Below are 53123 nucleotides of genomic sequence, written 5' to 3'. Positions count from 1 at the left end.
CAGTAATGTCATAGCCGAGTGATACTAATTACCCGTAAGCTTAGATATTCTAACACCTATTTTTTTACTAGTTTATATTTTCAATATGTCAAATCATACAGTTGATTTTCAACTGCAACCATTAAGGTGGTTATAGCGATGGGGCTCACCTCTTACCTTTCCGAACAGAGAAGTTAAGCCCATTTGCGCAGATGGTACTGCTATTTGTGGGAGAGTATGTCGCCGCCTTCTTTTAAACCCTTGTCAATTAGACAAGGGTTTTTTTTGTTTATACATGTCCGTTCTAGAATGAATAATGTTATAAGTTTGTTCATCTAGAATAATTATAAGCTCGTATCGAGAGTTGTTGAGTAAGTTTTATTGTTTGTTTTTTGCTGGGTTCATATATGAAAGTTTAGGTTTGATTTTTTGGGTATACATATTTATTAAAAATCAGTAGTCATAGAGATTAGTTCAGGCCAATTATATGTTGTCAAATTATTACATTATAGTATGTTAATTTAATCCTTTAGCTAATTAAAATTGTTCTACACGATATTCATGAAAAACACAAAGCCATCATTAGGCTAAACAAATTAACAATTTTAAGACTCCGAAACTACTAATTGGCGTGAACAGACAAAGGTGGATAATATTTAGAGTCAAATAATCTGATGTATAACACGCTATACTGCCACAAATAATGTCTCGAACAAAAGGTTAAATTGAATGACGCATTCCAAATGGTTCTTGTGAGATTTATGAATTATTATAAGCTTTATGTTTTCACACCTACAACCATTACCAAAACAACAGTATACTAATGGAATCCCTCACTCGCACTATACTTTTATTGTTGTTATTTATTATTCAGAGACAGAAAACTACAGTTTTAAATGGTGTTAAGTTATACTAGATAAAAATGTTTTTAAACCAATAAAGATAGAGAAGTATTGCCTCGAGAAGAAAAACTATTACTAATTGAGGTATTGGAATACTAATAGCAGTGTTTTCATTAATAGAAAAATACAAAGTGTTAAGTCAAAGATTATACTTGTTGAATAATATATTCTGTTTAAAAAACATCTTTTACTCTTATCTCTAGCCCTCAATAATTGGATTATTAAGATAAGTTACTTGTAAATAATAAATAAAAAAAATCTCAATGAATCTAAATTCATTGAGATTTTAATAATCTATATAGGACCAAATCAATATTTTAAAATTGAAATTATCTTACTAATAATTTTACGACTTTAGAATTATCACCTTCACTTAGTTTTGCTAGGTACATACCAGTTGTTAAGTTATGGTTTATTCTAATTGTATTTGTTATGTTTTCAGTTCTTATAACTCTACCAAACGAGTCGTAAATAGTAATATTAATTGGCTCATTAACATTCGATATTGTAAAGTGGTTATTTGAAGGATTAGGTGTTATAACTATTTTCGTTAGTACTTCGGACTGTCCTGAGAGTGTGAAGGTTTGACCTATATTATTACCATAAATTAATTCTACTAATTCAGGATTATCAATGAATGGGTTTCTATTATTTTGCCAGGTGTAAATGACATTATTACGATTCATTTCAAAATCATCTGGTGGATCATTTCTGTGCCATTGTATTAATGTCGCTAGGTCACCTATTTGTCCAGTAGTTGTATTTGCAGGGTTACCATTTACCATAGCAAGATTGTTGTATCTTAAATCCATATAGAATAATGCACGAGCAACGTCACCATGCCAACTACCTTGAGAACCTACAGGACCGTTATATTCTGGGAAATCATTGTTACCTCTAGAACTGTTTTCTGGACCGTCTGCAGCTCTTAAATGGTGTGCATCACTATTTCCATGTCTTAAACTATCAGCATTAGTTTCTGTCCATATCGACATACCGTCTGTAACCTCGTCATATTCAATTGATGAAAATGGACCTCTAGATCTAGACCAGATATGCTCTCTATTCCATTTGCCTGTATTTGTGCTACCGGTTTGAAAGTCGATTACTCTACGTTCTTGTTCCGTATACATTAACCATACGTTATTAGAGTTTAATGGCGAAACATCTGATTTTTTTAATATCTCTGTCACATCATTGTATGTATGGATACGCACTACGTTTTCCTCAGAAATGAGTGCGGTAATAGCCGTTTCTAGTTGTGGCGATGCTAGATTATTTAAACTATTATAATAATCACTCGGTGCAGTGCTAGCTACAATACCATATGTAGGTGCTAGTGGAGTACCGTATGTTGCTACTTGAAAATCATTATCAATCACTGCTAGTTCTTCAAGATCTTTTAATCTCTTAAAACCTGTTGGTAAATTATCATCCAAGTTTATACGTAAAGACTCATCACCCTCATCTATTGCATCGTCGGTAATGGTAAAACTTAGTGTTGTACTGGTCTGACCAGCTGGAATAGTAAATGAAGAAGCTCCTGTAAAGTCATTTGCATCAAAGCCTTGGTTATCAAAATTAAAACCTAGGGTAAAATCCGTGCTAGGTGCCTCGGTTAGTGTGAAGGTAATGTCAAATGTATCAGGTTCGGTAAGCTCTGTTTTACTAGTTGTGAAACTAACACCATTATAGGTAGGTATTGTAGAATTGTTTAATGAGTGCGGTGTAGGGCTTTTAGTTTCATATGTCCCATCTGTTTTACGTTGTACCGATTCTGTTGTTTTATTACCGTTTTCATTTTCATTGTATTGAACTGTAATACCTAAAAATGTCATCAATGCTACGTTATCAGCATCATCAGTGTCATAAATTAATGCATCAACTAGATTTACTTGGGATGGGAATGTTCTATCTGGCCAGTCTGTATCGTCACCTCTGTAAATTGCTACAGCATCTGCACCTAGTTGTATGTTACTTTCTGCTATATAACGATCTGGAACTGGTGAAACTAGAGAGCTACCTAAGACAACTAAACCATTGTCATCTGTCACAAGACCATCGAGATCTACTGTGTAATAACTACGCCCCATTCCTGTGCTAGAGCTTGTAGAACCATTAAAAAACACCAATACGAAACCATCTAACTGATAAAATGGTACATCAGATTTTAATTCAACAAATTGCCTATCGTTTGTGCTAGGGGTATCTGCATCTAATTCGTTTATGACTACTTGTGATTCCGCTTTCGCGAAAGCGAGAACAACAATTAGTAAAAAGTATAATTTTTTCATTTTAATAGGGGTTTCTGCAAAAGTACTATTAATGCTCTAGATTCAATGATATTAAATGGTTAAGAGATTTTAATACTACCTTGTGATATAAGAATACATAAATTCATGTAATTTTGAGTATGGCCGCTACAGATACATTATTTTATTCTAACTTACATTTACATTATGGTTCTATTCATGAACTGATAAATGATGAAGAAGCTTTTACTGATGTTCCAAACTCGTGGAATATAATTGTAACCGATGTAGAAAAATCTACACAAGCTGTGCAAGCTGGAAAGCAACAGCTTGTTAATCTAGCAGCTACTGGTAGTATAGTTGCCTGTCTTAATATTTCTCGAGCAAAGGGTGTTGAGATTCCTTTTTTCTTTGGAGGTGATGGAGCAACACTTATAGTCCCTAATGAGATCTTAAATGAATGTTTGTTTGCTTTAAATCTACACCAAGAGAGGTGTTCTATTTCTTTTGATTTCTTTTTAAGAGTAGGGTACCGTAAAGTTGGAGAAATGGTTGATAAAGGAGCGTCTCTTAAAATATTAAAGTACAAGCGAAACGATCTCCATTTAATGCCTGTTATATTAGGTAATGCATTACAAATGGCAGAAAATGAAATCAAAGCCTCACCTCCCGTAACAGCTATAGAGCAATTTAATTTTAATCTCGACCTTAACGGAATGGAGTGCAAGTGGGATAAAATAAGCCCGCCGGATAATAAAAATGAGATTATTTCCTTAATAATTAAGGCCAGAAAAGTAGAGGATCAATCTAGGTTATATAGTCAGATTTTAGAGAAAATCGAATTAATATATGGAGATGATACCATACGCCATCCTATTGTCGCAAAACGATTAAAGATGGTCAATAGTCTAAGTAGGATTAAGGCTGAAGTAAAAATGAAATTTAAAAATGTTACACCTAGCAAGTTGGTTTCTAGCTGGTGGCGTGGTGTAATGGGTGGCTGGTTTACTAAAAACACTAAAAAAGGTAAAAACTATATCAATGACTTGATTCAACTAACAGAGACGTTATTATTAGATGGTTCTATTAATACTGTGATTACTGGAAATGTGGGGCAAAGAGAGCAACTACTAGAATATCTAGATGGGTTAGAAAATGATCATTTAATAAATTATGGATATTACAGTAGTAGCAGTAGTGTTTTATCTTGTTTTGTTACAGCCATAGATGACTATCATATTCATTTTCTTGATGGAGAAAATGGCGGTTATACACAAGCCTCTAAGGTTTTAAAAGCAAAGATGAAACTGGTTTAATAATGTGGTATTATTAATCTTCTGCTCTTATTATATCTATTAGGGTATTTGCGTTTTGCATGCTATCTAATTCACTATTTAGAATATAATAAATATCATCACCATAATTTTCTTCTACATTAAGTTCTGATAACATGTTATACCTATCTGCCTCCATATCATTATGGATGTAAAAGATAGAATCATAATTAATTGATACAACTTTCATTGTAGAATACTGGCTGTAACCTGTTTTATAATGATATACATCACCTATAGCTGGTGTTGCGATGTATGCTGCATCTCTATTTTCAACATATCGTGACCTTCCTATACCTAGGATTATAGCAATAATTATAATAGCAACGCCCGTAAATTGCCAAAATGGTGTTTTGCTATCATTTTTTAATAGGTCTATATGGCTGTAATAATTTTGAGGGAATTCATTTTGATTTGCCTCATAAGTACAGTCGTGACAATAAGCAGAAATTTTTATACCTAAGGGAAACATAGGTATATAATATAGATGAGTGTGAGAACTGCGAGATATTAAAGTTACAGTTCCTTGAGATTCACAGAAATTGCATTTAATGGATTTAGGCGTGATCTCGTTAAGTAATACTGGTTTGGTGCCAAAAATAAATATCATTTGTATTATGGTTGATCTGTAATTATAACAGAAGATTAAAATTAGTTTTTATTTCTAATCCAACGGTTTAAAGGGGTTTCAAAATAACGATGGCTTGCAGCAGCAGCTATAACGGTTATTGTAAACAATAATATTATGATTAGATAGTGATTAGTGATTAATTCAAATTTACCATTACCTAGTATAAAGTATCTCATTACTAGATGGTGTATCATGTAGAAGCCAAAACTTATCTCTCCTAACCATATGGCATATTTATGACTTAGAATTTTAGAAATTGCTCCTTGTTGAAAAGCAAATATTAGAATGATGGTCATTATAGGGATCCAATAAAAAATACTGTATAAAGATGTATCTGTAACACTATCTCGTAAACTGAAAAACAATACAAAAATCGCAATAGAAAGAAACTCTAGTATAGTAAAATCTACTAACGTTTTTTGATTTTTTAGATTTATATACAAATCATATATTACAATGCCTAAGATGAAATCAACTATTCTAAATAGTGGATTGATGTAAAATAAACCATGCTGCAAGTTCGGACTTATATAGTTAGTTAGAATGATGATAATAGATGCTAAAATTGCGGTTAGGTAGTATTTAAATTTACCTAGTTTATTGAAAAGAATTAGTAAATAAGGGAAACATAAATAAAAGAAAGCCTCGCAAGAAATACTCCATGATGGTCCGTTAAAAGAAAAGTAAAGTTCTTTTATAGGTATGAAACTTTGGGTTAAAGTAACGTTAGACAACCCCAATAATAAACCTCTTATAGTAATTTCTTGACCCTAGAACATTAAAGGTATTGCGATTAAAAAAGTAGCAAGATGTAAAGGATAAACTCGTGCTAGTCTTGCTATAAAAAAACTCCTTCTTGCTGTCGCATTGCTATCTAGTTTAAAACGATAAACATGGGTAAGTATAAAACCGCTTAAGATAAAAAAGAAACTGACACCTATATAACCTTGTGATAGAATGGTGTTATAAGTATCGCGCAACCATATATGATTAGAATTTTTTAAAAAATTTAAATGTGATACAAATACCATTAATGCAAATAAAAACCTAAGTGAAGTAAGTGGTTTAAGATGCATATTGATATTTATTGAGCAAAGTAATAAAACTGTCCTTGATAAAAATCATGCATTCTACGTGTGCTATTGCGCAATAAAATAAAAGGTAATACAATGGCTATACTGGCAAACAAGATTATAAAAGGCAGTATTATTAGAGCAATGGCACTATCTGTTATTACACTAAATATCATACTTAACAACACGATAATACAGTACAAACTTGCCATAATCATGTAAATAAAAATTGCGATTTTAAAAGAGTTTACCTTAACGGTTATTTTAATGCCTTCTTCCGTTTCTATAACATAACCAGTACCTATGGCAGTATGTTTTCCAAAATCTAAGAAAGCCGCTTTATGTTTAATTCTAAAATGACTATTAACTACTAGACCTTTATATCTTCTATAGTCAGACGAGAAGAGATCTTCTAGATCTGTAAACCAGCCTATCTCACTATATAAAGTCATTTCACCTAATTTGCGCGCAAAATCATATGCGCTTATAGGTAATTCTATAGTAAAGAACGATATGATACCTATTTTATGGAGAAATTTGTCAAAGCTATTCAAGCGCTGCAGGGTTTATTAATTTAATATATGGCTATGGTAAAAATACAAGTTTTAATAGCTGCGTAAGTTACAAAAATTGAACGCATGGTGAATACGTTAAATGCAGCTTAATAAAAGAATAAGGCATAGTTAATAAGTGCTTAAAATGAGGTTAAAAACTATTAGACAAGCTGTTAGAGCAGCTGTATTTAGTATCTTGAACACATGGAAAAAGTATTAGTAGCAGGTGCAACAGGTACCACAGGAAAACAAATAGTAAATCTTTTAAATGAGTCTCAATATTTTGAGCCGGTAGCCATGATACGTAAAGAAGAGCAAAAGGCACAATTTGAAGCTCAAAATGTTAAATGGGTAATGGGCGACCTTTCTCAAGATATTTCTCATACGTTTAAAAATATTGATAAAGTAATTTTTGCTGCAGGTTCTGGTGGTAAAAAAGTAGTCGAGATAGATCAAGAAGGAGCAAAGAAGGTAGTCGATGGAGCTATAACAAATGACATTAAAAAATTTGTGATGCTTAGTTCTATGGGAGCAGATAATCCAGAAGAGGCAGACCAATTAGTAGAGTATTTAAAAGCAAAACATAATGCTGATGTTTATTTGAAAAACAGCGGTCTCAACTATACGATAGTTAGACCAGGTTCTTTGATTAATGATAATGCCTCTAACCATATTGAACTCTCACATAAATTAAATAAACATGGTGAAATCTCAAGAGCAGATGTGGCACAAACATTAACTCGAGCATTACACGATGATACGGCAAATAAAGAAACCTTTGAAATTATAAAAGGAGATACTTTAATAAGTAAAGCCCTAGATACTATGAGTACAGCAACGGTATAAAATTTTAGTGATATAAAATCTAGCATTTAATAAAAATCCATCTCAATTTGAGATGGATTTTTTTATGCTATTTTTACTCTTTTAAGCTAGTGGATAGTTACTATTTACTTTACTTATTCTATCATGATATTCTATAACTCGCGTAGAAGAAATAAAGCCTATTTCTTTAACAAGGTTACATGTAGAATATCGCTGACTTTTATATCTATATTCATCCAGCCATTTATCGAGAACATTTTGCTGTTCATATGTACGATCAGGAAAAATAATTCTAGGTAATTTTTGTTCGACACGATTAGGTTTTGGGGTTAATCTTGCCCGATAGCAATTTTGTTTTTCACACATGTAATTGTAGAGTCGGTCACCGTTAAAATCTTTTAAAATGGATTTAGTCTCTATGCTTCTCACTGGATAATGAAATCCACTTACTAAAATGCGATAACCTTTATAAGTTTCATAAATTCTAAAACCCAACTGACTATAAACACTCTTTGCAGCAGCTTTTTCTATTCCTGCTAGCATAAAATCTTTATTCGTTTTACCACGTCTGAAAAAGATTTTCATGAAGCTTAACTTGTAACTATCTACATCTATAAACATGGTATCTGTAGAATTGAGAACCTGTGCACCATACCTATTACGTGTTATAATATTATTACTGTCTATTTTTTCTATGATTTCCTCCCTAATATCGACCTCATAACTAGGGTCGTTATTAAATACTCTATTTATTTTCTCCTGAATCTTAGCAGCTGCTTTATCGAGTCTTTGTTCTGCATCTTCTCTAGCATGCTCTATAGAAATATCTGACCCACCATAAACAGTTGATTCCTGTGTAAAATCATCTATTTGTAAAACTCTAGAGGCAGTTGCCCAATATTTGAATATTCTCATGTAGTAACCATTAACTTTAAATACGGTGACTATAAAATTGTATAGACCATAATCAAATTTAATGAAAATGAGACTTGGTTGGAGAGATTTTGAAATGTATTCGCTTTCGCGAAAGCGGAACACTTATCAAAAAAGTAATTTAACTAAAAAGCCATCTCTTATTGAGATGGCTTTTTCACGCTTTAGCAAATTTGAAAGCAATTTATAAAAAATTAGTAATAAGTAAAACGTCTTACTTTTGCGATATATTTAGCCAGTCTAATCACCTGGTGGCTATATCCATATTCATTATCATACCATACATAAACTATTGCATTTTTTCCATCTGGACCTACTATAGTTGCGTTAGAGTCATAAATAGACGGTGCGTTAGAACCTATAATGTCACTAGAAACTAGCTCGTTATCAATAGAATACTTGATTTGTTCCACTAGATCACCTTCTAGAGCATATTTCTTAATGGTAGCATTAAGAGCGTCCTTAGAGGTGGCAGTTTCTAATTCTAGATTAAGAATGGCAAGAGAACCATTAGGTACAGGAACACGTATAGCGTTAGAGGTAAGTTTACCTTCAAAAGAAGGTAATGCCTTGCTTACCGCTTTTCCAGCACCAGTTTCTGTAATAACCATATTAAGTGCCGCAGCGCGTCCACGACGGTACTTACTATGCATGTTATCTACTAGATTTTGATCATTAGTATATGCATGTATCGTTTCTAAATGTCCTTTTACAACACCAAAACTGTCTTCTATCGCCTTTAAAACAGGTGTTATAGCATTAGTCGTACAACTTGCTGCAGAAAATATATCTACTTGATCAGGGTTGTTCTCTAATTGGTTAACACCGTGTACTATATTAGGAATACCTTTTCCTGGTGCAGTAAGTAGTACTTTATGTGCACCTTTTGCCTCTAGATGGCGGGCTAGTGCCACGTCGTCTCTAAAAGCACCAGTATTATCTATAATAAGAGCATCGTTAATACCGTATGCTGTATAATCTATGTCTTCTGGCGCGTTTGCACTTATTACTTTTACAGTTGTCCCGTTAACAATAAGAGACTCTTGTTCTAGGTCATAGCTTACCGTACCAGAAAAATCTCCATGTACACTATCTTGTGCAAGAAGAGAAGCACGTTTTTCAAGAACAGATTCTGTAATCGCGCCACGAGTTACTATGGCACGTAGTCTTAACTGGCTGCCTTTTCCAGCCTTGCTCATTAATTCTCTAGCAAGTAAACGGCCTATTCTACCAAAACCATAAAGCACCACGTCCTTAGGAGTGATTTCTTCAGTTTTTTGTGCGTCACCCAGTTTACTCATGACAAAAGCCATGGCATCCTGCATCTCGTTTTCTTCTAGATGGTATTCATAAGTAAGTTTACCTATGTCTAGTTTTGAAGGTGGTAAGTCTAGAGATAGAATAGCTTGTGCGATCTCCACACTATCAAAAACCGAAATAGGTTTTTGTACAAATTCACCAGCATACTCATGTAGGTTGATGATCTCGCTTACGTTTCTATCAATAAGCTGATTTCTAAATAGTACCAGTTCTATAGAACGGTCATACCATAGGTCGCTTACGACTTTAATAAATGCAACAGCTGCACGTCGCCTGTCAGTTTGAAAAGCGAGCTCTTTTTCATAAGTATCTACTTGGTTACTCATAAATGTGGGTTTAGTGTGTTTAATTTTTTGCAAAAGTAATAATACTATAACGTTATAGTAGAATTTATTTCGACTTATTTATGTGTATTGTTTAATTTATTTATTGATTTGTGATGGTTATAGATTCGCTTTCGCGAAAGCGGAACTCATAAAACTGCTCTTAACTACCATAAAAGTTGATTATTTATAATTTTATTACTCTCGCTATTTCTTAAAAATACAATTTTTTCAATAAAAATTATTGTTACCTAAGATTCTTATGTATGTTTGTACCTAAGAAACTTAGGTATGTCCAATAACAAATTATACAGAGGTAGTTTAACCACTATAATCATGCGCCTGCTAGAGCAAGAAGGGAAGATGTATGGTTATGAAATTACTCAAAGAGTAAAAGAATTAACTAACGGTACAATGGATGTTAAAGAAGGAGCTCTTTATCCTTCTTTACATAAATTACAGTCTGAAGGTCATTTAAAAGTAGAAGCAGAGAAAGTTGAGAATCGTGTTAGAAAATATTATTCCCTCACTCCACAAGGTGAAAAAGAGGCTGTGAATATGATGCAAGAATTAAAGGAATATATGGAGAACATGCAGGCTATTATTAACCCTAAACTATCATTTTAATGAATAAATTAACTCAAGAACATATAGAAGAGTTATTTGCATTTACTCAAAAACATTATGTAGAATGGTATGATCTTCAATCCGAGCTGGTTGATCATCTAGCAAATGGAATAGAACATCAATGGCAAGAAGATCCAGACCTAAGTTTTGAAAAAGCGCTACAGATAGAGTTTAAAAAATTTGGCGTGTTCGGATTTATGGATGTGGTAGAAGAACGCCAGAAATCATTAGGTAAGAAATACTCTAAACTAATATGGAAACATACCTTAGAGTTTTTTAAGTTACCTAAAATCTTATTGCTTATTTTATTTAGCGTAGCCACTTTCTATCTATTGAGATTAATAAGTGTCTCTGCAGATTATTTGAGTGCGGTAATAGTAATTCTATTTATAGGTTATTTTGTTAAACTATCTGTTTCTTATTTTAGAGAGAGAAAAAGAAGTCAAGAAAGTGATGAGAAGAAATGGCTGTTTAAAGATATCATTATGCAGCATGGAGCAGGTTTTGGTTTAGGGTTAATACCTATTCATTTTTTTAATATGCTTATTCCCAATACAAATTCATTTGCAAGCATGAATCTTTGGGTTGTAGGAATCATTAGTTTTCTATTTGTGTTGATGTGTGTCATGTTATACGTTATACAAGTGGTGATACCTAAAAAGATGGAGGAATACCTAGAAGAAACCTATCCAGAATATAAACTAGTAGCATAAAAAAAATCTCCAAATAACTAAGTAGCTATCTGGAGATTTTGCATTTTTAAACTTAAACTTAAACTTAAACTTAAACTTAAACTTAAACTTAAACTTAAACTTAAACTTAAACTTAATCCAGCGTATATCTAAAACGTTCTATTTCACCAGCGCTGTTTTTCATTTGAATCAATAGCGTCGCATTAGGATTAACACTTCTCAATACATTTTGTACGTCATCTATATTTGTAACTTCTGTATCATTGATTTTGGTGATAACATAATCTCTCATATCATACCTTGCGAGACCTCCAGTAGTGCGTTCTATTTTTACACCTTCTTTAATTTTATACTTGCTACGATCTGATTTAGTTAAGTTACGTAAATCCATTTCTATAGATGGAATACTAACCGTATTGTTTTTAGTCAGCTCTATATTTATTTGACTTATTTTTCCATCTCTAATAATATTTGCCACTACCACATCGCCAGGATTTTTACTAGTTACATAACCAGTAAGCTCAGAGAATTTTGTGATCTTAATATTATCTATCATAGTAATGACATCACCTTTGCGCAGTCCTGCATTAAACGCACCACTATCTTCTACTACGTCAGATACTATAATTCCTTCACTTTCATCTATACCTAATTCGTCTGCAATGTTACCATTAAGGTCACCACCACGTATACCTAGCATTCCTTTTTGTACAAAACCGAATTCTATAATGTCATTAATTATTTTACGAGCATTATTAGATGGCACCGCAAATGAGTATCCTACATAAGAACCAGTTTTAGACGCGATAGCTGTATTAATTCCTATCAACTCTCCATTAGTATTAACCAGCGCACCACCAGAATTACCTGGGTTTACAGCAGCATCAGTTTGAATAAAACTTTGCTGGTTAGCATCAGTCGCATCGAGATCACGACCTTTGGCACTTACTATTCCTGCGGTTACTGTACTAGTAAGGTTAAAAGGATTACCTACGGCTAGAACCCATTCTCCTATTTTAGTCTGGTCAGAATCGCCAAAAACAATATAAGGCAATGCCTCGTCTGTCTCTATTTTTAATAAAGCGATATCGCTATTAGGTTCTGTACCTATCAGTTTTGCTTTATAAGTTTTGTTATTATTTAAAGTAACCTCTAGTTCACGAGCGTTATCAATAACATGATTATTAGTCACTATATAACCATCTTCAGTAATAATGACACCACTACCAGTTCCTATCGCTTCTCTATAAGGTACACGTCCATTTCTTAAATCAGACCAGGACTGTCTTACTCTAGCAACCGTTTTGTTTTTTACGTGTACCACGGCATGTACAGTTTTTTCAGCAGCTTCTGTAAAATCTACACCTGCTATAGATGTTGCGTTTACATAATTTACTGGGCTTATGGGTACAGGATTTTCTCCTGTAGTTGCTTGTTCTGTATATATAGATTTTTGAGAGTTTTCTTCAAAAAAGAATTTATAAGATCCTAAAACAACCGCGCCACCTAGGACGGCTATCCCTAATGTTTTGATAAATGATTTCATGTGCAATTTGTTTATTTATATCTATAACCTAAAATTACACATAGAATTGTGTTTAAAAAATAGGTTTAACGCTGTTTAACACTAAGAGAATTGAATCACTTGCTGTATTTTTGCAAGAATGAAAACGATCACATTCTACAAGTATCAAGGAACAGGTAACGACTTTGTTATCCTAGATAATCGCGACTTACATTTTGATAAAACAAACACTAAACTTATTGAGAAGCTTTGCGATCGTAAATTTGGTATAGGAGCAGACGGTTTAATGCTGTTAGAAAACCATGATACGTTAGACTTTACCATGGTTTATTATAATGCAGACGGTAACGAGAGTTCTATGTGTGGTAATGGTGGCCGCTGTCTAGTTAGTTTTGCACAACACTTAGGCATCGTAAAAGATACCGCAAGTTTTGAGGCTACAGACGGTTTACATCATGCTCATTTATTTGATAATGGAGAGGTAAGTTTACAAATGACAGATGTGCCTGTGGTACAAGTCTTTGATGGACATATTTTCACTAATACTGGTTCACCGCACCATGTCCAATTAACTGATAACATAGATCATACAGATGTTTTTACACAAGGTAGGCACCTGCGTAATGATCTTTATGGAAAAGAAGGTGCAAACATAAATTTTGTAGAACCACAAGGTGGTAACGTATTTAAAGTACGCACCTATGAGCGTGGAGTAGAAGATGAGACTCTAAGTTGTGGTACAGGTGTTACAGCAGTAGCTCTTGCCATGCATAGCACACAACAAACACAAAATAACGAGGTGTCACTTCTTACACCTGGCGGTACTTTAAAAGTGAAATACCAGCCATCTCCTCAAGGATATACTGATATATGGTTAACTGGTCCTGCAACGCAAGTTTTTAAAGGAGCGATAGCCGTATGATGTTAAAAAACGATTTATGTGAGTTAAGGGCAGTAGATCCAGAAGATCTAGATTTTATCTATGCATTAGAGAACAATCCAGAGCTATGGGAATTCGGTCATACCATAACTCCTTATTCTAAATTTACCATTAGAGAATATCTAGAAAATGCGCACCGCGATATTTATGAGGTAAAACAATTACGTCTCGCCATTTGCAATTTAAATAATGAAATTAAAGGAGTTGTAGATCTTTATGATTTTGACCCTTATCATAAACGTGCAGGAGTAGGTATAATTATCTCTCAAGAGTCAGACCGTGCACGTGGTCTTGCTACTGCTGGACTAGAACTCATGATAAATTATGCTTTTAAACACCTTAGATTACATCAATTATATGCGAGTATAAGTGAGGATAATCTAGCCAGTCGCAAATTGTTTGAAAAGTTACGCTTTCGCGAAAGCGGAATAAAAAAAGACTGGATTGCCACAGAAAAATCATATAAAAACGAACACCTTTACCAACTGATCAATGAATAAGAATTATAAAAAAATCATCCTAGGTATTGTACTCGTGGGACTGGTAATTATGGGCATTTTTGCTTATAATATTTACTCAATATTATTCGGTTCAAACACTAATTTTGAGACCGAAACCTATGAGGTTTTTATACCTAGTGATGCAGATTATAATACCGCATTTCTTATTATAGCAGATGCTGTAAATGATCGTGACAACTTACACACCACAGCAGTTAAAAAGAAATATAACGAGAATATAAAATCTGGTAGATTTTTGATTAAAAAAGGTTCTAGCAATAACGATATTATAAATACCGTGCGCAGTCAGAACATGCCTATTAAGGTCACTTTTAATAATCAAGAACGTGTAGAAAACCTTGCAGGACGTTTATCCCAACAAATAGAACCGGATAGCCTGACTTTACTTAAGGCTATGAAAGATCCAGAATTTTTAAAAGAAAATGGACTGGATGAAAATACAGCTTTGAGCATCTATTTACCTAATTCTTATGAGACCTACTGGAATACGAGTGCAGAGCGTTTTAGAGATAAAATGCTTTCTTACCACAAACAATTCTGGACAGCAGAGAAACTTGCAAAAGCAAAAAAACTAGATCTATCACCTAGTGAAGTGTACACGCTTGCTTCTATAGTACAAAAAGAAACTGCCAAAGTAGATGAAATGCCTAGAGTAGCAGGTGTTTACCTTAACCGACTTGCGAGAGGTATAAAACTCGATGCAGATCCTACGGTTATATATGCAAAGAAAAAATCTGAAAATGATTTTGAACAACAAATTAAGCAAGTGCTATATGTACATCTAGAAATAGATAATCCATACAATACGTATAGATATTCTAGCCTGCCTCCAGGTCCTATAGTTACTCCAGATTTAACTGCGATCAATGCGGTACTCAATCCAGAAAAGCACGACTATTTATATTTTGTAGCAAATGTTGAGAATTTTGGATATCATAAATTTGCCAAAACCCTTGCGCAACACAATCGTAATGCTGCGGCTTATAGAAGGTGGATAGCAAAGAATAATAGATAGAGTTAATATCATTTAATCGATTGATTAATAGCGCTTCATATTCCATTATGTAGTGCTAGATGTTATTATTTGTTAATTTTAAATGCATTTCTACTAGATCTGTAAAGATTTCGTTTATCCTTTGTTACTTAAATCTCGTGTTATATAGATGACTGACCTCATTTCTATCGTTTAAAAGACTAACGACCGCTTAAAATGTCTTTTTTTAAGGATATAGTGCCTTAAATCAGTTCTTTAACATCGATCTAACAAATAAGCGAGATAGTGTCGTAAATTTGCGCCGCGTTATAGAAAGGTGTGACAGTAACCTTTCGGAAACAAAATTTATGAGATCACAATATGTGAATTTTATTGCTTATCCAGCAGTGTTGTTGATGAGCTTTTCGGCTTTTAAATATATAAAGTCCGATTCTTCAAATAGCAACTCTGAAAAAGCTGCTGTAAAAGAGGTTTTAGAAATGGGACCTTTTGAAGAAACAGAAAACGAAGAAGAGAGTGGTGACTTGAATCTACGAGACTACTCGCTGGCTACGTCCAGTGCAGATAGTTTTATTTCATTCAAGGAAGCACTAGCTTTTAAAGAATCTAGAGGTCAACACTGGCGCGTAAATACTTTAGGTTACATGGGTAAGTACCAGTTCGGTGCTGTCACGCTTAGACATTTTGGTGTAACAGATACTACTGCTTTTTTAAAGTCAGTAAGGTTACAAGAAAGAGTCTTTATTCAAAATTTACGATACAACCATAAGATATTGAAACCTTATATAGAGAAATATGAGGGAAAAACTATTGCTGGTGTAGAAGTAACAGAGAGCGGTATTCTTGCTGCGGCACATTTATCTGGACCAGGTGGTGTGAAGAAATTTCTTAAATCAAATGGACGCAAGAGTAATAGAGACGCTTATGGTAGCTCTACTAGATCTTATATGAAAAAATTCGGTGGTTATGATTTAAGTAAAGTGCTTAAAGTAACGAGAGCCTAATACTTTTAAATTTATAGAATCCCTTAATATAATAAGCCTTGTGAAGTTCATTTCACAAGGCTTTATTTTTGATATTATTAGATTGCGTTATCGCAAGAACTATCGGTGTTTCTTTTTAATAACAGCTGTTATATAGATTGAATGTTATAAATGGCAATAAATGTCATTAACAAATAAGCAATAACCTTTTCTCTCCGTTTTTTTCTTTTGGAGCACGATGTACGCAAGGTAGGACTTTGCTCTCAGGATGATCGATAGCTAATCTGTATAGGTTACCTAATTCTAATTTTACAGGTTGTGATTCAGGTGTTTCTTGATAATGTAGGTCAAAGAAATTGTCACTTAAAAAGGTTTCAAAATCTTCTTCTGATTTGTCGTGTAATTTTTTAAGTTCCTCGCGTATTTCTGGAATCTGGATTTTTTGTACGGCTTGTGAATTGGGTACTATTTCACTTGATGCGCCATAATAGGTGCACAAAATAGTGTCTACTGGTATAGGAGAACGATCTACATGAAAAGAGTACACATCTGTTGGGAAGGGTGGATAACTATCGTCTCTATCATAGAACTCAATTAGGTTAAGAGTAGGAGATGTGCCCAGATCTTTTAAGGTCTTTAAATCTTCTAAAAGTATGTTACGAGCCAGTTGCCCTTGTTCACTTAGCTGAAGTTCTAGAAGATTATCTGGTAGAATCTCGACTATGTTCTCATTTGATTCTAACTGGCTAACGATCTCAGAAAAATCACCTACTAATTCGCGATTCCAGCAAATCGCATTCATTTTTTTATGAAAGGAAGCACTTATAAAGTCTTCAAAATTACTAACGCAATGAATTTGATTCTCTTTATGAGGTATGTTTTTCATAATTTATTAATAGAAACTAGTTTTAGATAGATGTAAACATAAACATTAGAAGGATGGTTTATATCTAATAGATACATATTAGATTAAAAAATCAGAGTTACTGTACTATGATAAGTAGGATAAGTGCTTTTAAGAAATGTAGTTTTACCTGTTGTTTTATTGCTTAGGCATTATAGCGTATAGTTAATTTTTACAGGATATTTTTCACCATATACTTCTCCAAATCCAATAATTCTAATATAATTGTTTTTCACATAAACCTCGCCAACAAACATTCCGTGTTCACCAAAGTAAAGCCCAATTTCAGAATCTAAATGATTGTTTTCTGTGATTAAACTTTGCATATTTTTTGATAAAGTAAGGTTTCTAATATATAATTCTGGAGGATATATGAAGTCTTTGAATTCAAAATCATCATTTTCTTCTAGAGTTTCAAAACGTTCATTGTTTCCAACAAAAGTGAAGTCAATCACTTTATTTTTATCATATTCAATTACACATTTAGATTTTTATAAATAGAAATTATTCTGTCCGATAAGAAATTCTTGTTTCAATTCTATTTTTTTTATGGTCTTAAGCTTACAATAGTAACTTCTTACACAACTATTTTATTTTTTAACGTGAGGAGTTGATACACTGAAAATATGACCAGTACAATTGCGATAATTACTAATACCATTTTAGGTTCTGGTCTAGCAATAAATTCCAAGCCTAATGCTGTTATCATGGTGATCAATAAAAATGCATAGGCAAACATTCCAACTTTTATTTTATGAGTAATCGCAAAATATAGAATAAGTATCGCCATACTTAATTCTGATATTCCAGTAAAGATCATGAAGAATTCTGCATCTAAAGGAATGACTTTTTCAAATTGTTTAAATCCTGCCACACTTGTAGGTTTACCTAATAACTTAGGAATCGCAAAAAATGTCATAGCTAGAATTGATAATATATTAATGGATTTTGAGGTTATATTTTTCATTATTATTTGTTTTTATATTAATTGTTTGTGTAATATGATGCTAAACTAAACAATCGTTTAGTTATAAAAGATGTTTTATCTTAATTTTAGCACTATTAAACATTGTAGTAGCAACATATGAAAGCCTTGTGAAAACAAATTCACAAGGCTTTTAAATTTATTCTAGAACGTGCGCTATCCGTTTATCTCTCTTTCTTTTCTATATTTTGTAATTGTATACTTAATGCTTTGGTAGAAATTTGAACCTCTATAAAAGATAATATCAATGAGATCATCAAAGCAATAAGGCTCAAACCAAAAACGATATTGGCTATAAAACTCTGTTCAATATAAATAAGCAACATAGTTGTCACCGCTAGTAAAAAGCTAAAAATAGCAACCGCCTGCATGTTTTTTATGAGCGTTAATCGTTTGCTTAATTTTTCAACTTGTAATCTTATAGTTTCTGATGAGTTTTCTTCATATTGACCATGTAAATTTCTTATTAACGTAGCAATTACCAGATATCTAGCGTTATATGCTAGCATGGTTAGTGAAATCGCTGGAAATAATAGTGCTGGTATACTAAGGGATAGCTCCATGACTTTTAAGCTTATTAATATTAATAATTCCTATTGCCGAATATGGCACTACCTATGCGTACCATAGTAGAGCCCTCTTCTAGAGCTATTTTATAATCACCAGTCATACCCATAGATAATTCTGTAAATTCATGTCTAGAATCTAACAAGTTTTCTGTTTTAATTTTATTAAAAGTAGCAGCTAGACTTTTAAATTCTGCACGCACTTGGTCTTCATTATCGGTAAAAGTAGCCATACCCATGAGGCCTTTAATTTGAATGTTTTCATATTCTTTAAAAGCAGCATCGTTTAAAAGAGTAATCAACTCTTGCTCGTCAAAACCAAATTTTGATTCTTCTTGAGCAATATGCACTTGTAATAAACAGTTGATAACACGATCGTTATTCTTAGCCTGTTTATTAATTTCTTTAAGCAATCTAGGTGAGTCTACACTGTGAATTAAGTGAACATATGGCGCCATATATTTCACCTTATTTCGTTGTGTGTGACCTATCATGTGCCACTCGATATCTTTGGGTAGCGTTTCCCATTTTTCGGTCATTTCTTGAATCTTATTCTCACCAAAAATGCGTTGACCAACTTCATAAGCCTCTTCTAGATCACTTATAGGTTTGGTTTTACTTACTGCTACTAGAGTAGCTTTTGGTTGCACGCTTTCGCGAAAGCGTAACAGAGATTCTTTAATTGTGCTCATGTTTAAAATTCATAAATTATCAAACCACTAGGTAGTTTGGGGCGTATATACGTACTCTTGGGCGGCATTCTCAAATCTGCATCGGCTATGGATTTCATTTGCTCTACCGTAGTAGGAAATAAGCCGAAACCAACTTTGAATTCTCTTTTATCCACACGTTCTTTCATGTGCATTAAGTCATGTTTTCCATAACTGTACTGTATGCGACTGTCTGTGCGTAAATCTTTAATACCCAAAATAGGATCTAAAATAAGATCATACAACAACTGCGGATCTAGATCCTGCAAAGGAGTCAACTCCTTTAAAAGTCCTTTACGCAAATAAAGACTGTAAAACTCTCCATCTAGATACATGCTAAAATGGTGTTTCTTAGAAGGTCTATAGAGTTCTAAACCGCGATTTTGTATTCTAAAATGTTGATCGAGTTTCATGAGAAACTCTTGTTTATTAAGACCATTAAGATCTTTTATCTGTCTGTTAAATTCGTAAATGTTAAGCTGACTTTCTGCTATGAGAAGACTCATGAAAAATTTATAACTCTCTTTTTTATCACCCATTTCTTGTGCCAGTAGGCTAGAACTGGCGCTGCGGTGGTGACCGTCTGCAATGTAAAGTTGTGAGAGTTCTTTAAATTCTTTTTCTATTTTTTCTATTAATTGAGGATTTGTAACCGGCCATATTTTATGCGAGTTAAAATCTGTGGTAGAAAAATGTTGATCTGGAGCAGTAGTTTTAACTTCGGCTATTAGTTGATTGATCTCAGATCTATCTTCATAGGTAAGTAAAACAGGCTCTGCATTAAAACCAGCGGCCTTTAAATAATTTTTAAAGAGATTTTCTTTTAAACTTAAAGTATCCTCGTGCTTTTTAATTTTATTATTTAGATAATCATCTGTGCTCGTACCAGCTATGATACCAGTATAACTGTGATGTGGATCTATATTTTCATAAATGTAAAAAGCAGCCTTTTCATCTTCTACTAGATATCCTTCTTCTTTGAATTCTAAATATCTATTTCTAACGAGACTGTACCGGTCCAGTCCAGTTATCTCTTGATTAAATTTATAACCAGGATTTAAAATTTGTAAAAAGCTATAAGGATTGTACTTGAGCTGCGCCTTAAGTTCTTTCTTACCATAATCTTGATAAGTGCGCGATATTACGTGCGCAACCTTATCTGCGGTGGCTCGTACTCCTTTAAATGGTTTTATTGTAGGCATTTATGGTGTTTATTTAAAACTAGCACTTACAACTTCTGCTTTTCTAGAAGTAGAGTAGTCGTAGAAACCTTCTCCAGATTTCACACCTTTTTTACCAGCCATAACCATATTAACTAATAATGGACATGGTGCATATTTAGGGTTTTTAAATCCGTCGTGCATCACGTTAAGAATAGAAAGACAAACGTCTAGACCTATAAAATCTGCTAGTTGCAATGGTCCCATAGGGTGTGCCATACCTAATTTCATTACTGTGTCTATTTCTTCTACACCAGCAACACCATTATAAAGTGTTTCAATAGCCTCGTTAATCATAGGCATTAAAATACGGTTTGCTACAAAGCCTGGATAATCATTAACCTCTGTAGGTGTTTTACCCAGCTGCTTAGAAAGTTCCATGATGGTCTTAGTAACCTCGTCACTAGTAGAATAACCTCTTATTATTTCTACCAGTTTCATAATAGGCACTGGATTCATAAAGTGCATTCCTATTACTTTTTCTGGACGTTTTGTTACCGCTGCGATTTGAGTAATAGATATAGAAGAGGTGTTAGTAGATAGAATACAATTTGCTGGTGCAAATTCATCCATATCACCAAATATTTTTAGTTTCAGGTTCACATTTTCAGTTGCTGCCTCTACCACAAGATCTGCTTGTGCAACACCAGCTTTTAAATCTAGATAAGAAGTAATATTGTCTAGAGTGGTAGCTTTATCAGCCTCTGTGATGCGCTCTTTGGCAATCATGCGATCTAGGTTTTTTGCGATGGTGTTTAAACCTCTATCGATATTTTCTTGAGAAATATCTACTAGAGCAACCTTAAATCCTGATTGTGCAAATGTGTGTGCGATTCCATTTCCCATGGTTCCTGCACCTATAACTGTAATGTTTTTCATTTTTCTAATTAGTAATAATTACTCCTGTGAAAACATTTAAACCATCACAATATGAAGTAATTAGTTTTTAATTTATGATTATCATCCTGCCTACAATGCAGAATATTTAATTCTATTTATAATATCGAGTTACTATCTATAAAGACTTAAACTCTTTAATTATTTTTAAAGCTACATCTAGTGCTGCAGTACCATCTTCTAGGTTAACGATAGGTCTGGTATCATTTTCTATAGCGTCTGCAAAGGTTTCTAATTCATCTAGAATGGCGTTATTATCTGCTACATCTGGATTATCAAAATAGATTTGTTTTTTGATTCCTTCGGCATTTTGTAAAATCATATCAAAATCTCCTGGAACTTCTGGTGCATTTTTCATGCGTACCACCTCTACCTTTTTAGTTAAAAAATCTACCGATATGTAAGCATCCTTTTGGAAAAAGCGCGCTTTACGCATTTGTTTTAAACTGATGCGGCTGGCAGTAAGATTTGCCACACATCCATTTTCAAACTCTATACGCGCGTTTGCGATATCTGGAGTTTCAGAGATTACAGAAACTCCACTAGCGCTCACATTCTTAACCGGACTTTTTACCACACTAAGAATAGCATCTATATCATGTATCATTAAATCTAGTACCACACTTACATCTGTACCGCGAGGATTAAACTCTGCCAGGCGATGTGTTTCAATAAACATAGGACTTTCTATGCGATCACTTACCGATCTAAATGCTGGGTTAAAACGTTCTACTTGTCCAACTTGACCTTTTAGGTTCCGCTTTCGCGAAAGCGAGATCAATTCATTTGCTTCTTCTACGGTTACAGTAATCGGTTTTTCTATGAATAAATGTTTTCCTGCCTCTAGAACTTTTACACCACTTTGATGATGGTAAGAAGTAGGAGTGACTACGTCTATCATATCGCAAGCAGCGATTAACTCATCAATGTCAGAAAAATATTTGTAACCTAAATCTGCCTCTATTTGTGCAGCGTGCTCAGGATTTGCATCATAAAAACCTACTAAATCATAGCGCTCGCTTTGTTGTAATAATTTAAGGTGAATTTTACCTAGGTGACCAGCACCGAGAACTCCTGCTTTAAGCATAGTAATTGCGTTTTTGTAAAAATAGGGAAATGATTGTTAAATAAAAATGAGTAAACAGAATCTTATCCCATTTAATTGACAATCTTTTGTTGAAAAATAGTTGGACTTTTTCAATTGAAAATAGAATGTAGGAAACTATTTTTGACCCTATCAAAGATAATTACATACATAAAGGAAAACGACGCCAGCTGGTAGAGTTGATGCGTTCAAAGGGAATAACTGATGAGTCTGTTCTAGATGCGATGAATAAAGTACCTAGACACTTATTTCTAGACAGTTCATTCTTAGAGCATGCGTACCAGAATAAGGCTTTTCCTATAGGAGCAGACCAGACTATATCGCACCCATATACGGTTGCTTTTCAAAGTCAGTTACTGCAATTAAAACCAGGAGATAAGGTCTTAGAAATAGGAACTGGTAGTGGTTATCAATGTGCCGTATTGTTAGAAATGAAAGCTCAAATTTATACGATAGAGCGACAGAATGAACTGTACAAGAAAACCAATTTACTTTTTAGAAAACTGAATTATCGCCCTAGAAAATATGTTTTTGGCGATGGTTACAAAGGACTGCCAGAAGAGGCTCCTTTCGATTCTATTATCGTTACTTGTGGAGCACCAGAAATACCTCAAACATTATTAAGCCAACTAAAAATAGGAGGTAGGCTAGTGATTCCAGTAGGTAGTGACCCACAAATTATGACACTTATCGTTAGAGAGAGTGCAACAGACTTCTCAAAAGAAACCTTTGGCGAGTTTAGATTTGTACCATTTTTAGGTGGTAAGAATTAAAATTTTAGAGTAATCATTATTATCGTGTAATTTTACTATGTTTTTCTTAAGTAAAATTTATGAAAAGGAACCTGTCGTTTGTGATATCTGTTTGATACATTACCGCTGGGCTTAGTGATACACCTTTTTATGAAAAACATATTTTTAATAGTAATAGGTGGTTTGTTTTTAACCTCTTGTAGCAGTTTACAATACCGTTTAAATGATGAAGAAATAACAACCTCCTTTTCTAAGATAGACGCTCTATCTCATATCTCTTATGTAGCTATAGATAGTCTAGACCTTAATGTGCGTATTCAAAGTGTTACAAAAGAAGATAACGATATCAATCTTGTTTTTTTACACGGTTCTCCTAGTTCGCTAAGTGCCTGGAGACGTTATCTTAAAGATAGTTTATTGTACAACAAGGCAAACCTACATGCTATAGACAGACCAGGTTATGGGTATTCTAACTTTGGTGAGTCATTAACTTCTATAGATACGCAAGCCAAGGTCATGAATGAAGTAGTAAGTTCTCTTAATTTAAAAAATATGATTGTAATAGGCGCTTCTTATGGAGGACCACTAGCTGCAAGATTATCTTTAGAAAATGAAAACGTAAAAGGTGTGATGATGGTATCGCCGGCCATTGATCCAGATAATGAACAAAGAGTATGGCAGTCTGACCTTACACAATACTGGTTAACGCGCTGGTTAGTGCCTACGGGCTATCGTGTTGCTGGAGATGAGAAAACCACGCATGCACAAGAACTTGCTTTAATAGAAAAAGATTGGGAAAAAGTGACTGTTCCTATCATGCACATACATGGAGATAAAGATGATCTTGTCCCTTATATAAACGTGTCATATACCGAGGGTGTTTTTCCTAATATAGAGATTATCACCATACCTAATACAGGTCATGAAATCTCATGGGGACGACCTGAATTAGTTAAGCCTTATATTATAGAATTCATGAAACGTATAAAGAGAGATTAAGATATCGATCATCTCTCTTTAACAGCTTTTTCTTCTTGTTATTTACTAGCCTTATTTACTTTATGGCTAGCTTTTTTAAACCATACTTCGGCATAACTACCGTTTTCATACTGTTTTTTTAAATCGCCATTATAAATGTCAGACCCTGTATTCCATACGATATTTTTTTCAGGGTCCTTTCCATTTGCTTGATTGTAAGCACCTTGTTTAAAATATTGAATTTCTCCTGCATAAGAATGTGTCATCTCTGTGCCGTCTCTACCTATAGAGGCATACAGTGTCGTTATTTGTTTAGGGAGATCTTCTTTGGTAGCAAATTCTGTATGTAGTAAGTCCTTAGAAAAATTAACGGTTTCGTGTCCTGGACTGGTAAAAGTAAGTTCCATAATACCGTTTGAGACATTTATTACATAGCTAAATTCTTCACCTAATTCTATCCCATCTGCCGGTTCTTCTGGTGCTGTATTTGATTCTGGACCTACTACAGACATGTCATAACCCCATACCGCAGTAGAAAAATCCCATCTTTTTGAATTATCATCTTTGGTATTGATTTCATAATTCCAAAAAACAGAACCCTTAGTATGGCCAGGGAATTTTTTGTAAAATATTTTAATAGGTTCATTCTCGTTTCCTTCTTTACTGTGTATTTGACCTACCACGACAGAGTATGCGGCAGCAACTCTAGCATCTCCGTTAGTAGATACGTGTGTTACTTTTAAGGTGCCAGATAATTGACCTCCATTTTCTGGAATCCACTCATCCTTAAGGCGCAATTCAGACCTGGTATTACTAGAGTTTTTTGTCGTGCCGCCCGAGTTCGGTGTTTTATAAACTATCCAATCTTCACCATCATTTACCGTATAAAAATAATCTTCATGAGTAAAATCTTTGATATCCTTAATATAATCTCCGTTACCTAGAGTAATGGTACTTTCTTCTATGATAGATAACACCTCGCTAGGTGATTTAGATGTAGAGTATTCAGAATTATTTTGGTCTTTCTCTTCAGATTTACAGTTTATTAAGATCAAGCTATTGAGAAGTAGCACTGTATAGATTAGATTTCTTTTTAATTTCATTTGTTGTGGTGTTTAAGCTCTAGTAATAATGAGTAAAGGTGTTTTTTAAGCTAAGAATGTATAAAGCAAGGAGGCTTTTTTTTGTTCCGCTTTCGCGAAAGCGAGATCAATATCAAACTATTACTTTAATTTTCTTCTTCTTTTTCAGGAAAAAAATCATTTAATAATCTTCTATTCAAAGCTACAAATAGAATTAATAAAAAAGCTCATAAATTCATGTTTGTGAATCTATGAGCTTTAAATCTATAAAAGATTTTGATTTTTATAATTGTGCTACAACTTCTATAGCTACATCTGGCCATGTTTTACCATTGTGCAATTCTTTACATGCTTCATGAATAGCGTCAAATGATTTTGTAGCATTAAAGTCTTCTATCATGTCGATAGTACCATTAATAGTTAACTTATTTTCTACTAGTGTATACGTAAATGGAATTACTTTTTCTACTTCATTGAAGTTTAATGTAACATCTACAGTACCATTGTTAAATGTACCAAATTCACCATTAAACGTAGGGTTTACTAGGTTTTTAAAGAAAAACTCTACTAGTTTAGGATCACGTATTTCATTTTTTGAATTAACAGAAAGTCCGTCTATTTTAAATGCAGCACCGGCTAGTACTTCTTCAGCATTGTTAGATGCTTTATTACCAGTAACTTTAATCGTGTCAAAGGTACCTGAAACTCCTACTTTTTGGGGTGTTTTATAAGCTGTCCATGTTAAAGTAGTCTGGTCAGATTTATAGTTATAGGTAGTCTCTGTTGTTTTTTCTGTAGCGACTTCTTCAGTTGCTTTTTCTTCTTTTTTTTCTGTACAAGAGAATGTTAAACCTGCAACGAATAGTAATAGGGCAATTTTTTTCATTTTATTTTACTTTTTGGATTCTGTTTTTTCATTTTATAGTACTTATTAATCATACTATGATGTCGTAATTATTTGTTTTTCCGTAAAGTAATTAGATTGAGATATCTATACATTTAACTAAATAAACATCCTTATTTACGGACTGTGAAGTTAGTGAATTTGGAGATAATGATTACTTTGTTATTAGTTAAGAATAGAGAATCTAAATTAAATAATTTCATTTTTTATTTGTCTTTCCTTTTATTTTGATGTGATCATTTCTCGCAGCATATTAATTTGCGGTTTTATGTTTTGCTTTGCCTCTAATTTTCGAGATTCGAAATTGTTTTTTAAGTTAATAGGTTGTGGAGATAATAATTTTTTTGGATCAATAATATTTGAAGATAAACCACAATCATTTACTATAAATCTGCTAGAATAATTACCGAATAATATCCACTCTCCATCGGTATCAACATAAGGCCCACACGTTCCCGAGTTAATACCCTTAATTATTTGACCAGGTTGCAGATCTCCTTTAAAAACCTCGCATATTACAATTAGGTATTCAAGGTCATTGTCACAATCGATTCTAATATCGCCTATGAATACATCATTCACATATTCATATTCTATAGGTGTCGCTCTCTTCCAATTTTTGGGTGGTGGACAAGTGCATAAACTTGAAAAGACAACAACAAAAAATACAGATGAAAATATATTGGAAATATGTATCATGATAAAATAGATTTTTATGAAATCATTCAATAAGAGTCAAATAATATACCAATTACTAATTGTGTAATAAGAATTCACAACAACAAAAAAAGACCAACTTATTAAGTTGGTCTTTTCTATTATCTGTACTGTTTTAAAAGTGATTGTTAGGTATCCGCTTTCGCGAAAGCGGAATTAATATCCATCTATAACCCAAAGTTAATACCTACCACAAAAGCACCATAATTGCGACCACTAGTCATGCTGTAAACATAATCCACACGGAAAGGACGGAATTTACCAAAACCGATATTATCTATTCCTGCACTAGCCTCAAAATACGGTTTGCGGTCTGTAAATAGAGCTTTACCACTTAAAATGAGGTCGTAGTTTAAACGATTTAATCCTGGTACTTTACCTAGTACAAAACCTTTAAAATCGTGCTGTAAGTGTACTTGTGCATAGTCTCCATTTGTACTATAGTCATAGTAGTTAAGCAAGCCAAAACCATAAGGATTAAGGGCTTGTAACTTATATCTTAATCGATTACCATTAAAGTGCTGGTAGTCTACAAAGGAAATGTCATCACCATCTAAGAAGGTACCACCATTAACCCAATAACTACTGCGACCTAAGTTGCCCATATCAAAACTTTGATAAATGCTCGCTCTTAACTGGTGAAAGTTATAATCGCTATTACTAGCAGCTACAGCACCTTCATAATTTAGAGATATAGTAGGGTATTTTTCATTACGTATATTATACTTTTGATCAGGATAACTTTGGAATTTCTGACCTGGACGTATAGTTAGACCTAGACCTATTTTAACTAGTTCATGGTCATCTATAGTAGCCACTCGGTTATTATCTAACCCCAGCGGATTGTTACTCGTGTAGTCCACATCACTTTGAGTAAACCATACCTGGTCTGTTGTATTATTAAGCCCTTGACGTTTTTCATAATCCAGTCTACCACTTAAGTAAAAGCCATTTGCAATTTCTTCAGAATAACTAGCACCGGCATAGTCTACTTCATAAAACTTAGCATAGTTACGTTCAAATGCGAGACTAGAAATAGTGTTTTCTAGACCACTTATAGGATTAGAGTTGTTGATTTGGCGAGCTTCTGTACCACCATAAACAGATAAGTTTCTTCTATTAGTTCTATTAAATCTGTAATTAGCACGCGCTGTGTATCGCAATCTGTCATCAGATATTCCATAGTTGATATTACTAGTTACATAAAGACTGCGGTTATAGTCGTCATCATAACCTTTTGAGTAACTAAAACCGGTACCTACTACATATCCTTGGACTGTATTAAAACCTTTAAAACTACCTGGATTTAATAACCCATTATAGCTGAAACTCTCATTTTTCTTACTGTTTCTATAAGTGTAACCAGTTAATGGGTCAAGAATATGAAATTTATTATTCACTCTGTCCACGCTGTCTTTATACTTAGGGTCGTTGCGCACAGCAGCGATACTGTCTTTACGTACATAATTATTAGATTCTTCTACAGTAAGTGGTACAGGGCGTTTTTTACTCCAGTAAGTGCTATCTTTCTTATTTGCATCTAGTTCAAAGCTTAATACTTCTGGACCGAATGAATCTTTGTTAAAGTCAGGTTTAAAATTATAATTGGTATAATTTGCTATAAACCTACCATTACCTTTAAAACCCAAAAAGGCGAAAATAAAGTCAATACTTTGTGACCTTTTTACCCAGTCTCCACTACTAGGTTCATAAGTAAAATCTTGATTAAAAGTAAGTTTCTCAATGGCGGACACATTTATGTTCTCACCTAGTGTACTTAGTTCAAGACCATAAATAGTCCATTGATCTTCTACTATATAAATAATACCGTCAAAAGTGTTATCCTTAGGACGTTTAGAAATCACTTCTATTTTATTGATCAAGAATTTATTCTCATCATAGAAAGTACCAAGTAATTTATACTTGTAATACCCAAAAGCATAGTCGGCAATAGGAGAGACTATACGGTTATTAAGATCAATGTTGTTGTTGTAGAAGTCATAGTTAGCTTCTTCGGCACTATTAGCACTGAAACCGTTATCATCTCCAGATATTTTACTAGCGATAATATGTTCCTTAAAGTTATCTGGTGCTTCATAAGCTATTTCAGACACTGTTTCTGATAAGTAAACGACACCGCTGCGTGATAAAGAATCTAGCGATCCTTCTAGATCGCCTATTTCTTGTCCCATAAATTTTTCTGGGACATCTTTCATACGCCATATTCCACGAGAGTAAAAATCTGCTTGATAACTAGAGAATTTTTTGCGGTTCATCTCTCTGTTCTTGATCGCTTCTCGTATCAAACGGTCGGCAGGATTTTCATCTGAATTTACAATAACCGCATCAAGTGATGCCACCTCTTCTTCTAGAGATACATTTTGCACCTGGCCATTTTGAGTAAAAGAAATTTGAATAGTTTTAGGTCGATAACCCAGAGACTGATAGACGATCTCGTAGTCTTTAAAGGCATCTAGTTTAAGTGTGTAATCTCCATTCTGGTTAGTAGTAGTCCCTTTATAAGTCCCTTTTATATAAATAGAGGCGAAGGCTATGGGGTCTTCATTAGAATCAGTTAATGTTCCTGTTAGTTGCGCTTGCGCGAAAAAGGAGAAGAACAAAGCAATAGTAAGGGTAATCGCAATTTTAATAATAGAATTCATCTTGATGGTTTGTTTGATTGCAAATAAACAACGGACTATAAAGTTATTGTGTTAATGACCATTATCTAATGTTAAGACGAAGAAATTTTAAAATAGTTGCCTAAAATTTGAAAAAGTTTACAAATAGGTTGAAAAAAAAGTCAATTACATCACTGCAAACCCCTTGTTAAATTTGATAATTTTCCGTTCCCCAACCCTAAAGGGTGCGGAAAATAAAGTTGTATTTTTTTTTAGAATAAAGAAATAGAAACCTACCCTTTAGGGCTAGGGAAAGGTTTCGGTAAAAATTACTTTTAGAAAAAGGGAAAGCTTTATACCACAGCAAGTTCTTTATAATTGCTAGTAATCAAACCATAAGATTGTAATCTAATCTTAGTCCAACCTTTCCCTTCAGCCGAAGGGAAAACAAGTTATGCAACGCAGTTGCAAACCAAAAAGGTTTGACGCGGTGTTTTTTTAATTAAGAAATTTTGATTTAAACGACCTCTTTATTTTTGAATAGAAACCTATCTATGTTTAAAGAGTCGTCTTTATAAAACCATGCTATAAAAACTAGTAATACCGCTCGTATAAAAACATTTTGTAAATCCCATATAGGAGATTGCATACCATGACCGAAAGAGACAATTAAAAGAATAAGTGCCACAACACCATAAGATAACTTTCTGAAAAAGCCTAATACGAGTAGAATTCCTGTGAGAAATTCTCCATAAGAAGTAAAGTAAACTGTAAATTTCAACACAAAGTTGGGTAAGAAACTATCTTCAAAACTAGCAAAACCATTTTTATACACATTATCAATTCCCCAAGTAGCTATTTTACCTAATCCTTGCCAGAATAAAATAATACCTAATAACAAACGAGTAAAGAGTAGAATATAGGATTTCATAAAAGTAGTTTTATTAAAAACAAAAATAACTTTTAGTTATCATGAAATGTTCACGGTTTTTATTTTACCATCCCTGCAGACTTCTTATTTAATTCATGAATTTAACGCTCCTCAACCCTAAAGGATGCGGAAAATAAAGTTGTATTTTTTAGAATAAAGAAATAGAAACCTACCCTTTAGGGCTAGGGAAAGCTTTTATCGCAACAAATTTTAAATAATCAGAATGTAGCAATCCAATCTCAGTCCGGCCTTTCCCTTCAGCCGAAGAGAAAACAGATTATGCAACGCAGTTGGAAGTCAAAAGGGTTTGATACAGAGACAGTTGCTTAAAAAAAATATTAAATAATAAATAGAACCATTATGTTCTAAATTCTTTTTTAATCTGATCCAGGCGTTTTTTATTATCTCGATCCTTAAGAGTTTCTCTTTTGTCGTGTAATTTTTTACCTTTAGCTAGGGCGATATCTATTTTGGCTAGACCTTTTTGATTAACAAATAAGCGCAGCGGTACAATAGTGTTACCAGAGTTAGCAACCCCTTTTTCTAGTTTTTTTAATTCTTTACGGTTAAGAAGTAATTTACGTTCTTGTTTAGGTGCATGATTAAAATAAGTAGCATGAGAGTATTCTTGAACTGTCATATTAATAATAAACAATTCATTATTCTTGAACTCGCAAAAACCCTCGGCGATACTTGCTTTACCTAATCGTATAGCTTTTATCTCAGTTCCTGCTAGTACAATACCAGCGGTGTATTTATCAAGAATCTCGTATTCAAATCGCGCTTTACGATTCTTGATTTCTATTTTGTTCTTAAAATCCATAATTAAAGGACAAATATACCTTAATCCTTTAGGGATTCTCTTATATCTTTGTGAAATGAGAAAGATTTTTTTACTATTTATTTGCAGCGCAGCGATTCTTATTTCTTGCGATTCTAATACACCAGACCCTCGATCGATAATGATGGAAACCATGAAAGCTCATGGGACGGACCTTGCAGTACAAGGGAAGCTAGATTTTACATTTAGAGGTATAGATTATTCTGTAAAAAGAGAAGGCGGTAATTATAATTATGAACGTCATCTAACGATAGGTGAGGACGCTATTCTAGATAGACTTAACAACAGTGGTTTTTACCGTTATAGCAATGATGCAAAGATTAATTTACCAGACTCTTTATCCCAGCGATACAGTGCGAGTCTTAACTCTGTTATATATTTTGCCCAGCTTCCTTATAGTCTAGATGGCGATGCTATTAACCTAAAATATATAGGACAAGACAGCATTAAAGGAAAGGCATATCATGAAATAGAAGTAACTTTTAATGAAGAAGGTGGTGGAGAAGATCATGAAGACGTTTTTGTTTACTGGATCAACCAGCAAGACCACCTTATCGATTATCTAGCATATTCTTACTGTGAAGAAGAATGTGGTTATCGCTTTCGCGAAAGCGTAAACCGTAGAAACAAAAACGGTGTAATTATACAGGATTACAATAATTATAAATCGACAAAAATAGATCCTGAACTATTTAATATGGACGATCTTTTTGAGAAAGATCAATTGGAGTTGTTGAGTAAAATAGAACTAGAAAGAGCTAGTTTCAAAGCCAATAAATAACATTTCACTATCTATTTTAAATAAAAAAAGGCTCACATTCATGTGAGCCTTTTTTATGATATCCACCTTCTAAAGATAGAGTAGAGCACCGATAAGTGTAGGGTAATCGATCTATATTAATTTAATGAAAGGAAATAATTTTTCACATCAGTAATGTGCTTTTTCTTATGGCTATCACTTAACCAGCTTGCCTCAAAGGCATTGATAGCCAGTTGTTGTAATTGATCCTTAGTTAAGTTTAAAGCCTTGGCAGTTTCATAATAATTCTCATTCATATAACCGCCAAAGTAAGCAGGGTCGTCAGAATGTATGGTGGCTAGAATACCTTTATCCAGCATTTTTGCAACCGGATGATCCTCTAGTTTATCTATCACTTTAAGCTCTAGATTACTTAAAGGACACAAGGTAAGAGCCATGTTCTCTTTTAATAATCTGTCTACCAGTGCGTCATCACTTAAACATCTATTACCGTGGTCTATTCTTACCACATTAAGAATATCTAGAGCTTCCCAGATATAGTCTGCCGGGCCTTCTTCTCCTGCATGAGCAACAAGTTTATAGCCTTGTGCTGCAGACGCCTTAAAGACCTCTTTAAATTTACTAGGAGGATTACCTACCTCAGAAGAGTCCAGGCCTACACCATGAATCCAGTCTTTAAATGGTAAAGATTCTTCAAGAGTTTTAAATGCTTCTTCTTCTGTCATGTGCCTTAAATAGGACATGATTAATCGATAAGATATATGTAATTCTTCCTTAGCTTTTTCTAGAGCTTTATAAATACCAGTAATAGCTACTTTAAAATCAACACCTCTTTCTGTATGCGTTTGTGGATCAAAGAATACCTCTACATGTACCACATTCTGACTGTGTACTTTAGTTAAATAAGCCCAAGTAAGGTCATAAAAATCTTCTTCCTTTAAAAGTACTTGAGCACCTGTGTAGTAGATGTCTAGAAATTCCTGCAGGTTATTAAATTTATAGGCTTTTTTTAAAGCGTCTATAGATTCATAATCTAGAGTGATATTATTTCTTTCGGCTATTTGAAACATCAATTCAGGTTCAAAACTACCTTCTATATGTAAATGAAGTTCTGCCTTGGGAATTCCTTGAATGATGTTCATTAAGTCAGTTGATTCCATGTGAGTCGTTAATTATGATGCGACATCGTTTTATATTTTTAGAAACTTCAAGCTTCATTTTAAAATATAAGGATGTGATTATTATTAGAAACAGCAAAGTTAACGCAATAAAAAAGACCTATAGATTACCATAATGCTAATAAGTGATAGAGTTATTATGAATTCATATGATGGTGGTTTTACAAATTTGATAAGGAGTTAATATCGTAATTAGAAATGCCTAATATTAAACGCCCCATGGCGTGTGAAAAGGCGTAAAAGACAAAGACGTAGTTCATAGCTATAAATGCAAAAAGCTCTAGATATCTAGAGCTTTTCTTTACTTAATTGTGAAAAAACATAACTAACTTAACTAAGTAATTTTATTTTAATAGTTCTACTATCTCGGTGTTGCCTTGCATTTGAGCATGTTTAAGAGCCGTGTTCCCTCTATTATCTAGAATGGTCTTATCTGCATTATGAGCTAGTAAATATTTTACGATCTCTGTATGTCCAAAGGTGCTGGCATATATCAATGCTGTTGCATCGTTGAAATTTTGCTGATTAACATCCGCACCATTGTCGATAAGTAGTTTTGCGATTTCAAAACTTCCTTTAAAACAAACTCCCATTAATGCTGTATTACCAGATAGGTCTTTTGCATTAAGATTTGCTTTTTTGTTTACAAGAAAAGAAACAGTTTCTGTTTGATTATTATATGCAGAAAGTATTAAAGGTGTAAAACCTTTACTGTCCACACTATTAATGGTATCGTTACTTACCTGATAAAGTGCTTCTAGATTTTTTATATCTCCATTTCTTGAGTACTCAAAAATGGACTGTGCGTTTAGGGTTGCAGTCATAATTAATAAGATTAATGTAATGATATGTTTCATAATAATTGAGATAAAAAAGAGGACGTTTTAATGCATCCTCTTTTTAAAATTTATTTTTAATTTCTAAAATCTTTTGCTGAGAAACCTAGAGCCTCAGCGACTCTCATACCGTAATTCCTGTCTGCTTTATAGAAAAAGGTAATCATCTTCATTTTAATAGCTCTATCAGTTACCTGACCTAAATCACTAGCTAAGTTTTTGATTAAATTATCTTGTTCTCCTTTTGAAAGAGATCTATAAAAATCACCAGCTTGTGCAAAATCATTGGTCTTTGTAATTTTCTTTTGTGTAATAGTCACATCAGACAGCGTTGTTTCAGATTGCTTGTATTGAGTATCTTCTTTTAAATCTACCCTTGTACTAGGCTGGTAGTTCACATCAGGATTCTTAAACCTTTTATTACCATAACTACCCCAACTGTCAGAGTTGTAATTGTTAGGTTCTTCTAGAGGTTTGTTAATCGTTAATTGTTGGAAATTAGGACCTAATCTATGTCTTTGTGTATCAAAGTAAGAGAATAATCTACCTTGTAATAACTTATCTTCAGATGGTTCTACTCCTGGTATTAACGCTCCAGGCGAAAATGCGATACTCTCCACTTGCTCAAAATAGTTAATCGGATTCTGGTTTAAAGTCATTGTCCCAATTTTGATTTTTTCAATTTTATCTGCGGGCCAGTCTTTTGTCGCATCTAGTGGCCAGAAATCAAAGGAATGAAGATCTTTAGGCTCTATCATTTGAACATATAAATCCCATTGAGGGAAATTACCGTCTGCTATATCTTTACGTAAACTTACTGTGGCATGTTGCCAGTCTTTACCTTGTTGTACAGATGCTTCTTCTACGGTTAGATTTTTTTCTCCTTGTTTAGAAACCCATGAATATTTTACATAAGTTACTTTTCCTGCTTTATTAATCCACTTATAACCGTGTACACTACTACCATTCATAAACTGGTAACCTTTAGGAATCCCTAAATCGGTATAAAGTCTTGTAAACATGTGTGTCGCTTCTGGAACATTTGAAAAGAAGTCAAAGATTCTATTAGGATCTTGCTTATTTGTAACTGGAGATGGTTTTAAAGAATGCACCATGTCTGGGAATTTAATGGCATCTCTGATAAAGAATATAGGTAGATTATTCCCTACGATATCATAATTACCTTGTTCTGTATAAAATTTTACAGCAAATCCACGTGGGTCTCTAGCCGTTTCTGGAGATCCTTTACCATGTATTACCGTAGAGAAACGTACGGCTAGATCTGTCTTTTTACCAGCATTAGAAAATAATACTGCTTTTGTATAATCAGACATATCTTTGGTTGCTTCAAAGTATCCTGATGCACCTGCACCTCTAGGGTGTACTACTCTTTCTGGTATGCGCTCTCTATCAAAGGCAGCTAGTTTTTCTACTAGATGTATATCTTCTAATAAAACAGGACCGTATTCTCCTACAGTTTTTGAGTTTTGATTATCTCCTACAGGAGCACCATTATTAGTAGTCATAGTGCTCTCGTTGCTGTTTTGTGCAGTTGCAAGCAAGCCTATGGAAATTGCGATTAAAGTAACTAGTTTTTTCATCTTTATTATAACGTTGTTAATTGAGGTGGCAAATATCTGAGCGTTTAACTTATTAATCAAATTAATAGTTTTTATATTTGTATTGATTAAATTAATAAAATGACTTTACAACAATTAGAATATGTAGTGGCTCTTGATACCTACAGGCATTTTGTAACAGCTGCAGATAAATGTTTTGTTACTCAACCTACTATTACTATACAGGTTAAGAAATTAGAGGACGAGATAGGCTTTTCTATTTTTGATAAAAGAAAATCACCATTTCAACCTACAGAATTAGGTGTCATGTTTATTCAAAAATCCAAAATTATATTACGAGAAGTAAGTGACCTCAAAAGCATGGTTACTACAGAGCTTAATAATATAGATGGTGTATATAGAATGGGAATTATACCTACCATATCTCCATACCTTATACCACTCATTTCAGGTTCTTTTTCAGATAAATATCCTAATGCTGTACTTAAAATTAAAGAAATGCAATCAGATGATATTATCGCTGCATTGCAAAAGAAAGAAATAGATTTAGGGATTTTAGTGACTCCATTAAACGAGCCGTCTATTAGGGAAATTAAAATGTATAATGAACCTTTTGTATTCTATGGACAGAATAGTGATAAACTCAAAAATAAATCAAGCATAACTGCAGGAGAAATTGAAAGTATAAAAAACGTGTGGTTATTAGAAAATGGGCATTGTTTTAGAAATCAAGTTTTAAACATATGTAATAACACAGATAATAATAAGAGCATAAAATTTCAAAGTGGTTCTATAGAGGCTTTAAAAAAAATGGTTGATAATTATGGTGGTTATACCTTAGTACCAGAAATGGCCATAAGTCCTAAAGATGCTGGTTGTAGCATTCCATTTGTAGAGCCTAAACCTATAAGAGAAGTAAGTATGGTGACACATCATTCTTTTTCTAAAGACATTTTAATTGAAGCACTGAGAGATGAAATACTAGAAAAAATACCTGCTGATTTCATCAAAAATAAAAACTTCATGAAGATCAATTGGAGATAAATATTTAATTTAAAAATATATCGATAGAGTAGTGCTAGTAGATTTAAATTATGAAAGAAGAAAAGACCAAAAGAATTAAAACACCATGGCCTACTAGAATGGCTATGAATCAGGTGTATGACAAGAATTTATGGGGTAATAACAGTTCTCCATTTTATTCTGGAGATGGTTCTCATGATTTAGAGATTGTGACACCATACATTAATGCGGTAAGTTCTTTTTTAAAATCATTTGAAGAACCGATTACGGTATGCGATTTAGGTTGTGGCGATTTTAATATAGGAAAACAACTTCTTCCTTATGTAAAAAGATATGAAGCGGTAGATATAGTAGCAGATCTTATTGAATATAATAAAACCAATTTTAAACAGGATAATCTAGATTTTTACTGTCTAGACATTGCGGTAGATCCATTACCAGCAGCAAATTGCGTTATTATCAGGCAGGTTTTACAACACCTGTCTAACGACGAAGTCTCTTCCATCGTTAGTAAATTACAAGACTATAAGTATGTTATCCTAACAGAACACTTACCGGAACAGGATTTTATAGCCAATAAAGACATCATATCTGGTCAAGGAATACGTCTTAAACAGCAAAGCGGTATTCAATTAACCGCTGCGCCATTTCATTTTAAGGTAAAGAAAGAAACTCTATTAATACGCACCACATTAGAACCAGGTAAAGGTGTAATAGTAACCTGGTTATATGAAGTGTTTTAACATCTCGTTTCTTATCCTATTTTACTGATTTAAAGCAACTCTTTCTTCTTCAGTAAAAAGTCTTGAGTGAATAAAAAACCGCAATCCTAGCGGTATTTCTAATGAAAAACTAGCACCACGACCTTCTGTAATGTCTACCGTTAAATGCGTGTGTTTCCAGTATTCAAATTGATCTTGATTCATATAAAAATTTACATCATTTAAAGTGCCTAAGAGTACATCGCTATCATCCAGATACATATCTCCTTTTTCAAAAACCATAGGAGCAGACCCATCACAACAGCCACCACTTTGATGAAATATCAACTCGCCATGTTTTTCCTTTAATTGTTCTAAAATCTTAGTAGCCTCTGGTGTTATTGCTATTCTTTCCATAATTGAAATGATTAAAAAAAAGACTGGACTTTTCTTTATCCAGCCTTTTAAATTATTTAATGTTTGTTTCTAAAAGAAGCCTAATTTATTCTTATCATAAGAGATAAGCATGTTTTTTGTCTGTCTGTAGTAATTCAACATCATCACATGATTTTCTCTACCGAAACCTGATTTCTTATAACCACCGAATGGTGCATGTGCAGGATAAGCATGATAACAGTTTACCCATACACGACCAGCTTTTATAGCTCTAGGTATTTGATACAGTTGGTGTGCATCTCGAGTCCATACTCCAGCACCTAGACCATAAAGTGTATCGTTTGCTATTTCTATAGCTTCGGCCTCATCTTTAAATTTTGTCACACATAGTACAGGACCAAAGATCTCTTCTTGAAAAACACGCATCTTGTTATGTCCTTCTAGTATCGTAGGCTGTATGTAAAAACCGTCTGCTAGATTACCTTCTAGATGGTTAGCATCTCCACCGGTTAATACTTTGGCACCTTCTTCTTTACCTATTTTAAAATAAGACTGTATTTTCTCATATTGATCTTTGGACGCCTGCGCACCTACTTGAGTAGAAAGTTCATATGGATTACCTTGTATAATAGCATTAGTTCTAGCTACCACACGTTCCATAAAAGCGTCATATATATCTTCTTGTACGAGTAATCTAGATGGGCAGGTACATACTTCACCTTTATTAAAAGCAAACAGTACAGCACCTTCTACAGCTTTATCTAGATAAGCATCGTCATGGTCCATAACAGAGTTAAAGAACACATTAGGAGACTTACCACCTAATTCCATAGTTACAGGATTTAAGTTCTTAGAAGCATACTGCATGATTAACTGTCCTGTTGTGGTTTCTCCTGTAAAAGCCACCTTATCTACCTTTGCACTAGAGGCTAGAGGTTTACCTGCTTCAGGACCAAAACCATGTACGATATTGATCACTCCTGGAGGGAAGACATCGGCTATTTTTTCCATCAATAAAGTCGCGCTAGATGGTGTTTGCTCTGCAGGTTTTAAAACCACGCAATTACCAGTCACTAGTGCTGGTGGTAATTTCCATGATAACATGAGTAAAGGGAAATTCCAGGGTATAATTTGTCCTATAACACCTAGAGGTTCTTTGATATTCATGGATAAGGTGTGCTGGTCCAGTTCAGACGCGCTTCCTTCTTCAGATCGTATACAGGCAGCAAAATAACGCCAGTGATCTATGGCAAGTGGTATATCTGCATTTAATGTCTCACGTATAGGTTTACCATTATCACAAGTTTCTACTATCGCAAATTCTTCAAGATTTGCTTCTATGATATCGGCTACTTTATTTAATAAATTAGAACGCTCTGTGGCAGACGTGTTTCCCCAGGCTTCCTTTGCTGCATTTGCTGCATCTAGTGCTAGTTCTACATCTTCTTTTTGTGATCTAGGATATTGGGCTATAAGACTATTATCAATAGGAGAGGTGTTATCAAAATATTGTCCACCCAGCGGTGCGACAAATTTTCCATTGATAAAATTAGAATACTTTTCTTTAAACTTAGGTTTTGAATAACTCATTTGAATAGGTATTTAATTAGTAATAAGGTAATTTTTATACTTAAAGATTATGGTATCTTTAGTTTTGTTAAAGTTATTTTATCATATCCTAATTTTATTGAACATATAGATCAAAATTTTGAACATATCTATTATTTAGCAATTCTTGGTCTAAAATTTTGTAATATTGAGTATGAAGCCTATTTTAAATCAACATAATAACGTTAGAAAAATCACTACTCTCGTAGAGAATAGAACGACGTATAATGCTGACTATGCAGAGCTTAATATATATGAAACCCATGCCTTTGCAGAGAAAGTATCGCTCACCTTTGATTTTCCTATAATAGCCAGCATGCTCACCGGTAAGAAAGTGATGCATCTTGAAGGTTTTGAATCCTTTGATTTTTTTCCAGGAGAGTCTGTAGTAATGCCTACACATAAAGAGATGGTCATAGATTTCCCTATAGCTACTAGCGATAACCCTACACAGTGCCTCGCACTAGGTATAGATGCTTTTAAGATCAATGAAGTAGTAGAAAAGTTCAATCAGCATGTGGCTATAGAAAATGAGAATAACAATTGGGACCTGGACCAGACTGCCTCTCATTTAATTAATAATACAGATGTAAATCACCTTATAGAACGCCTTACCTATACGTTTACTAATAACAATAAGTCTAAGGATGTGTTGCTAGATTTAATGATTCAAGAGTTGATAGTAAGACTGTTACAGACTAAGGCAAAGTCACTGATCATAAACGATCCACATCAAATTTTTAATGATACCAGAATAGGTACGGTTATCAAATTTATTAAGGATAACCTGACTAATAAGGACATAAACGTAGATCTACTTGCCAAAAAGGCCTACATGAGCACCTCTAATTTCCATAAACAGTTTAAGAATACACTGGGCATATCTCCCATAGATTACATCAATTCTGAGAAGATTAAATTCTCTAAGAAGCTCATTAAGAGTTCTGAAGATTTTAGAATGTCAGAGATTGCCTTTAAATCTGGATTTAATAACACGAGTTATTTTAATAGACAGTTTAAGAAAATGGAATTAATGACACCACAACAATTCAAGAAGTCTATTATTTCTTAATAGATAAAATTTACTTTTTCTACACGCTGTTGTCTCTAACATAGTCTTTATGTAGAGCGTTTTGAGAGAATGGTCTAGGTGCAAAGAGTAGCACGTGATTTTGTACTAGGTATGGAGTGTTTAAATGGTTAATGAGTTGGTTTTAATTCCGCTTTCGCGAAAGCGAGATAAACATCCATCTATTAATACTCTCAAAAAGTAACTAGACGACATTAAATATAAAATCGTGTAAATAATGAAATCCTATCACAATTAAAGCTATGACTACCATAACTGCAAGGCGTGTGATGAGGTGATGTGGTTTTCCTGATAATTTTTTACGTAAATAAAAGAGGTCAAAAAGAATAAATAGAACTGCGATAATGCTGCCCATTATACTCGTGCTGACTATTAAAGCTGCCTCATATACCCAATTAAATATAGACAGAATTCCATCGTTATATTCAGGTTGTGGTCCTAGCATAATGCGCATGTGCAAAAAGCCTAGAAATAGTGCCACTAGATACCATAATAGGTAAATAAGAATTTGCTTAATAACGCGCATAGAGATAATAACTTACTGACTTAGGTGGATAACGGCATGGTTCTATATAATCGCCTGCACGATTGTTCTAGGTGCCATGAGTAGCAGTGTATAAAAGTAAGATATTTTGGTTTTAAAGTAGTTGTTATGAAGTGAGTCGTTTTAATGTGTATCTATTTTAAAGAACTTGTAACTAACTGGTGTGTTGTAGCAATGGGATATTCCTATAGGTGGTGATTAGGTAAAAGTAACTTCATAACTTAAAATCATGGCGGTATGGTAGTACCTTTGACATTTATATCTATTCTATAATTGCATGTGGTTGGGTATAAAAATGATGTCTATAGATTTTCATATATAGATGTTGATATGAAGATTAAATTTGCGCTAAGAGACTCTAGTTTCTTTAAAGATATAAGGATGATTCAACTAGTAAAAACCTTTTTTGTATTTCTTATTTTAATGATGGTGGTTTCTTGTGGAAATACCACAAAATTAAAACCTGCCGACACACCGATTAGCTTAAGATTTACTGACGAATATGTATTGCCAGATACTACCATTTTTGAGAACACTAGAGTAGGAGGCTTATCAGGTATAGATTATGGAAATGGTGCCTGGTATGCTATAAGTGATGATGCAGACCTGCCTAGGTTTTATAAAATGGATATTTCTTATAATCACCAGGGTTTTAATTCTATAGCTCTCAATGAGCTTATAAAATTTAAGGATAGTCATGGAATAGTTATACCTAACGGGACAGTAGACCCAGAATCGATAAGGTATGATAACGGTAACTTTGTCTGGACCAGTGAGGGAAATATAAAGAAAGGTGTAAAACCCTTTGTACATATGGTAAATTCTAGCGGTAAGTTAGTAAAAGAGATACCACTAGCCAGTCGTTTTTTACCTAGCAACCAGGCAGGTTATGGACCGCACCACAATGGGGTTTTTGAAGGTGTGTCGTTGAGCCTGGATAGAAAAGGTTATTGGGTCGCTATGGAATTGCCTTTAAAAGAAGATGGAACAGAACCTACTGTAGAAGAAAATAATTCTCCTGTGAGAATAGCTTATATCAATAAGGAGACTGGACGCTTTGAGAAAGAAATAGTTTATGCTCTGGATAAAGTGGAGCGTCCTGCTATTAACGGTAACACATTTGAGCTTAACGGTCTTGTAGAGCTTGTAGAATATGAGCAAAACAAATTCTTAGTTTTAGAACGATCTTATTCTATGGGATATAAAGATGGTGGTAATACGGTAAAAATATACCTGGTAGATGCGACTAATGCTACTGATGTAAGAGATATAAAAAGTTTAAAAGGCAGTAACTATACTGGTGTAACTAAGAAGTTGCTCTTTAATTTTGAAACCATAAGAGCTCAATTAACTAACGCTGTGGTCGATAATATAGAAGGAATTACCCTCGGGCCAGATTTTAAAAACGGCAACCGCTCTCTAGTCGTGGTAGCCGATAATAACTTCAGTCTTTATGGACCACAATTGAACCAATTCATTTTATTTGAAATAGAACAAAGTATCGCAAATTAATCTAGGCTTTCCTACAAAAAGGGAGAAACTTATAGTAAACCAGAAATATGTTGATTATGCTTTTACAATAGCAAAATCAGGAATCATATATGATGATGGATATAGAAGTGTTCTTGTTAGAAATGAAATTCACTTGTTTTTTAGAGCGGTTCTTTGTTGTAGCACGTTTTTATTTATATTTTTCGAATGTTTTTTCAAGACCTTCAATCAAAACTTTCATTGAATTAGGGTAACAATTTCCTATACCTTTCAATTCGATCTTAGTATTTTTATCATTCTCAGATATTAGTATTGTAATAGGTGCTATATAGTCACAATAATTTATTTCGTTAATCTCATTTTCATAAGTAAGTAATTCTTCAGTTGATTTACGATAAACTTTTCTGATAAATGTTTCGTCTAATAAATCAATTGTTTCAGTAGGATTGAATTTTTCACTATTTAAGTCGTAACATCTATCAATATCTATTTTACGATTAGACACTCGAAATGCCACATATTCACATTTTTCTCCGTAATACTTTGTGCTAATCAAAAGCATACTTTTATCATTTTTGTCCTGAGAAAATGCTTGTATTGAAATTATAAATGAGAATAAAATTCCGAAAATTAGTTTCATATCATCTTTGGGTCAAATGTGCTACAACGGGCAAGGTATAAGGCGTGTGAGGCATTCCATTGGTATGCTGTTGCTTTGGTTAAGGTTGTAGATGTGAAAGTACAAAACTATTTTAGAATTCATGTGCCTCACAGGTCTTATAAACGATAGAGCAGGAGTAAGTTAATATTCCTGTATAATAGCAAAATCAGGTTTCATATATGATGATGGATATAGAAGTAGTCTTGTTAGAAATGAAGTAAAACTCGCTTGTTTTTTAGAGCGGTTCTTCATGGTAACCAGTTTTTGTCAGTTTCTTCTTGTCATTTCATCTTGTGTGATATAACCATCTTTGTTTTTGTCTCTATTCTGAAAATTTTCTTTTAGATTTCCTTTAGCTTCAGATATGGATATTTTCCCATCATTATTGGAGTCCATTTTTTTGAGCATATCACTAAAATTTGGAGATTTTTTACCTCCTTGATTTTGTGATGATTGTTGTCTTTGTTGTGGCTTATTTTGCCCTTGGACTGTTTGCTGTTTTCTTCCTCCACCAATTTTAAAATCATTACTTGGTGTTCCCATAAAACACCTGCTAGCGGAAGGAAATTCGTCAGAAACTACATAATAATATGTGCCATTTGGAAATTCTGGAGTTACTCCAGTTCTTCCGTTGCATTCATCTAAATCGCCATAGTCATTCTGGTATTCGTAATCACGCACATATTTTCCAGAGTACGTTCCATTTGGTGCAGAAATACCATCACCTGGTCTTTCACCTCGTTTTAAAATATAACTAGATTTTAATTGAATAACACCGCTATTTGCATCCATTGGGTCTGCATAACCCATTTTATAATACATCGGATATCCATCAGCAGCCCAACCCACTAAAGACATTTTGTTGTTATCAAAATTGGCAACCAAACCAGTAGGTGTTCCATGGTAATGGTATTCTCCATTGGGTTGAACATGGGCATTGTTATAATCTTCACCTAAGTTAACTTCGTCACTCAAAGGTTCTAGCGTCCATTCGTAATTAGGTTCATTTGATTCTACGTTTCTAAAATATTCGTTGGCAGAAGGCTCAAATTTTACGCCGTTAATAGCAACACCAAATACATAACTTGGTCTTCCCTTATCAATTCCTAAATCATAAACATAGGTGATTTTGTTTGCTAATGTTGGTGTCAAATCAATAGAATATTCCTTGTTTTGTTCTGTAATTGTGTTTGGATTTCCTTTAGTAGGAAATTGACCAACAGTATGATTTGGAATGGCATTGGATTTTATAATTCTAACATCGTTCTTTTTATCTTCTGTTATAGAAACTTCGCTTTGAAGTGGTAATTTTTCCTTGTTAGAATTCTTTATTTCTGGCAAGTGTTCATTATTGTGCGAGTGTGATATGCCATTATGATTATGAATATCATTTACTAAGGGTAATACCATCAGGTCTTTAGCATATAGAACTGTGCCCACATAGTTTTTGCGAATTTCTGCAGTTGTGTTTTCTTCATCAACATTTGTAAAGTTGAAATGCGTTAATACTAAATTTTTAACATTGGCTTCTTTTGCCATTAGTGAACTTTCCTTCAAATTGACGTGTGCTTTTTCTTTAGTCTTAGTATCGCTTCTATTTTTATTATTTCTTGTAGTATTTCTATTTTTTCCTAATTCAATAGCTCCACCAGAATCCATTATTAAATAATCGGCATTGTTAGCCAAAATAGGTAAGGATTGCGAGTATGTTAAATCTCCAGAAATTACAATAGATTCACCACCTGCATCAAAACGATAGGCTAAGGTTTCTATCGTATGATTTACAGCGGTATATGTGATTTTTATATCTCCTATGTTTAATGGGGTGTTTCCTGTCAAGTTTTTAGCGATGAAGTTGGCTTTAACATTACTTAATCTTCGTCCTGACTTTGAGAGTCTATATTCAATATCTTCCTCATAACTTTCAAGAATATTATCAATTATTGAGGTTGTTTGTTTTGGACCAGCAATAATTATTTTATTTCTGCCTAGCAGCGATTGAATAAAAATAGGGGCAAACTCCTCGTTGTGATCTAAATGATGATGAGTAAAAAGCAAACCATCAAGGTCTTTAACTTTTAGGTTCAATTTGTTGAGATTGGCTTGAGTACCATTCCCCATATCTATCAAAATATTCGTGTCTTTATAGGATATTAATACCGCAGGTCCAGAACGTTCTGTATTAAATTTAGGAGAACCAGATCCAATTATGGTAGCAGTTAATTGGTTGTTGTTTTCTTGAGCAAAGAGCTGTTGACATAAACAAATGAGTATTAAAACTAAGTAATTTTTCATTATAAACATTTTGTTTATTCGACACTTTTTTTTCTAAATAGTTTAATTTAGAAAAGAGATAAATTACTGTTTATGTGCAGTTTTAATGCTTGTAAACACAACAAAGCATGCAAGGCAATTTACGATCGGATAGTAGCCAAAGGAAAGAGTAAAAAACTAGCCTTAATAGTTGTCTGTAACAAGCTCTTAAAAAAGGCTTTTGCCATAGCAAAATCAGGATTAATATACGATGACGGATATAGAAGTGTACTTGTTAGAAATGAAGTGAAATTCACTTGTTTTTTAGTGCAGTTCTTTGTTAGGCACAGTATTTTAATATTTTTTCTTTTCCGACATTTTAAAATTCGTCAAAGAAATTAGATAATCGCAAGAGTTATAAAAATTCCCTTTACTTGGTGACCAAACACTAACTACTCTATAATCGGTTTTATTAACTCCTTCCATTATCCATTCAGAACCATCATTTCCGATTGAGCTACGACCTAAATCCATATTCCAAAAATCCGCTTTTCCGATAAGTTGGATAAATTCAGTCCATTCTTTTTCGGTTAGTATTTTCAGTCGCTCAATTTCTATTTCTCCTGGTTCGTATCCACCAGTACCATTTAGCACTTTCCAATAAAGAATATATCTGTCATTTCTTTTTTCAAATCTAAAGGTCATTGGTTTGTCAAATGTCCTTAACCAAGTAAAACGATAAATTTCTTTGTCAATTTTTCTATTAAACAACAAAGGTTCTTTCATTGCGTGAAGATGTTTTGAATACCAATCCACAACAAATTCGTCATAAGTCCCCTTTATTGTTTTTGTTTTAATCGTATAACTTGAGTCATTTTTCTTAATCCAATCAGTACTAACTTCAGGAAACATTTCTTTCGGAAAATAAGGTTGATTTAAATCAGTCGGAACATTTAAACTATCAACTTTGATTGTCGAGTCGACAAATTTTTCAATCGATTGGCTAAATCCGGTTTGGGCCAGAAATAATGTCAAAATTCCAATTGATAAAATTAGTCTCAAAGTTTTGTTCATATTGTGCCTAACGTGTTTGTGTATGGTTAGTTGCGTGGTTAAGCGACTAATTTAGTAAATAATTACGGACAAAGAAAATCCGTGAGGACTTTCGTAAGTAGGCTAGAAGCCAGCAATTAATTATGCATGATTTACGTGAGCTATGCAGTTATGCTGGATTAACACCTATAATAAGGCAAAGCGGAACGAGCATAAATGGAAGAGCACGTATAAGTAAAATAGGTAACCAGAAGTTAAGAAACCTACTGTTTATGTGCAGTTTTAATGCTTGTAAATACAACAAAGCATGCAAGGCAATTTACGATCGAATAGTAGCCAAAGGAAAGAGTAAAAAACTAGCTTTAATAGCTGTCTGTAATAAGCTCTTAAAACAGGCTTTTGCTATAGCAAAATCAGGTTTCATATATGATGACGGATATAGAAGTGTACTGGTTAGAAATTAAGTGAAATTCGCTTGTTTTTTACCACAGTTCTTTGTTGTGTGTAGTTTTTTATGCTTTGAAAAATTCATCCATTATTCCAATCAATAATTCCGATTCAATTATTTCATTAAGAGATTTAATGTTTTGATTGACAAAGTCAAGGTCTTCTATTATTAAATTTTGTTTATCTAAAATTCCCCCATCTAGTTTAAACCCAACCCAAATATGATTTTTAATATCTCTTTTTAATGACTTTAGGTCTCCAAATTTATCGTTATGAGCAAATATTGATGAGTAATGTTCCATTGTCAATAATATTTTTTGAAATTGACTGACTTCATCTCTTGTCAAATTAGGTGTCTGATTTATAATTTGTCTGTCTAATTCTCTAAAATCTATTGTTTTACTTATGATGCTAAATTTATATGTTGAATGAATAATTTTTTGAAAATTGAACAATACCATAAAAGCGTCTCTAGGGTGAATTGTGCTTTTATGTTCATCAAATTGTTTTTTAAATAGTAATGTTGCTTTCGAAAAAGGTATTTTTTCAGTTCTTACATTATTTCCATCAATAATACTAAATTCAATAGTATTTACAGTTAGTTCCTGATAGGCAAAAATCAATTCTTTTTTCAAGTACATTACAAGAGCTGTAGCTTCTTTTATAAAATAGAAATCCTCTCCGTGTAAAGACGATTCTTCCCAAGGAACTTGTTTCCCATTTGTATCTTGTAAAACGTTAGTTCTTGTGTTTTTGAATACTCTTTCTAGCGGGATATTTGGGGTTTTTAAATTACTTAAAAGGTGTTTTGTATATATTCCATTTCTGTCTTCTTTTCTTTCGATAGATGTCATATTTGGACTAGTTGCAAATGCAATTAATGTTCCCATTGGTGCAACCATTCTTGCAAGTCCCCCTGATATTCCTTTTATTCCAGATTTAAATGGATTATTTCGACAAGCATCTAGAATAATTAAATGCATAATTTCAGATTGAATATCTATGTCTAATAATAAATCGGAAGCATTAATACATAAATATGGAATTTCTTCTGTTATAGACACATTTGCATCCGAGGGAACAATGAAATTGTCGCCTTCCATTTGAAGTCCGTGACCAGAAAAATATATAATTGAGATTGTGTCTTTTGAAATCTCTTTCTTGTAATTAGCTAAAGACTTAATTATATCTTTTTGAGTTGGATTGAGCAATACTTCAGTATTGAAACCACACTTTTTTAAAAATTCAGAAACATCTTCTGCATCATTTTCACATTTATCTAGTATATCGAGTGATAAATATTTATTAATTCCGATTACTAGTGCTTCTTTTTTCATTCAAGATTTGGTTTTGTGGAAATTACACACAACGTCTCGCGGCTATTAACAGTTGCGTGTTTTATCACGGACTTTTGCATGTACACGACAAGCTGAAAATTCCGCAGGAATTTTCAGGATAAACCTGTAATAGCAATTGTTTATAGCCATTGTTGTAAACAGTTTTTATTTTAATAGTTCATTTAATTTAAGTTTTAATTTTTCTGCATTAAGATTAGAATCAATGATTTTAAAATCACTATCAAGTAAATAATTTGTCGGATAAGAAACGATTCCGAATTGGTCATTAATCTTTTTGTCAGAATCCCATAATGAAATCCACTTGACTTTATCATCAATTAAGGCTTTTTTCCATTTTTCTCGGTTATCATCCACAGATACTCCAATAATTTGAAAGTCTGATTCTTTAAAATAACCGTAATATTTACTGATGCTTTTGTTTTCTTTTCTGCAAGGTCCACACCAAGAAGCCCAAAAGTCCAATAGAATATATTTTGATTTTATATCATAGAGAGACACTTCGTTTTTATTTTCATCTTTTAATTTAAAATTCTGCACTACATCGTTTTGAGAAAGCCTTTTTTTCATTCTTTTTTTAAATGCAGTTATTCCATTTTTTATTGTTTCTCCAAAATCACTTGACTTAACAGAATCACTTAAAGTTTCATAAAGGCGTAAGACATCAGTATTAATTCCTGCGTATTGATACTTCAATGCAAAAAGACTTATTTCTGAATTAGAGTTTTCCACAATATAGCTCCCATAAGTTTTCTGTCTTTCATTCCATATCTCGGAATATGCATCATTCAAGCTATCAATAACCTTTGAGTCTTTCAATGTTGTAATATCAATACCATTGTTTTTATGGTTATTATATTTCTTTAATACAGGATTCAAACTGTTTTCAAGTCGATTAAGCTCTGTGTTCAGTTTTGAATTGTCAATTTTACTATTATAAATAGAGTCTGAAATATTAAAATTAATTTTCCCCTTTTCAATAATAAACATCTTCAAATCTATTTTTCTGCCAAATTGAACGGGAACAGAACTTGAACCAAATTGGAATAAAAACTTATTAAAAAACTGGTAATTTAAGCCTACTTTGGGTGTGTAATTTATGGTGTCATTTGTTAATATGCCTTCTGTAGGCACATTAATGCTATCTATACCTAATTTAAATTTACCTTCAGAATTTACCTTAATTGGTTTTGTTAAGAGTGAGTCTTTGTAAATATATTGAAGGAAGAGAGTTTTATTTTTGAAATCAGAATTAGTTGTCCCTTCAATGATTGAAATATGATTTTCGCTATTATCTTTTTGGCAACTAAAAAATAAGAAAATTAGTAATATTATTTTTAATGGGTATTTCATATTTTTGTGGGTAGGGTAAATTGTTTACAACGTTGTTGTATATGGTTTGTTGCGTGGTTTAAGCAACTAATTTAGTAAATAATTACTGACCAAGAAAGTCCGCGAGGACTTTCGTAAGTAGGCAAGAAGCCAGCAATTAATTATGCATGATTTACGTGAGCTATGCAGTTATGCTGGATTAACACCTATAATAAGGCAAAGCGGAACGAGCATAAATGGAAGAGCACGTATAAGTAAAATAGGTAACCAGAAGTTAAGAAACCTACTGTTTATGTGCAGTTTTAATGCTTGTAAATACAACAAAGCATGCAAGGCAATTTACGATCGAATAGTAGCCAAAGGAAAGAGTGAAAAACTAGCTTTAATAGCTGTCTGTAATAAGCTCTTAAAACAGGCTTTTGCCATAGCAAAATCAGGATTAATATACGATGACGGATATAGAAGTGTACTTGTTAGAAATTAAGTGAAATTCGCTTGTTTTTTACCACAGTTCTTTGTTGTGCACAGTATTTTTACTATTTTAAAGCAATTTGTTTTTTCAGTTTGTTTTCAGATGAATATAGCTTTAATTCTATAATATCTCCATTTGAATTGTACTTGAATTCAAATTTCTGTTTTTCAGATATTGTATTTTGTAGTTTAATTACACGTCTATTTTCATCATAAGTTACTTTGTAATTATAAGGCATATTCGAGCAAATCATACAACCAGAATATGAATATTCAACAATTTTTGATTCCAAATCATATTTATAAGTGTGTGTCCAATTATTATTCTTGAAATTCTCTAAAAAATCATCTGTTTTTTCATTTTCATTTCTCCAAATAGTTATTGTTTGGTCTTTATATTTTGAGTCAATAAATTTTTCAGGAAAATAATAAGGAACATAAAAATATTCATTCATTAATTTAATGTCAACATTTCTCGAATCAATATCTATCTTTAAATCAGTTTTTTCATATTCTTTTCCCTCAAAATCAAAATCAGTTACGATAAATTCTTTTTCTGATGTTTGACAAGATAAAAAACTAGAAAAAATAATAAATATTAAAGTCAATTTCATAGGTTCATTCATATTGTGCACAACGGTTGTGTATATGGCTCGTAGCGTGCAAATTAGAAAATTATTTTCGGATTAAACACAAGCCAGATTTTTAAATTTTACTATTTATCTTTTATATCGGAAATCGTCAAATTTAAAAATTTGGCGACTTTCCAAATATGCCTTAACTTCGTTTAAGCAACTCAATAGCTATGAGTTATATGCGTTGTTAGCAGCTGGCATTTCACCAGTTGTTTTTCTCTATTATTTGTGTTAAATAAGTTAGTTCACTTTTCCACAAATCATTGGAATTCATTTGCTCTCTCATCTGTAAAATCCCGCTTTTTGCATTGACTACGGCATCTTTGTACCAAGGAAATTCTTGAGTTGTAGAAATTAACTTCGCCATTCCTTTCAACGCTTCATCATTTTTCAGAAGCCAAAAAGCGTGTTGACTTCTAAAATATGGACAATGATAAAATTCTTCAGATGCTTTATTCCAAGTATTTTCATCAGTTTCTGCGTTAGATAATAATCCAACCGCATAAACAGAAGAATTTAAAATATCATTATTATAGTCTATGATTTCTATAACATCGATGTTTTCCTTGTTCCAGTCCTTTAATTTACTATTTTTTAAAATTTGTTGATATATTTCGTGTGCTTTGTCGTGATTATTTGTTAGATGTAAAGAGTCTGCTAATGCTATTTGAGCTTTTTTGTTTTCTTTTTCAAGATTTAATGCCTTTTCTGCAAGCTCAATGCTTTTATCAAAATTTGATAAAATAAATTGACATTTCGCTAATGAGGCTAAAACTTTAGGGTTGTTTAAATCTTCTTCTGTCAAATATTTATCGCTGAACGATAACGCTTTTTCTGGATACCTATCAATGACAAATCTTTCAATAATTTGTTCCTTCGGGATTTTATTTAAATAAATTTCATCAAGTGCATCAAAAATGACACTTCGCTTATCCCAAACGGATTGAATAGTTTTCCATTCGTTATAAGTTTCTTCAAAAGCAAATGAAGGTGGAATTACTTTTCCTTTTTTGTCCTCAAACTCGTATTCTACTCTGCCGTTTGTAACTCCAACATATCTTTTTAAAGCGTCCTCAAAATCTAAAGTGAATTCTTTGTCTTCCACTATTTTATTTCTACCGAATAATTTTCCGAACATATTTTTTTGTTTATCGTGGTTTTGTTTGCTTGCAGCTAACGTTTAGGTATAAGATTAGTTGCGTGTTTTAAACACTTAATTTAGTAAATAAATCACAGATAGAAAGTCAGCGAGGACTTTCGTAAATTGGCTAAAACCAGCAATTAATTATACACGGCTTAAGTTTGAAATCACTAAATTAAAGGTTTATAAATAGAAAGAACAAAAGAGAGGAATAAGGTTATTATATACGTAGAGACTTCAGATCTCGTCAACATTGAAAATCCCCTCTCTTTTCTACACAGATTTCGTACAGTTCTATGAGGCTTTTAAGACCTCGATTTTAAGTTGTTGAAACTCGCGTAGGTTGTCCTTTCCAAAAACATATTATAATGAATAAAGATATTAAATATTTCGGAATAGACATTAGTCATTTGGTATTTGATGTTACCGATTCCGATGGTAAATACTATCAGTTTAAAAATAGTATTTCGGGCTTTAAAAAGTTGGTAAAGTTGTTAGATGATAACAGTCATTGTGTAATGGAAGCTACCGGATATTATCATTACCGACTGGCTTATTATTTATTAGAATCCGGTAATAAAGTGTCGGTAGAGAATCCTTTATCTGTTAAACAATTTATACACTTGACTTTTACGAGTTCGCTTTCGCGAAAGCGGAATTATAGGAAGACATCTGTCTAAAATAAAGACAGACAAGAGTGATTCTAAATTGATTTGTGCTTATGCACAACAGGTAGAATTAAAGCTATGGCAAGGTAATTCTAAACATCAAATAGAATGCCTTCAAATGACTAGACTGCTGTCCATGCTGACTAAACAAAGCACTATGTATAAAAATAAACTACATGGCGAGTCCGTTTTAGGTAATCCAAGTAAAGTAGTTGTCAGTTCTATAAAACGAAGTTTAAAACAAGTACAGAAAGAAATAAAATTAATAGAGGATAAGTT

The 53123-nt window shown here is 33.1% G+C and carries 48 protein-coding genes, 1 rRNA gene and 5 pseudogenes; 20 read left to right on the top strand and 34 right to left on the bottom strand.

The features are described 5' to 3' along the window. Window positions 1-122 precede the first annotated feature (122 nt). Window positions 123-231, top strand: a 5S ribosomal RNA gene (rrf, locus tag LY01_RS14685). A 979-nt stretch (window positions 232-1210) separates the two neighbouring features. Here rrf and LY01_RS14680 read toward each other — a convergent pair. Next, window positions 1211-3175 carry an endonuclease gene (locus tag LY01_RS14680; protein ID WP_104516765.1) on the bottom strand — a complete coding sequence of 655 codons (1965 nt, stop codon included), beginning with the start codon at window positions 3173-3175 and terminating at the stop codon, window positions 1211-1213. A gap of 119 nt (window positions 3176-3294) precedes the next feature. On the opposite strand from LY01_RS14680, the gene LY01_RS14675 reads away from it, so the two are divergent. Then, a complete protein-coding gene (locus LY01_RS14675; RefSeq protein WP_104516764.1) occupies window positions 3295-4449 on the top strand; it encodes a DUF3095 family protein in 1155 nt (384 codons plus the stop codon). A 13-nt stretch (window positions 4450-4462) separates the two neighbouring features. Here the strand turns inward: LY01_RS14675 and LY01_RS14670 are convergent, their stop codons facing one another. The 3 genes and pseudogenes from LY01_RS14670 to LY01_RS14655 form a co-directional block, all read right to left on the bottom strand. Beyond that, window positions 4463-5077 (bottom strand): hypothetical protein, encoded by a 615-nt coding sequence (locus LY01_RS14670; RefSeq protein WP_104516763.1) that lies wholly within the window; start codon window positions 5075-5077, stop codon window positions 4463-4465. A gap of 41 nt (window positions 5078-5118) precedes the next feature. Continuing rightward, window positions 5119-6174 (bottom strand): annotated as a pseudogene (locus LY01_RS14665) (acyltransferase family protein). An 8-nt stretch (window positions 6175-6182) separates the two neighbouring features. Continuing rightward, the gene (locus LY01_RS14655) at window positions 6183-6725 is read right to left on the bottom strand and encodes a hypothetical protein (RefSeq protein WP_146080451.1); all 543 of its coding nucleotides are present in this window, start codon (window positions 6723-6725) and stop codon (window positions 6183-6185) included. 204 nt (window positions 6726-6929) lie between these two features. Here LY01_RS14655 and LY01_RS14650 point away from each other — a divergent pair, with 204 nt between their 5' ends. After that, entirely contained in the window at window positions 6930-7571 is a 642-nt protein-coding gene (locus LY01_RS14650) for an SDR family oxidoreductase (RefSeq protein ID WP_104516759.1), read from the top strand. A gap of 81 nt (window positions 7572-7652) precedes the next feature. Here the strand turns inward: LY01_RS14650 and LY01_RS14645 are convergent, their stop codons facing one another. Further along, a complete protein-coding gene (locus LY01_RS14645; RefSeq protein WP_104516758.1) occupies window positions 7653-8465 on the bottom strand; it encodes a hypothetical protein in 813 nt (270 codons plus the stop codon). Window positions 8466-8677: 212 nt separating this feature from the next. Next, window positions 8678-10129 (bottom strand): glyceraldehyde-3-phosphate dehydrogenase, encoded by a 1452-nt coding sequence (locus LY01_RS14640; protein WP_104516757.1) that lies wholly within the window; start codon window positions 10127-10129, stop codon window positions 8678-8680. A 288-nt stretch (window positions 10130-10417) separates the two neighbouring features. Between LY01_RS14640 and LY01_RS14635 the strand changes: the two genes are divergently transcribed. Continuing rightward, on the top strand, window positions 10418-10753 hold the full coding sequence (locus tag LY01_RS14635; protein ID WP_104516756.1) for a PadR family transcriptional regulator: 336 nt from the start codon (window positions 10418-10420) through the stop codon (window positions 10751-10753). Continuing rightward, window positions 10753-11466, top strand: coding sequence for a hypothetical protein (locus LY01_RS14630; protein ID WP_104516755.1), 714 nt, complete (start codon window positions 10753-10755; stop codon window positions 11464-11466). The genes LY01_RS14635 and LY01_RS14630 overlap by 1 nt, the downstream gene beginning before the upstream one ends. Before the next feature lie 112 nt (window positions 11467-11578). Here the strand turns inward: LY01_RS14630 and LY01_RS14625 are convergent, their stop codons facing one another. Further along, complete coding sequence (locus LY01_RS14625; protein WP_104516754.1) at window positions 11579-12991, bottom strand: trypsin-like peptidase domain-containing protein; 1413 nt, start codon at window positions 12989-12991, stop codon at window positions 11579-11581. Between the two features lie 118 nt (window positions 12992-13109). On the opposite strand from LY01_RS14625, the gene dapF reads away from it, so the two are divergent. The 4 genes from dapF (at window position 13110) to LY01_RS14605 (ending at window position 16429) form a co-directional block, all read left to right on the top strand. Then, complete coding sequence (gene dapF, locus LY01_RS14620) at window positions 13110-13892, top strand: diaminopimelate epimerase (protein ID WP_104516753.1); 783 nt, start codon at window positions 13110-13112, stop codon at window positions 13890-13892. Next, window positions 13889-14410 carry a GNAT family N-acetyltransferase gene (locus LY01_RS14615; RefSeq protein ID WP_170034666.1) on the top strand — a complete coding sequence of 174 codons (522 nt, stop codon included), beginning with the start codon at window positions 13889-13891 and terminating at the stop codon, window positions 14408-14410. The genes dapF and LY01_RS14615 overlap by 4 nt, the downstream gene beginning before the upstream one ends. Beyond that, window positions 14403-15446 (top strand): endolytic transglycosylase MltG, encoded by a 1044-nt coding sequence (mltG, locus tag LY01_RS14610; protein ID WP_104516751.1) that lies wholly within the window; start codon window positions 14403-14405, stop codon window positions 15444-15446. Before LY01_RS14615 ends, mltG begins: the two co-directional genes overlap by 8 nt. Before the next feature lie 326 nt (window positions 15447-15772). Next, window positions 15773-16429 (top strand): peptidoglycan-binding protein LysM, encoded by a 657-nt coding sequence (locus LY01_RS14605; RefSeq protein ID WP_146080450.1) that lies wholly within the window; start codon window positions 15773-15775, stop codon window positions 16427-16429. A 166-nt stretch (window positions 16430-16595) separates the two neighbouring features. Here the strand turns inward: LY01_RS14605 and LY01_RS14600 are convergent, their stop codons facing one another. The 8 genes from LY01_RS14600 to LY01_RS14565 form a co-directional block, all read right to left on the bottom strand. Then, window positions 16596-17294 (bottom strand): hypothetical protein, encoded by a 699-nt coding sequence (locus LY01_RS14600; protein WP_104516749.1) that lies wholly within the window; start codon window positions 17292-17294, stop codon window positions 16596-16598. Between the two features lie 170 nt (window positions 17295-17464). Then, window positions 17465-17767 carry a hypothetical protein gene (locus LY01_RS14595; protein ID WP_104516748.1) on the bottom strand — a complete coding sequence of 101 codons (303 nt, stop codon included), beginning with the start codon at window positions 17765-17767 and terminating at the stop codon, window positions 17465-17467. Window positions 17768-17889: 122 nt separating this feature from the next. Beyond that, a complete protein-coding gene (locus tag LY01_RS14590; protein WP_104516747.1) occupies window positions 17890-18279 on the bottom strand; it encodes a DoxX family protein in 390 nt (129 codons plus the stop codon). 182 nt (window positions 18280-18461) lie between these two features. Beyond that, window positions 18462-18860 carry a DUF2721 domain-containing protein gene (locus LY01_RS14585; protein ID WP_104516746.1) on the bottom strand — a complete coding sequence of 133 codons (399 nt, stop codon included), beginning with the start codon at window positions 18858-18860 and terminating at the stop codon, window positions 18462-18464. Between the two features lie 20 nt (window positions 18861-18880). Continuing rightward, complete coding sequence (locus LY01_RS14580; RefSeq protein WP_104516745.1) at window positions 18881-19555, bottom strand: YggS family pyridoxal phosphate-dependent enzyme; 675 nt, start codon at window positions 19553-19555, stop codon at window positions 18881-18883. Between the two features lie 2 nt (window positions 19556-19557). Next, on the bottom strand, window positions 19558-20775 hold the full coding sequence (locus LY01_RS14575; protein ID WP_104516744.1) for a DUF1015 domain-containing protein: 1218 nt from the start codon (window positions 20773-20775) through the stop codon (window positions 19558-19560). A gap of 9 nt (window positions 20776-20784) precedes the next feature. Further along, window positions 20785-21672: a 3-hydroxyacyl-CoA dehydrogenase family protein gene (locus LY01_RS14570; protein WP_104516743.1), complete on the bottom strand. Its 888-nt coding sequence runs from the start codon at window positions 21670-21672 to the stop codon at window positions 20785-20787. Between the two features lie 136 nt (window positions 21673-21808). Then, on the bottom strand, window positions 21809-22777 hold the full coding sequence (locus LY01_RS14565) for a Gfo/Idh/MocA family protein (protein ID WP_104516742.1): 969 nt from the start codon (window positions 22775-22777) through the stop codon (window positions 21809-21811). A gap of 149 nt (window positions 22778-22926) precedes the next feature. On the opposite strand from LY01_RS14565, the gene LY01_RS14560 reads away from it, so the two are divergent. Together LY01_RS14560 and LY01_RS14555 are read left to right on the top strand one after the other, a co-directional pair. Next, on the top strand, window positions 22927-23568 hold the full coding sequence (locus tag LY01_RS14560; RefSeq protein WP_104516741.1) for a protein-L-isoaspartate(D-aspartate) O-methyltransferase: 642 nt from the start codon (window positions 22927-22929) through the stop codon (window positions 23566-23568). Window positions 23569-23697: 129 nt separating this feature from the next. Beyond that, the gene (locus LY01_RS14555; protein ID WP_104516740.1) at window positions 23698-24546 is read left to right on the top strand and encodes an alpha/beta fold hydrolase; all 849 of its coding nucleotides are present in this window, start codon (window positions 23698-23700) and stop codon (window positions 24544-24546) included. Window positions 24547-24584: 38 nt separating this feature from the next. On the opposite strand, the gene LY01_RS14550 is transcribed toward LY01_RS14555, so the two are convergent. The 6 genes from LY01_RS14550 to smpB form a co-directional block, all read right to left on the bottom strand. Next, complete coding sequence (locus tag LY01_RS14550) at window positions 24585-25628, bottom strand: polysaccharide lyase family 7 protein (RefSeq protein WP_104516739.1); 1044 nt, start codon at window positions 25626-25628, stop codon at window positions 24585-24587. A 262-nt stretch (window positions 25629-25890) separates the two neighbouring features. Continuing rightward, window positions 25891-26493 carry a YceI family protein gene (locus LY01_RS14545; protein ID WP_104516738.1) on the bottom strand — a complete coding sequence of 201 codons (603 nt, stop codon included), beginning with the start codon at window positions 26491-26493 and terminating at the stop codon, window positions 25891-25893. Window positions 26494-26733: 240 nt separating this feature from the next. Then, window positions 26734-27210 carry a hypothetical protein gene (locus LY01_RS14540; protein ID WP_104516737.1) on the bottom strand — a complete coding sequence of 159 codons (477 nt, stop codon included), beginning with the start codon at window positions 27208-27210 and terminating at the stop codon, window positions 26734-26736. 185 nt (window positions 27211-27395) lie between these two features. After that, window positions 27396-29891, bottom strand: a complete 2496-nt coding sequence (locus LY01_RS14535) for a DUF5686 and carboxypeptidase regulatory-like domain-containing protein (protein ID WP_104516736.1) — start codon at window positions 29889-29891, stop codon at window positions 27396-27398. Between the two features lie 475 nt (window positions 29892-30366). Further along, window positions 30367-30780 (bottom strand): DoxX family protein, encoded by a 414-nt coding sequence (locus LY01_RS14530; protein ID WP_104516735.1) that lies wholly within the window; start codon window positions 30778-30780, stop codon window positions 30367-30369. 358 nt (window positions 30781-31138) lie between these two features. Beyond that, on the bottom strand, window positions 31139-31603 hold the full coding sequence (gene smpB / locus LY01_RS14525; protein ID WP_104516734.1) for an SsrA-binding protein SmpB: 465 nt from the start codon (window positions 31601-31603) through the stop codon (window positions 31139-31141). A gap of 55 nt (window positions 31604-31658) precedes the next feature. Here smpB and LY01_RS14520 point away from each other — a divergent pair, with 55 nt between their 5' ends. Next, on the top strand, window positions 31659-32402 hold the full coding sequence (locus tag LY01_RS14520; RefSeq protein ID WP_146080449.1) for a DUF6503 family protein: 744 nt from the start codon (window positions 31659-31661) through the stop codon (window positions 32400-32402). 116 nt (window positions 32403-32518) lie between these two features. Here LY01_RS14520 and LY01_RS14515 read toward each other — a convergent pair whose 3' ends face one another. From LY01_RS14515 to LY01_RS14505, 3 genes are all read right to left on the bottom strand, one after another. Next, window positions 32519-33541, bottom strand: coding sequence for an adenosine deaminase (locus LY01_RS14515; protein ID WP_245890762.1), 1023 nt, complete (start codon window positions 33539-33541; stop codon window positions 32519-32521). A gap of 362 nt (window positions 33542-33903) precedes the next feature. Further along, window positions 33904-34383 (bottom strand): ankyrin repeat domain-containing protein, encoded by a 480-nt coding sequence (locus LY01_RS14510; protein WP_245890761.1) that lies wholly within the window; start codon window positions 34381-34383, stop codon window positions 33904-33906. An 89-nt stretch (window positions 34384-34472) separates the two neighbouring features. After that, complete coding sequence (locus tag LY01_RS14505; protein ID WP_104516730.1) at window positions 34473-35996, bottom strand: catalase; 1524 nt, start codon at window positions 35994-35996, stop codon at window positions 34473-34475. 99 nt (window positions 35997-36095) lie between these two features. Between LY01_RS14505 and LY01_RS14500 the strand changes: the two genes are divergently transcribed. Next, the gene (locus tag LY01_RS14500; RefSeq protein ID WP_104516729.1) at window positions 36096-37019 is read left to right on the top strand and encodes a hydrogen peroxide-inducible genes activator; all 924 of its coding nucleotides are present in this window, start codon (window positions 36096-36098) and stop codon (window positions 37017-37019) included. Window positions 37020-37069: 50 nt separating this feature from the next. Beyond that, the gene (locus LY01_RS14495; RefSeq protein WP_104516728.1) at window positions 37070-37741 is read left to right on the top strand and encodes a class I SAM-dependent methyltransferase; all 672 of its coding nucleotides are present in this window, start codon (window positions 37070-37072) and stop codon (window positions 37739-37741) included. Window positions 37742-37762: 21 nt separating this feature from the next. Here the strand turns inward: LY01_RS14495 and LY01_RS14490 are convergent, their stop codons facing one another. Further along, window positions 37763-38116 (bottom strand): DUF779 domain-containing protein, encoded by a 354-nt coding sequence (locus LY01_RS14490; RefSeq protein WP_104516727.1) that lies wholly within the window; start codon window positions 38114-38116, stop codon window positions 37763-37765. Window positions 38117-38185: 69 nt separating this feature from the next. After that, window positions 38186-39685, bottom strand: a complete 1500-nt coding sequence (locus LY01_RS14485) for an aldehyde dehydrogenase family protein (protein ID WP_104516726.1) — start codon at window positions 39683-39685, stop codon at window positions 38186-38188. A 172-nt stretch (window positions 39686-39857) separates the two neighbouring features. Here LY01_RS14485 and LY01_RS14475 point away from each other — a divergent pair, with 172 nt between their 5' ends. Then, the gene (locus tag LY01_RS14475; RefSeq protein ID WP_104516724.1) at window positions 39858-40775 is read left to right on the top strand and encodes an AraC family transcriptional regulator; all 918 of its coding nucleotides are present in this window, start codon (window positions 39858-39860) and stop codon (window positions 40773-40775) included. 202 nt (window positions 40776-40977) lie between these two features. Here LY01_RS14475 and LY01_RS14470 read toward each other — a convergent pair whose 3' ends face one another. Continuing rightward, the gene (locus tag LY01_RS14470) at window positions 40978-41319 is read right to left on the bottom strand and encodes a hypothetical protein (RefSeq protein WP_146080448.1); all 342 of its coding nucleotides are present in this window, start codon (window positions 41317-41319) and stop codon (window positions 40978-40980) included. A 348-nt stretch (window positions 41320-41667) separates the two neighbouring features. Here LY01_RS14470 and LY01_RS14465 point away from each other — a divergent pair, with 348 nt between their 5' ends. Then, window positions 41668-42849 carry an esterase-like activity of phytase family protein gene (locus LY01_RS14465; protein ID WP_105022970.1) on the top strand — a complete coding sequence of 394 codons (1182 nt, stop codon included), beginning with the start codon at window positions 41668-41670 and terminating at the stop codon, window positions 42847-42849. A gap of 169 nt (window positions 42850-43018) precedes the next feature. Here LY01_RS14465 and LY01_RS14460 read toward each other — a convergent pair whose 3' ends face one another. Together LY01_RS14460 and LY01_RS14455 are read right to left on the bottom strand one after the other, a co-directional pair. After that, window positions 43019-43468, bottom strand: a complete 450-nt coding sequence (locus tag LY01_RS14460) for a hypothetical protein (protein WP_104516721.1) — start codon at window positions 43466-43468, stop codon at window positions 43019-43021. A gap of 288 nt (window positions 43469-43756) precedes the next feature. Next, window positions 43757-45784, bottom strand: coding sequence for a YHYH protein (locus tag LY01_RS14455; RefSeq protein WP_170034664.1), 2028 nt, complete (start codon window positions 45782-45784; stop codon window positions 43757-43759). Between the two features lie 51 nt (window positions 45785-45835). Between LY01_RS14455 and LY01_RS15335 the strand changes: the two are divergent. Further along, a pseudogene (locus LY01_RS15335) lies at window positions 45836-46045 on the top strand (IS110 family transposase); the annotation flags it as partial. A 51-nt stretch (window positions 46046-46096) separates the two neighbouring features. On the opposite strand, the gene LY01_RS14445 reads toward LY01_RS15335, so the two are convergent. After that, complete coding sequence (locus LY01_RS14445; protein ID WP_146080447.1) at window positions 46097-46816, bottom strand: hypothetical protein; 720 nt, start codon at window positions 46814-46816, stop codon at window positions 46097-46099. A gap of 137 nt (window positions 46817-46953) precedes the next feature. Here LY01_RS14445 and LY01_RS14440 point away from each other — a divergent pair. After that, window positions 46954-47259, top strand: a pseudogene (locus tag LY01_RS14440) (transposase); the annotation flags it as partial. A 48-nt stretch (window positions 47260-47307) separates the two neighbouring features. Here LY01_RS14440 and LY01_RS14435 read toward each other — a convergent pair. Both LY01_RS14435 and LY01_RS14430 read right to left on the bottom strand, forming a co-directional pair. Continuing rightward, entirely contained in the window at window positions 47308-48579 is a 1272-nt protein-coding gene (locus LY01_RS14435) for a caspase family protein (RefSeq protein ID WP_104516718.1), read from the bottom strand. 165 nt (window positions 48580-48744) lie between these two features. Then, window positions 48745-49950 (bottom strand): TlpA family protein disulfide reductase, encoded by a 1206-nt coding sequence (locus LY01_RS14430; RefSeq protein ID WP_104516717.1) that lies wholly within the window; start codon window positions 49948-49950, stop codon window positions 48745-48747. 157 nt (window positions 49951-50107) lie between these two features. Here LY01_RS14430 and LY01_RS14425 point away from each other — a divergent pair. Next, window positions 50108-50413 (top strand): annotated as a pseudogene (locus LY01_RS14425) (transposase); the annotation flags it as partial. 52 nt (window positions 50414-50465) lie between these two features. Here LY01_RS14425 and LY01_RS14420 read toward each other — a convergent pair. Together LY01_RS14420 and LY01_RS14415 are read right to left on the bottom strand one after the other, a co-directional pair. Further along, window positions 50466-51014, bottom strand: coding sequence for a hypothetical protein (locus LY01_RS14420; RefSeq protein ID WP_146080446.1), 549 nt, complete (start codon window positions 51012-51014; stop codon window positions 50466-50468). A gap of 223 nt (window positions 51015-51237) precedes the next feature. After that, on the bottom strand, window positions 51238-52173 hold the full coding sequence (locus tag LY01_RS14415) for a tetratricopeptide repeat protein (protein WP_104516715.1): 936 nt from the start codon (window positions 52171-52173) through the stop codon (window positions 51238-51240). A 371-nt stretch (window positions 52174-52544) separates the two neighbouring features. Between LY01_RS14415 and LY01_RS15410 the strand changes: the two are divergent. Continuing rightward, window positions 52545-53123: pseudogene (locus tag LY01_RS15410) on the top strand (IS110 family transposase); the annotation flags it as partial.

It is taken from the genome of Nonlabens xylanidelens (genome assembly GCF_002934445.1).
Lineage (GTDB): Bacteria > Bacteroidota > Bacteroidia > Flavobacteriales > Flavobacteriaceae > Nonlabens > Nonlabens xylanidelens.
This window is presented reverse-complemented; position numbering and strand designations above follow the sequence as displayed.

Coding starts and splice junctions, on each gene's coding strand:
- LY01_RS14680 (WP_104516765.1), bottom strand. CDS start 3,175: ATGAAAAAATTATACTTTTTACTAATTGTTGTTCTCGCTTTCGCGAAA.
- LY01_RS14675 (WP_104516764.1), top strand. CDS start 3,295: ATGGCCGCTACAGATACATTATTTTATTCTAACTTACATTTACATTAT.
- LY01_RS14670 (WP_104516763.1), bottom strand. CDS start 5,077: ATGATATTTATTTTTGGCACCAAACCAGTATTACTTAACGAGATCACG.
- LY01_RS14650 (WP_104516759.1), top strand. CDS start 6,930: ATGGAAAAAGTATTAGTAGCAGGTGCAACAGGTACCACAGGAAAACAA.
- LY01_RS14645 (WP_104516758.1), bottom strand. CDS start 8,465: ATGAGAATATTCAAATATTGGGCAACTGCCTCTAGAGTTTTACAAATA.
- LY01_RS14640 (WP_104516757.1), bottom strand. CDS start 10,129: ATGAGTAACCAAGTAGATACTTATGAAAAAGAGCTCGCTTTTCAAACT.
- LY01_RS14635 (WP_104516756.1), top strand. CDS start 10,418: ATGTCCAATAACAAATTATACAGAGGTAGTTTAACCACTATAATCATG.
- LY01_RS14630 (WP_104516755.1), top strand. CDS start 10,753: ATGAATAAATTAACTCAAGAACATATAGAAGAGTTATTTGCATTTACT.
- LY01_RS14625 (WP_104516754.1), bottom strand. CDS start 12,991: ATGAAATCATTTATCAAAACATTAGGGATAGCCGTCCTAGGTGGCGCG.
- dapF (WP_104516753.1), top strand. CDS start 13,110: ATGAAAACGATCACATTCTACAAGTATCAAGGAACAGGTAACGACTTT.
- LY01_RS14615 (WP_170034666.1), top strand. CDS start 13,889: ATGATGTTAAAAAACGATTTATGTGAGTTAAGGGCAGTAGATCCAGAA.
- mltG (WP_104516751.1), top strand. CDS start 14,403: ATGAATAAGAATTATAAAAAAATCATCCTAGGTATTGTACTCGTGGGA.
- LY01_RS14605 (WP_146080450.1), top strand. CDS start 15,773: ATGAGATCACAATATGTGAATTTTATTGCTTATCCAGCAGTGTTGTTG.
- LY01_RS14600 (WP_104516749.1), bottom strand. CDS start 17,294: ATGAAAAACATACCTCATAAAGAGAATCAAATTCATTGCGTTAGTAAT.
- LY01_RS14590 (WP_104516747.1), bottom strand. CDS start 18,279: ATGAAAAATATAACCTCAAAATCCATTAATATATTATCAATTCTAGCT.
- LY01_RS14585 (WP_104516746.1), bottom strand. CDS start 18,860: ATGGAGCTATCCCTTAGTATACCAGCACTATTATTTCCAGCGATTTCA.
- LY01_RS14580 (WP_104516745.1), bottom strand. CDS start 19,555: ATGAGCACAATTAAAGAATCTCTGTTACGCTTTCGCGAAAGCGTGCAA.
- LY01_RS14575 (WP_104516744.1), bottom strand. CDS start 20,775: ATGCCTACAATAAAACCATTTAAAGGAGTACGAGCCACCGCAGATAAG.
- LY01_RS14570 (WP_104516743.1), bottom strand. CDS start 21,672: ATGAAAAACATTACAGTTATAGGTGCAGGAACCATGGGAAATGGAATC.
- LY01_RS14565 (WP_104516742.1), bottom strand. CDS start 22,777: ATGCTTAAAGCAGGAGTTCTCGGTGCTGGTCACCTAGGTAAAATTCAC.
- LY01_RS14555 (WP_104516740.1), top strand. CDS start 23,698: ATGAAAAACATATTTTTAATAGTAATAGGTGGTTTGTTTTTAACCTCT.
- LY01_RS14550 (WP_104516739.1), bottom strand. CDS start 25,628: ATGAAATTAAAAAGAAATCTAATCTATACAGTGCTACTTCTCAATAGC.
- LY01_RS14545 (WP_104516738.1), bottom strand. CDS start 26,493: ATGAAAAAAATTGCCCTATTACTATTCGTTGCAGGTTTAACATTCTCT.
- LY01_RS14540 (WP_104516737.1), bottom strand. CDS start 27,210: ATGATACATATTTCCAATATATTTTCATCTGTATTTTTTGTTGTTGTC.
- LY01_RS14535 (WP_104516736.1), bottom strand. CDS start 29,891: ATGAATTCTATTATTAAAATTGCGATTACCCTTACTATTGCTTTGTTC.
- LY01_RS14530 (WP_104516735.1), bottom strand. CDS start 30,780: ATGAAATCCTATATTCTACTCTTTACTCGTTTGTTATTAGGTATTATT.
- smpB (WP_104516734.1), bottom strand. CDS start 31,603: ATGGATTTTAAGAACAAAATAGAAATCAAGAATCGTAAAGCGCGATTT.
- LY01_RS14520 (WP_146080449.1), top strand. CDS start 31,659: ATGAGAAAGATTTTTTTACTATTTATTTGCAGCGCAGCGATTCTTATT.
- LY01_RS14515 (WP_245890762.1), bottom strand. CDS start 33,541: ATGGAATCAACTGACTTAATGAACATCATTCAAGGAATTCCCAAGGCA.
- LY01_RS14510 (WP_245890761.1), bottom strand. CDS start 34,383: ATGACTGCAACCCTAAACGCACAGTCCATTTTTGAGTACTCAAGAAAT.
- LY01_RS14505 (WP_104516730.1), bottom strand. CDS start 35,996: ATGAAAAAACTAGTTACTTTAATCGCAATTTCCATAGGCTTGCTTGCA.
- LY01_RS14500 (WP_104516729.1), top strand. CDS start 36,096: ATGACTTTACAACAATTAGAATATGTAGTGGCTCTTGATACCTACAGG.
- LY01_RS14495 (WP_104516728.1), top strand. CDS start 37,070: ATGAAAGAAGAAAAGACCAAAAGAATTAAAACACCATGGCCTACTAGA.
- LY01_RS14490 (WP_104516727.1), bottom strand. CDS start 38,116: ATGGAAAGAATAGCAATAACACCAGAGGCTACTAAGATTTTAGAACAA.
- LY01_RS14485 (WP_104516726.1), bottom strand. CDS start 39,685: ATGAGTTATTCAAAACCTAAGTTTAAAGAAAAGTATTCTAATTTTATC.
- LY01_RS14475 (WP_104516724.1), top strand. CDS start 39,858: ATGAAGCCTATTTTAAATCAACATAATAACGTTAGAAAAATCACTACT.
- LY01_RS14470 (WP_146080448.1), bottom strand. CDS start 41,319: ATGCGCGTTATTAAGCAAATTCTTATTTACCTATTATGGTATCTAGTG.
- LY01_RS14465 (WP_105022970.1), top strand. CDS start 41,668: ATGAAGATTAAATTTGCGCTAAGAGACTCTAGTTTCTTTAAAGATATA.
- LY01_RS14460 (WP_104516721.1), bottom strand. CDS start 43,468: ATGAAACTAATTTTCGGAATTTTATTCTCATTTATAATTTCAATACAA.
- LY01_RS14455 (WP_170034664.1), bottom strand. CDS start 45,784: ATGAAAAATTACTTAGTTTTAATACTCATTTGTTTATGTCAACAGCTC.
- LY01_RS14445 (WP_146080447.1), bottom strand. CDS start 46,816: ATGAACAAAACTTTGAGACTAATTTTATCAATTGGAATTTTGACATTA.
- LY01_RS14435 (WP_104516718.1), bottom strand. CDS start 48,579: ATGAAAAAAGAAGCACTAGTAATCGGAATTAATAAATATTTATCACTC.
- LY01_RS14430 (WP_104516717.1), bottom strand. CDS start 49,950: ATGAAATACCCATTAAAAATAATATTACTAATTTTCTTATTTTTTAGT.
- LY01_RS14420 (WP_146080446.1), bottom strand. CDS start 51,014: ATGAAATTGACTTTAATATTTATTATTTTTTCTAGTTTTTTATCTTGT.
- LY01_RS14415 (WP_104516715.1), bottom strand. CDS start 52,173: ATGTTCGGAAAATTATTCGGTAGAAATAAAATAGTGGAAGACAAAGAA.